Genomic DNA, 57,671 nt, shown 5'->3' with positions numbered 1-57,671 from the left:
GTTCAAACGCCTCGGCCACCTCTACGATCTGCCGCGAAGACTCTTCCGAACCGAAGTAAATAGTAGCGCCTACCGCCGTAGCGCCCAGGTTCCAGGCATCGTCCACGGAGCCGAACATGATCTGGTTATACTTGGTAGGATAGGTCAGCAGCTCGTTGTGGTTGAGCTTGACGATGAACGGGATTTTGTGCGCATACTTCCTGGCTGTGATCGCTAAGTTGCCAAACGTACTGGCTACAGCGTTACAGCCGCCTTCTATCGCCAGCTTGATAATGTTCTCCGGATCAAAGTAGATCGGGTTAGAGGCGAATGAAGCACCCGCTGTATGCTCGATGCCCTGATCCACGGGTAGGATGGATACGTAGCCTGTGCCCGCCAGGCGTCCATGGCCAAACAGGTGCTGCAGGCTGCGCAGCACCTGCGGGTTACGGTTAGAGGGCACAAAGATCCGGTCTACAAAGTCCGGCCCCGGCACGTGCAGTTGCTCTTTGGCTATGGTGTGGCTTTGATACTGCAGCAGTTGCTCCGCATCAGCACCAAGTATAGAAACAATGTTGTCGTAGGTCATCCGTTTGTTTTTTGAGATAAAGAATAGCGTGTCAGGTTAAATGAAATCAGTTATTCCTTTCCGTATACGTTGCCGCCGCACACAGGTGCCAATACGGCACTTCCGAAGTAGCTCCCTGAAATTCTGCGCTATGGCAACGGGAACCTATAAAACCAGCGCCCATACTTCCGGAGAAGTATGGGCGCTGGTATGATGTGGTCAGAATAAAACTATGGGCCAAAATGAATACAGGATAAAAGGCAATGAAGCTGCAGCCGAGGCGGCGTTGAAACCAGGATCTCTTTTCTCCGCAGTTAACTGCTTTCCTTATACTACCAGCGGCTACCGTTGATTTGTAGCCACAGCGGCCTGGAAAACGGACAGCCGCAACACAGGCAGTTTATTCTTCATAGGCCCAATCTACGCCGGTCTTCATGTCTTTGATCACGATGCCTTGCTTTTTAAGCTCTGCCCGAATCACGTCCACTTTATCATAAGCCTTGGCCTCTTTTGCCTCTTTGTAGAAGTCGAGCACCAGGTCCAGCATATCGTCCATATCGGTACCGGCCTCTTCCTGCAAACCGAGTACCTCCTGCACCAGCCGGGTATACGTAGTGCGCATGGTATCAAAAGTGCCGCGGGTAAGCGCAGCCATAGAAAGCTGCCCCAGGTAAAGGCTGTTGATCTTCTTGAGCAGGTTGAACAGCGATGCAATGGTGCGGGCCGTGTTCAGGTCATCGTTCATGCCGCGGTAGCAGTCCTCTGTCAGCTTCAGCAGGTCTTCGTTCAGTTTGGTATCCGGTTCTGCTGCCTCTGCCGGGTACTCCAGTTTCGACAATACACGCAAGCCGTTTATCAGCTTGGTATAGCCTTTGCGCGCCGCCTGCAGCGCCTCGTTGCTAAAGTCGAGGGTGCTGCGGTAGTGCGCCTGCAAGATAAAGAAGCGGATCGTCATCGGCGAGTACTTCTCCTCCAGCATCTTGTGGTTGCCGCTGAACAGCTCGCTCAAGTTAATGAAGTTGCCCAGCGACTTGCCCATTTTTTGGCCATTCACGGTGATCATGTTGTTGTGCACCCAGTAGCGGGCGCCATTGCTGTGGTCGCAACTGGCCTGATTCTGCGCAATCTCGCACTCGTGGTGCGGGAACATCAGGTCGAGGCCGCCGCCGTGTATGTCGAAGTTTGCCCCCAGGTACTTGCGGCTCATCGCCGAGCACTCCAGGTGCCAGCCCGGGAAGCCATCGCTCCAGGGTGAGGGCCAACGCATAATGTGCGTTGGAGAGGCTTTTTTCCAAAGCGCAAAATCCAGTGGAGACCGCTTCTCCTCCTGTCCTTCCGTAGCGCGGGTATTGCTGATCAGGTCTTCGATGTTGCGCCCCGAGAGCTTGCCATAGTTGTGGCTCTGGTCATAGGCGGGCACATTAAAGTATACCGATCCGTTTACCTCATACGCCATCCCATTAGCCATGATCTCTTTGATCATCTCGATCTGCTCGATGATATGGCCGGAGGCGCGGGGCTCGATATCCGGGCGCAGCACGTTCAGCTTCGCCATCTCCTCGTGGTAGATGTTGGTATACGACTGTGCCACTTCCATCGGCTCCAGGTGCTCCAACTTTGCCTTTTTCTGGATCTTGTCTTCGCCTTCATCAGCATCGTTCTCCAGGTGGCCTACATCCGTAATATTGCGCACATAGCGCACTGTATAACCCAAGTATTTGAGGTAGCGGTACAGCACATCAAAGGTAACAGCACTACGGGCATGGCCCAGGTGCGGCTCGCCATACACAGTTGGTCCGCAGACGTACATGCCTACAAAAGGCGCGTGCAGTGGTTCAAACTCCTCTTTGCGACGGGTTAGGGTATTGTAAAGGTTCAGTTTCTGTTGCATAGTATGGGTATGTGCAGGTGCCGTGGCAGCAGTACACTTGTATGCTTGTTACTTTATGGTAGCCGGCAAAACGCATCCGGCTGTTTTCGTTTCAAAATTATACATATTGTTCCCTATCTCCTAACGCCAGCTGTATCGGGGGGCGCCAGCACATACTTGGCTGAGATAGGAAAATGGTCCGAAAGAGCCATCTCGTAATACGTCTCAAAGTCGTAGGCCTGCAGGGGAGCACTGTAAAACTGGTTGTCGATGCGCAGAAAAGGCACAATGCCATTATAGGTGGCTCCTATTCCGCTGCCCGCCTGCACAAAGGCATTCTGCAGTCTTTTGGCAAGCTCGTTATACGTGTAGCTGAAGGGTATATCGTTAAAATCGCCACAGACAATAACCGGATAAGGCGACTCCTCTATATGTGCTAGTAGTGTTTCTACCTGGTGCCCCCGCACTATAAACCCCATCCGCAGGCGACGGGCCACATTCCGGCTCTCCTTTTTAAAGTTCTCTTCATTGCCAATGGCGGAATACGTATTTTCAATGTCTTCTGACTTGATGCTCATTGACTGCAGATGGGCCGCATAGACGCGGATCGTATCGCCTTGCACATTCAGGTTGGCCCAGATCACGCGGTTCGCGCTGGACTTTTCGAAGTTGATCACACCTTCTTTGAGAATCGGATATTTAGAGAAAATGGCTATCCCAATATCTCCCTTTTCGCGGTCAATGTTTGCCACAGAGAAGAACCTGTACTTGTCATACCGTATGCCTATTCGACTCACAGTATTATATACATTAGAGTGGCGCTTGCTATAAAACTCCTGCAGGCAGTATACGTCTGCCGGGTGTGTGGCAATCCATTCGATCATGTCGCCTGCAGCCGCTTCTTCTTTAGAGCCATGGCGTTGCCAGGCATTGAACATACGGGTGTTATAACTGAGCACCTGCAGTGTTTTGGCGCCTGGCGGCACCTCTGTCTCTCCAAACCTGAACGCTACCAGCCGGGCATAGTAGTTCCAGCCGAGCAGCAGCACCATGAGCGGTATCACCACTCCCCAGGAGCGCCGAAGAGCCCAGTATAGCAGAAACAGGAAATTAAGCACTAGCGGAACAGGCAGTGAGAACGCGATGAAACCGGCAGGCCAGAACTTGTAAGGCGGCACCTGTAGGCACAACACGCCCAGCAACAGCCAAAACACCACCAGGATGTTCAGCACGAGCCAGAAGCGCCTGCGTATTTTCTTAAATGTTTCTGCCATTGTAGCAAACTTACAAAGATTGCGCCTATCTGCCCCACCCCTCCGGCAGAATATATTCCCTTTACCAGGATTGCGGGCGGTGTTAAAAGCATTCTTTTACTTTGCGAACTTTACGATGAAAAGCCGTGTTATCTTTTGCGAGCCTTTTAGCTGCAGCCGCTCTCTGCATAATGCCGGAACACAATTTAATGTAAACCCTAAACAAACATTGTTGTATATATAATGTTTTTATAGTAAATTTGTGGCATTATTTCCAAGGAGTTGAGGGGACAAGAGTCCCCTTCTTTATTTCTTAACGATTACCTATGGCATTAACTGCGACCACCATACGTGAAATGGCCGAAGCAAGCTTACCGGCCGCAGACCTGTTTATTGTGGATGTGGCCGTGTCAGATTCGCCGGCACGACCTAAGATAACGGTGCTGGCTGATGGAGAGCAAGGCATTACGATTGACCAGTGTGCCACCCTCAGCCGCCGCATCAACAAACGGATCGAAGAGGCTTTTGGCGAAGAGATCAGCTATGTACTGGAGGTGAGTTCGCCGGGTGTGGATTTTCCGCTGACGCAGCCTAAACAGTACCAGCGCCACACCGGCCGCAACTTGAAGCTGAAGCTGCAGGACGGCACGGAGAAGACCGGTAAACTGGAAGAGGTAACCGACAGCGGCATCGGGCTGCTGGAGGAAATTAAACAAAAAGGCAAAAAGGCAACGTATGAGCCTGTGCAAATACCCTTCGGGGACATTGTGAAAGCAAATGTTGTAATATCTTTTAAATGATAAAATAATGAACAGTTCAGTCCTGATCGAGTCGTTCGCCGAATTCGCGAAATTCAAGAACATTGACCGCCCGACCATGATGCGCATTCTGGAAGATGTGTTTCGCACCATGATCCGCAAAAAGTGGGGTACCGACGAGAACTTTGACATCATCCTGAACGTGGAGAAAGGTGACCTGGAGATCTGGCGTAACCGCGAAATCGTGGACGACAACTCCGAGGACATCTGGGACCATGATAAGATCAGCCTTACGGATGCACGCAAAATTGAGCCTGACTTTGAAGTGGGCGAAGAAGTATCAGAAGAAATCCAGTTGGAAGACTTTGGCCGCCGCGCCGTACTAACAGCCCGCCAGACCCTGATACAGCGCATCAAAGACATGGAAAAGGAATTGCTGTTCCAGAAGTATAAAGACCAGGTAGGCGAGATCATCTCCGGAGAAGTATACCAGGTATGGAACCGCGAAGTATTGCTGCTGGACCAGGAAGAGAACGAACTGCTGATACCGAAAAGTGAGCAGATCCCGAAAGACCGCTACCGCAAAGGCGATCAGGTACGTGCCGTGGTGCAGCGGGTAGAAATTGTAAACGGAAACCCGAAGATCATACTTTCCCGTACCTCTCCTGCTTTTCTGGAGCGCCTGTTTGAAAACGAAGTACCGGAAATCTTTGATGGCCTGATCGCTATCAAAAAGATCGTGCGGGAACCCGGCGAGCGCGCCAAAGTAGCCGTAGAGTCTTTCGACGACCGTATTGACCCGGTAGGTGCCTGCGTAGGTATGAAAGGTTCGCGTATCCACAGCATCGTGCGCGAGCTTGAGAACGAGAACATCGACGTAATTAACTATACTGATAACGTAGAACTTTATATTCAGCGTGCCCTTAGCCCTGCTAAGATTAGCAGCATGAAGATAGACGAGGAAGCCGGTCGCGTATCGGTATTCCTGAAGCCGGACCAGGTATCGCTGGCCATCGGCAAAGGCGGACAGAACATCAAACTGGCCAGCCGTTTGGTTGGCTTGGAGATTGACGTGTTCCGTGAGTCTGAAACGTATGAAGAGGATATTAACCTCGACGAGTTCTCCGACGAAATTGAAGGATGGGTAATTGAAGAGTTGCGCCGCATTGGCCTCGATACCGCTAAAAGCGTGCTGGCCGTAAGCAAGGATGACCTGCTGCGCCGCACCGAGTTGGAAGAGGAAACCATTGACGATGTGCTCTCTATTCTTCGTGAAGAGTTAGAAGAAGATAATCAATAGTTGTGAGTTGCGCGCCGTTGCTGTAATTTTGAGATAAATAGTAACAGCCGCACAGTTCTGCTGCTGAGCAGATAACACATAGTAACATTTAGAATTAAAAGACAGCATATTTAAAGCATGGCAGAAGACAAAATAAGGAGGCTTAAACAGGTTGCGACTACTTTAAACATTGGCACTTCCACCATTGTGGACTACCTGTCTGCTAAAGGTTTTGACGTGGAGAACAAACCCACGACCAAAATCACGGCAGATCAGTACAATATGCTGGCTAAAGAATTCGCATCCTCAATGCAGGACAAGCAGGAGGCTGAAGAACTGAACATCGGCAAGAAACCGCAAAGCAACCAGGTGATCGAGTCGGAGGCACAGCAGCACGAGGTGAAGAAAGCGGCTGAACCTGAGCAGGAGATTCTGATCAAAACGGTTCACCAGCCGAAAGCAGCTCCGGAGCAGCCTAAAGCGCCGGAAGCACCAAAGGCGCCGGCGGTGGAAGAGCCTAAATTGCCAGGTATTAAAGTACTTGGTAAGATAGAGCTGGATGCCAAAGGACGGCCTATCCCCAAAAGGACGGAGCCTGCTAAGGCAGAAGCGCCAGCACCTGTTGCGGCTGAGCCTGCCAACCCGGCTCCCGCACAGCCAGCAGCAGCCCCAAAGGCAGAACAGCCCGTAGCTCAGGCACCGGTTGCTGCACCAGCACCGGAGACGGAAGTACCGGCTCCAAAAAGAGAAGAACCAGTAGCAGCCTCACAAGCAGAAGCGCCGTCGCAACCGGCAGCCCCTGCTGAGCGGCCAGCTGAACGAACGGAAGAGGCGCCTCAGCAGCCTGCCCCGGCACAAACTCCTGCAAGCCCGGCACCAGCGCAACCGGCAGCCGATGGACCTGCAGATAAAGAAAACCAGCCAATAGAAACAATTACAGCAAAAGCCGACCAGCTAAAAGGCCTTACGGTGCTGGGCAAGATAGAATTGCCCACAGAGTCCCGTAGAAAAGGATCTAAGCCGGTAGCATCTTCCGACGAGAAGAAAGGCAGAAAGAAAAAGCGCAAGCGCATTATGGTGGCCACAGAAGGTGGCCAGCAAGGGCAGCAAGGCCAGACCGCCGCTGCAGCAGCACCCGGACAGGGCAATAACCGCCCGATACGCCCAATGGTGCAACGCGAACAGAGAGGTGGCGGCAAGCCTGGCCCAGGTGGCAAAGGCCGTCGCGACACTGTTCCGGCCAGAGCAGATAAAGCGGAAGTAACGGATAAGCAGATTCAGGAGCAGATTAAGGCAACTTTAGCAAAACTGAGTGGTGGTAAAGGAAGCAGCGGCAATCGCGCCAAATACCGCCGTGAAAAGCGTTCGGCTATAGCTGATGCCACAGAGGAACGCCGCATGGCGGAGCAGGCAGAGTCAAAGACACTGCGTGTGACCGAGTTCGTGTCGGCCAACGACCTGTCTGCCCTGATGGATGTGAGCGTAAACGACGTAATCAAGGTATGTATGCAACTGGGCATGTTCGTGTCCATCAACCAGCGCCTCGATGCAGAAGCCATCACCATCATCGCCGATGAGTTTGGTTATGATGTGGACTTTATCACTTCCGAAGACGAGCAGGCTCTGGAGGACATCATTGAAGAGAATGAGGAAGACATGGAAGATCGTGCCCCGATCGTAACGATCATGGGCCACGTAGACCATGGTAAAACCTCCCTCCTCGATTACATACGAAACGCAAATGTGACTGCCGGTGAGGCCGGTGGTATTACGCAGCACATCGGTGCCTATAAAGTAAAAACCGAGAGCGGCCGTACTATCACCTTCCTGGATACACCGGGACACGAGGCTTTTACGGCGATGCGTGCCCGTGGTGCCAAGGTAACGGACGTGGTGATTATCGTGATCGCCGCTGACGACTCGGTGATGCCGCAGACAAAAGAAGCTATCAACCATGCGCAGGCGGCTGGTTCACCGATCATCATTGCCCTGAACAAAGTAGACAAGCCAGGCGCTAACCCGGACAAAGTTCGTGAAGAACTTGCACAGATGAATATTCTGGTAGAAGAATGGGGTGGCAAGTACCAGTCGCAGGAAGTATCTGCGAAAACAGGACAAGGCGTGCCGGACCTGCTGGAAAAAGTGTTGCTGGAGGCGGAATTACTGGAACTGAAAGCTAACCCAGATCGTGCCGCTATTGGTACCGTAATTGAGGCATCCCTGGACAAAGGACGTGGCTATGTGGCGACGGTGCTAGTACAAACAGGTAACCTGAAGATTGGGGATGTAGTACTGGCAGGCTCTCACTACGGTAGAGTAAAGGCCATGACCAACCACCTTGGCAAGAAAATGAAAGAGGCAGGCCCGTCTACCCCAGTACAGTTGCTCGGTCTGGACGGCGCGCCGCAGGCAGGTGATAAGTTCCTGGTGATGGAGTCGGAGCGTGAGGCACGTGAAATTGCTTCCAACCGTTCGCAGGTACAGCGGGAGCAAAGCTTACGTACCCGCAAGCACATCACGCTGGATGAGATCGGCCGTCGTTTGGCTATCGGCTCCTTTAAAGAACTGAACGTGATCGTGAAAGGCGACGTGGACGGTTCGGTAGAAGCCCTGTCAGATTCCTTACTGAAGCTGTCTACCAACGAGGTGCAGGTAAACATCATTAACAAAGGGGTAGGTGCCATCTCCGAATCCGATATATTGTTAGCCTCGGCTTCGGATGCGATCATCATCGGCTTCCAGGTTCGTCCGTCGGCCAATGCCCGCCGCTTGGCTGAGCAGGAGCAGATTGATGTACGCCTGTACTCTATCATCTACGATGCGATTAACGAGGTGAAAGACGCCATGGAAGGTATGCTGGCACCAACGCTGAAAGAGGAAGTAACAGGTAACGCCGAAGTGCGTGAGGTATTCCGCATCACCAAAGTGGGTACTATTGCCGGCTGTATGGTAACAGATGGCACGATACAGCGAAATGCTCATGTGCGCTTGGTGCGCGACGGCATTGTGGTACACGATGGCGAAGTACTGGCGCTGAAGCGTTTCAAAGATGATGTAGCCGAGGTAAGACAAGGTTACGAATGTGGTATCAGCCTGAAAGGGTATAACGACATTCAGGAAGGTGACGTGATCGAAGCATACATCGAAAAAGAAGTGAAGCGTACACTCTAATAATCAAACCATAGTATAAACAAAGCGCCCCGGCTGCATGATGTAGCCGGGGCGTTTTGTTTATATGCTATTTTAAAGGAGGTGCCTGTTGGTATAAGTATAAACTACGGCTTAGTTACCCCGTTTTCGTTTGCTGCGCTTCAGCATGCGCAAATCACGCTTGTGCTTTTTCTGCATCTTCTTTTCCTCCTTCAGAATAGCTTTCATCTTCTTGCTATGGGCAATATTCTCTTTGGCAAAACGGGAGCGCTTACCATTTTCGTAGGCATTGTACCGCATGTCCATCCCGGCAGTGCGCTTGCCTACCGACTCGGCAGATGCCGCTTTGTCGTTTACTTTGTTGCCCCAGAATTCATCTTTAGATGATGCAGACGTACTGCCGGCAGTTGTCTGCGCGTTAGCGGCAGAAAAGGCGAACAGCGCGCCGGTAAAAAACACTAAGAAAAAGATCTTCTTCATACTCTATCATTATTTTTCGGCAGGCATGTGCCCATACTTGCCCTGGTGTATAGCTAATGCAACTTATAACACGGTGTTGCCCGGCAAAAGTTCGTTAATCAAACTTATAGGAAAGTCCAATTCCCAGCGATTCTTTTAATTGCAGCCGCGGCCCTTTGCTTTCCAGTGTTCCATCCTGATCCTGGTCAACGGCAATGTTGATGTCATCATCATAGATCATATGAACGAACAGGCTTGCAGAGATAAACTTATTTACTTTAAAGTTTACCATGTTCTCCCAGTTCACATCCACATTCTGCGGATCATTGAGGTAATTGGTAAATAAGTCAAGCTTTGATGATAAGGTAACGTTCTGCAGCACCTCTTTCTTATACCGCACGTTCACGAAGCCACCAAACTCCTGCCGGATGTGCTTGCCCGTACCCGGAATCAGCATACCTAAGGCATCCGTTTGTGCTCCCTGCACACCAAAAGCTCCCTGATCGGCCAGCATCTGGCTATTCACGATTGTCAGTTTGCCGGTTAAGGGCGAGATAAAGACAGACAGAATCGGATTGGGCTTATAGTCGATACCCAGCGAAGCCAGCACATAGGCCGGCGACAAAAAGTCAGAGATCATGGCATCGTGCGACTCCGAATACGTGGGCGAGAGCTGTGTTTTGATGTTAAGCTGTGCCGTATAGAACCACCTTTTCGAAGCTTTATAGCCATACTTGAAGTTCAGCTCCAGTTTATCGTCGCTCTTGCGTACCTGCTGGTTCTCCAGCTTGATCGTGCCATACGTTACATCCAGCGAGTTATTCCAGCTGTTTGGCCCATGCGCGTAGTTGGCGTACAGGTTGGCTATGCCCAGCACAGCAATTGAGTTCTGGCCGCCGGCTGCCCAGTTACTCAGGCTCACCTGGCTAAAGTTAAGCGTGCCGGCGCCGCCAAAATCCCATACATGAAGCGTATCTGCCGGCGGTGTGGTCTGGGCTGTTGCCGATGTGGTGTATACAAAAAAGAAAAGAAATGTGAGGATGAATACTTGTAAAGATTTAAACATGTACCAGATAAAGAATTAAACAATCTTATTTCGGGGACCAACCGGTGCATCCGAATCGCCTTTCAGTAGGTCACGGATTTCGGCCAGAAGTGTTTCCTGCTTGTTGATGGCAGGAGCTGGTTTGGCTGCCTCATGCTCCCGCAGCCGGTTAATGGTGCGCACCAGCAGGAAAATAGCAAATGCAATGATCAGAAAGTTGACCAGCGTCTGCAGAAAAGTGCCATAATTTATACTTACAGCCGGATTTACCACCTCCCCATTTTCGATAACAGCCTGCCGGAGCACAAGTTTCAGGCGTGAGAAATCCACGTTGCTGATAAGCAACCCCAGGGGCGGCATGATAATATCATCAACTAATGATTTGGTAATAGCGCCGAATGCAGCTCCGATCACCACACCCACTGCCAGGTCAATTACATTTCCTTTGACAGCAAATTTTTTAAATTCAGCTAGAAAACTCATAAGTATGTAGTTAAAAAATAAGTCATATGACAGAACAAAATACTGGCTATCCACCACCTTGTACTTCCCCTGGTTCGCACTGCCTGGCGCAGGTCCGGCTAATTAGCTGGCACAGGAGTTAACAAAATGAGTATATTTGCGCCTGAAAAACAGATTATAACCAGAGCTGTAAACAACCCATGGATACATACGATTAGCTGGCACAGGAGTTAACAAAATGAGTATATTTGCGCCTGAAAAACAGATTATAACCAGAGCTGTAAACAACCCATGGATACATACGAGAACCTGCTACTTGACCTGCAAAATGGCATCCTGTTCATTACAATCAACAGAGCGGATAAACTTAATGCCCTGAATATAGACACAATTAAGGAGATAAAAAATGCCGTGCAGCACGTGTACGACGATCCTGCGGTTAAAGGGGCTGTATTTACAGGAGCTGGTGCAAAGGCTTTTGTTGCTGGCGCTGATATTTCGGAAATAGCCGATGTAAGCGAGGTGAACGCCCGCAGTTTTGCCGAGCGCGGGCAGGAGGTTTTTAGCATGATCGAGCGCTGCAACAAACCGGTTATTGCAGCAGTCAACGGTTTTGCACTGGGCGGCGGCTGCGAACTGGCCATGGCTTGCCACCTGCGCATTGCCAGCGAAAGCGCCCGCTTCGGACAGCCGGAAGTAAACCTGGGCCTGATACCAGGCTACGGCGGCACCCAGCGCCTTACCCAACTGATTGGCAAAGGCAAAGCCATGGAACTGATGATGACGGCCGATATGGTAACGGCAGACGAGGCGCTGAAACTAGGACTGGTAAACTACGTGGTGCCGGCAGAACAGCTCCGAGATAAATGTGTGGAAGTGCTGCAAAAGATTATGAGCAAAGCGCCACTGGCTATCGGGCTTGTAATCGAATGCGTGAATGCGGCCTTCAACAAAGACGAAGACGGATTCCAGACAGAGGCCAACTCTTTTGCCCGCTGCTGCACCTCTGAAGATTTCATAGAAGGAACTAATGCCTTCCTCGAAAAAAGAAAGCCTGCTTTCAAAGGCCTTTAACCAGTTTTGCCACACCCGCCCCATAGTACAAAAGTATGAGTATAGCCAAGAAACTGGTCGGGCAGACTGCTGCCTATGGCTTGAGTAGCATTGTCGGCAGAGCTCTCAATTACCTGCTCGTGCCAATCTACACGGCCGTCTTCCTGCCGGAGCAATATGGGGTAGTATCGTACCTTTATGCCTTTGTGGCCTTCTTCAACGTGCTCTATACTTACGGTATGGAAACCACGTATTTCCGCTTTGCCACCAAACCTGGTGCCAACAAAGAGCAGCTATACAACCAGGTGCTTACGATGGTTGGATGCAGCAGCCTGCTGTTCTCGGCTATACTTATACTTGCCTCCGGCGCTATTGCCAGTTCTATCGGCTACCCGGACCAGCAGGAGTATATTATTTGGCTGGCGGTAGTATTGGCCATTGATGCCATTGTCAGTATTCCGTTTGCCAAGTTACGGCTTCAAAACAAGGCCGTGAAATTCGCTTCCATCAAGCTTGTGAATATTTTCCTGACAGTAGGGGCTAACATGTTCTTCTTGGTGCTTTGCCGCGATATATACCGGGGCGAGTACCTGCCAGAGCTGCGGCCGCTGGTGGAAAAAGTATACAGTCCGGCTTTCGGCGTCGGTTACATCTTCCTCATCAACCTGGTGGCGAATGCCCTGCAGGTGCCGATGCTCTGGAAAGAACTGGCCAGCTACCGTTTTGAGTGGAGCAAAGAACTGGCACGCCCGATGCTCACGTACTCGTACCCGCTGCTGTTTATGGGCCTGGCAGGTATGGTGAACGAAGTAATAGACCGTATTCTACTGCAAAGCTGGCTACCAAAGGACTTTTACCCCGGTATGGACAACATGGCGGCTGTCGGGGTATACAGCGCCTGCTACAAGTTGTCTATCTTTATGTCACTTACCATTCAGGCCTTCCGCTATGCCGCTGAGCCGTTCTTTTTCTCGCAAGCCGAAGACCGGAACTCGCCGCAGACCTTCGCCTTTGTGATGAAGTGGTTTGTGATTGCCTGCACGCTTATTTTCCTCTTTATTTCGGCTAACCTCGAAGACTTTGCCCTGCTGCTGCGCAGCGCCTCTTATCGTGAGGGAATCATGGTGGTGCCCGTGCTGCTGCTGGCCAACCTGTTCCTGGGCGTATATTACAACTTGTCGGTGTGGTTTAAACTGACGGATAAAACATACTTTGGCACTTACATCAGCTTCGGCGGGGCAGCTATCACTATTATTTTTAACCTGTTACTGATCCCGGTGCTGGGGTATATGGGCTCGGCTATTGCTACGTTTGTCTGCTACTTTGGCATGGCGCTGGCCAGCTACCTGCTTGGCAACCGCCACTACCCTATTCCATACCCGGCCAAAGCAATGACAGGATACATTCTGTTTGCCATTGCACTGGCATGGCTGGCCCTGGAGGTGCCAATGGCCAATTTCTGGCTGCGGCATGCCTTCCACCTGGGTTTGTGCCTGGTGTTCGTAGCAGTCGTATGGCTGCGTGAGCGCCCCCGTTTCCTTCACTTCTAAGCCCTCCTTTTAAGATAAATACTATGGAACTTTCAGTTAAAATCATTAACCAGTCCAAGCATGCGCTTCCCTCCTACCAGACCCCGCATGCAGCCGGCATGGATCTGCGGGCCAACCTCGACGCGCCCATCACGTTAAAACCATTACAGCGTGCACTTATCGCAACTGGCTTGTTTATAGAGCTTCCGGAAAATTATGAGGCGCAGATTCGCCCCCGAAGTGGCTTGGCTTTTAAGTATGGCATTTCTATCGTTAACAGCCCGGGCACGATTGATGCCGATTACCGCGGTGAAATAAAAGTGCTGCTTGTTAACCTCTCCGACCAGGAGTTTGTAGTGGAAGACGGGGAACGCATTGCCCAAATGGTTGTAGCCAGATATGAACGCGTGGCCTGGCACGAAACAGAAGTACTGACGGAGACTGCGCGGGGTACTGGCGGCTACGGCAGCACCGGAACAAAATAAATATATCCTCTTATATATATCTTACAGGCTGTTTTCCCGTAAGCGAAAACAACTTTATCTATAAAAATATATTCATCAACCGCTGTAATGGCTACGGCTGCGACAGCATCATCCAAAAACAAAATAAAAAACGATGAGAATAATCATACCGATGGCAGGAATGGGCAAGCGTATGCGCCCACACACTTTAACTGTTCCCAAACCACTGATTCCTATTGTAGGCAAACCTATTGTACAGCGCCTGGTAGAGGATATTGCCAAAGTATGCCAGGAGCCGATTGAGGAAGTGGCATTCATCATCGGCCATTTTGGTGAGAAAGTAGAGCAGGACCTGAAGAAAATCGCCGGGTCGGTAGGTGCTAAAGGCAGCATTTATTACCAGGAAGAAGCCTTAGGAACCGCCCATGCCATACTTTGCGCGCAAGACTCGCTGGAGGGCAAGGTTGTCGTAGCTTTTGCTGATACGCTGTTCAAAGCCGATTTCCAGCTCGACACCAATGCAGACGGCACGATCTGGGTGCAGCGCGTAGAAGATCCGCGTCCGTTCGGAGTTATCAAGCTAAACGACAAGAACGAGATCACGGATTTTGTGGAGAAACCGGTAGAGTTTGTCTCAGATCTGGCCATTATCGGCATCTATTATTTCCGCGACGGTGAATACCTGCGCCAGGAACTGCAGTACCTGCTTGATAACAATATCAAAGACAAGGGCGAGTTCCAGCTAACGAATGCGCTGGAGAACATGAAGAACAAAGGCACCACCTTTATACCTGCCGTAATTACCGAGTGGCTGGACTGCGGAAATAAAAACGCGACGGTTTATACTAACCAGCGCTATTTAGAGTATATTAAAGATGAAGACGGCTTGGTAGCTGCCTCTGCAAAACTAGAGAATGCGGTAATCATACCACCTGTCTATATTGGAGAGAACGTACAGATAAACAATTCGGTAGTAGGCCCGCACGTTTCGGTAGGCAACAACACCACAATTGAAAACTCTGTGGTAAGCAACTCGATCATACAGGAAAACACAACGCTCAAAAATGGCAACGTGGCAAACTCAATGCTCGGCAATTTTGTTGTGTTGGAAGGTCGTCCGTCTGATCTCAGCGTCGGCGACTACAACACCATTATCGATTAAGATTACATGATCAGATTCAGAAACATCTTACTTGCCTCCTGCTGTTTGGCTGTGCTGACAGAAGCACCCGCTTTTGCCCAGACATCTAAAAAGAAAGCTAAAGCGGCCCATGAGGCTGTCGCTCCTGTTCTGCAGCAGCCGTCGGAGCGAGATCTGCGGATAAGTGAGGCCCTGTTTTTGGATGGTATGAAATATTATATGCTGGAGGACTACCAACAAGCCCTCCAGCTTTTTCAAAAAGCCTATACGGTTACGCCCAACAATGCTGCCCTTAACTATCAGATTGGGGAAACCTACCTGATGCTGAAGGACCCCAAATCGGCAATGCCATTTGCCCAGGCGGCAGTAGCACAGGATAGCAAGAACGCTTATTATTACCTTGTGCTGGCGCAAGCGTATACAGAGCAAAAACAATATAACGAGGCCGCCCAGGCTTATAACGATCTGATCAGGAACGTACCAGGTTCGGAGGAATACCTCTTCAACCTGGCTGATTTATACTTGTCGCAGTCCCGCTACGACGAAGCCCTGAAAACCTACGACCGTATTGAAAAGCAGTTTGGTCCGTTGGAGCAGTTGCTGGTAAGCCGCCAGCAGATTTACCTGCGCCAGAAGAACACAGACAAGGCGATTGCCGAAGGCGAGAAACTCCTTGCTGCCAACCCCACCGAGATTAGATACTACCTGGCCCAGGCCGAACTATACAACGCTACCCGAAGAACGGATGAGGCGATAGAAACGCTGAGCAAAGCGCTGCACCTGGAGCCTAACAATCCGTTTGCACACCTGATGCTCTCCGACCTGGACCGCCAGAAAGGCAACATGCCCGCCTCGGAGAAAGAGGTACGCATTGCCTTTGCCAGCCCTGAACTGGATATTGATACTAAAGTGCGCATTTTGGTAGATTTTATCCGCCAGCTGCCCAACCCGGAACTGGAAAGCATTTCGCTGGAATTAGCCGACTTGACCATCAAAACGCATCCCGAAGAAGCCAAAGCCTATGCCGTGGCTGGCGACTTGCAAACAATCGTCGGCAAAAAAGAGGAAGCCCGCAACAATTATCTGAAAGCCGTAAAGCTGGACAATTCTCACTTTAAGATCTGGCAGCAGATCGTGCTGCTCGATGCGGAGTTGTCACAATCTGATGCGCTGGTGCAACACTCCGAACAAGCACTGGAGCTGTTCCCGAACCAGGCAGTATTCTGGTTCTATAGCGGCACCGGCCAGCTGATCGAGAAAAATTACGACAAGGCCATTAAGGCGCTGGAGCACGGCAAACTACTTTCCAGCAATGAGCCGGAGCTGGTTACACAGTTTAATATGCAGCTTGGCGACAGCTATAATGCTATAAAAGAGTATAAAAAGTCAAACGAGGCCTATGATGCGGTGCTGGCGCAGGATGCCAACAACGAGCACGTGCTTAACAACTACAGTTACTTCCTGTCGCTCCGCAACGAGGACCTGCCGAAAGCCAAGGAAATGGCTGCTCGCCTGATTGCAAAATTCCCAAACAACCCCACATACCTCGACACCTATGCCTGGGTACTCTACAAAATGGGCGATTATACCGGCGCCCGCAAATACCTGGAGCAGGCAGTGGCGATCTCGGACGAGGCCACCATGGTAGAACATTACGGCGATGTGTTGTTTAAACTGGGGATGCAGGATGAAGCCGTAAGCCAGTGGCAGAAAGCCAAACTGAAAGGCGAAACCTCGGCCTACCTCGACAAAAAAATAAGAGAGAAAAAGCTGTATGAGTAACCGCCTTTTGGCCTGCTTGCTTGCCATACTTCTGCTGGCAGGCTGCAAAAAAGAAGTTGTGCCCACCGCCGCCACTGCTACCACTGAAACCATCGGGCGGGTATCCATTAAAAACCTCGATTTTAATTACTTGACGGCCAAAAGTCAGATCAGCCTGGATGGGAACGGCGAAAAGTTATCGTCGGGCCTGACGCTGCGCATGAAAAAAGACAGTGTGATCTGGATATCAGTGCAGCCGGGACTGGGTATTGAGGCGGCACGCCTGATGCTGACGCAGGACTCCGTATACCTGATGAACCGTCTTAAAAAAGAGTATGTTGCCACTGATTATACTTTTCTGCGCAACAAGTTTCAGGTAGATGTGAGCTTTGATGTACTGCAGGCGCTGCTCTTGGGCAATTACCAAAGCCAGGGCACTGAAAAAGTACTCAATGCAGAAGGGTTGCAGCATGTGCAGCAGATGCGCGAGAATTTACTTTTCGACTATTTTATAGGTCTGCAGAACAGCAAACTGCAACAACTGAACGTGCAGGATAAGCATACCGGCAACACCATTACCGTGAAGTATGATCGGTTTCAGGATTTGGGCAATGTACCCTTCGCTTATGCACTGGCGGCGCAGGTGCTGCAGCAGGGTAAAACCTCTTCCTATACGCTTAATCACAGCAAAGTAACTGTTACAGACGATGTCCTTTCCTTCCCCTTCAGCATTCCGGACAACTATACTCGCCTGGCGATGAATTAAATATCTGAGCCTGTTGGTTCTTCCCTTATAGTTTTGCCATATTTGTACACCACGAGTAGAAGAACCCAATAGTTTGATGAAGGCCCTTTACAGATTTGCCTTCTTCCTGGCGCTACTGTCTTTGCCGCTGGCCACCCTGGCGCAAAAACATAAATCAAAGGCACAATTACAGCGAGAGAAGAAGGAGAACCTTAACCGTATTAAAGAAGCGAATCGCGTTCTGCAGCAGACAAAGGCACAGAAGCAGGCTTCTATTGGACAGCTTAATGCTATCCAGGAGAAGATTACTGTGCAGAAAGGCGTGATTACGAACATCTCTAAAGAGATACACTACATACAATCGGATGTGCAGGAGACGGAGGGCGTGGTGAATGCGCTGCAGAACGACCTGGAGCAACTCAAGAAAGAGTATGCAGCGATGGTCTACGCTGCATCTAAAACGGCCAACAGCTATAACAAGCTCATGTTCCTGTTTGCCTCCGACTCTTTTAACCAGCTCGTGATGCGGCTGCGCTACCTGCAGCAGTATTCCGAAGCCCGCAAAAAGCAGGTAGCACAGATCAACAAAGTCCAAAAGGTGCTTACAGGGCAGCTTGACCTGCTAGAGTCTAAAAAGCAACAGAAACAAAACCTGCTGGGCAAGCAACTGGTGGAGAACAAAAACCTGACAACACTCAAAACACAGCAGGACAGTGTGATCTCCCGCCTCAGTAAACAGGAAGAGAGCCTGAAGCGGGAAGTGGCAGAGCGCCAGCAATCGGTTAAAAAGCTGGACAAACTCATTGCCGACATTGTGCGGGAGGAGATTGCCCGCGCCGCCCGCGAAGCCCGTGCCGCTGGCAAAGCATCCAGTAGTAGCTCCGGCAAAGTAACCTTAACTCCTGAAACAGCACTTATTTCATCTTCTTTTGCCGGTAATAAAGGGCACCTATCCTGGCCGGTAGAGCGGGGCTTTATCTCGCAGGGCTTTGGCCGTCACAACCACCCAGTACTTAAAGGTGTGGTTGTTGAAAACCGCGGCATTGACATCCAAACCACTCAAGGCTCTGCTGCCCGCGCTATATTTGAAGGAAAGGTACTAACCGTAGCCAGCGTTCCGGGCATGAACAACATTGTGATGGTGCAGCATGGTGAATACTTTACGGTGTATGCAAAGCTGAAATCCGTCAGCGTATCACCCGGACAGACTGTTAAGTTAAAAGATGTGATCGGCACTGTTTATACAGACCAGGATGGTACGACAGAACTGCAGTTTCAGATATGGAAAAACAGCACCAATCTTAACCCTTCTACCTGGCTGCTGCAACGGTAGTAAGCAGGTAATAAAAGAGCACTCTATATAGTTCCCAAAATAGGAAGAGCCGGATATTATACCGGCTCTTCCTATTTTGGGAGGTCAGCGAAACAGCTTTGGCGCAGCTCTGAAAAGGGTATGAATGCAATTTGTAAAAGAGAGCTACAACAGGAGGGGCCTAAAATAAAAAAACACCCTACAGTGCAGGGTGCCTTTCCAAGCTATGAAAACAAACTTAATATTTTTAGAGCATTTGCCGTTGGGTTTCCGCTGGCGTCCGCTTCAATTCCTTCTTCTAATATAGCAGCTTACTATTAGATATGCAACTATTGGCAAATTTAAAACATTTTAAAGTAACAAGCAGCATGTTTTGGTTCTTTATTGCTGTTCATTATCAAAATTAAAATTGTTTTAAGACGCGCCGGGTTTCCAACAGGCACTTGTCTTTTAAAAACGATTTCTGTACATTTCTATACTTAAGCAGCAACCAGCGTCTCTGGCCATCTAGGCAGCTTCTATACTTGTATAGCAATCTATGGGCCAAAGATACAAAAAAGCACAAGTAGTTGAGCTGTAGCATAAAAATTTATTGTACCTACACGAAAATGTCCCATAGCGGGAAAAAAGCACTGGCTAATGGGAAATAACCCTGAAATTATTGCCCTTTGCATTCTGCCACAGGCAACAGCACTATAATGTTGTCAGCAAGTATAAGACAGGTATTAGTAGGCTGACAATCTAAGCCGTCGTCTACTTCGTAGGTAGTTGTACCGCATAGCTGTATACTAAACTTATCTGCTGTGTTATGGGTTTATTAAAAATATCCCTTTAATTTTGTATCACATTTAATCATTAAAACTATGGGTATCACCAACATTTTCGCATTTATTGGAGGCTTAGGTGGCACAGAAGTAATGCTTATCCTCTTGGCAATATTGCTGCTGTTTGGCGCTAAGCGTATTCCGGAACTGGCAAAAGGGCTGGGTAAAGGCATCCGCGAGTTTAAAGATGCGACGAAAGACGTTAAAAACGAGTTTGAAGCCGCTGCCAAAGACGATCACCGCGTTAAGTAGTTATAACCAGCTTTTTTACAGCATATGTTATTAGGTACAATCTTACTTTTCCTGGGGGATCTGGGAGGAGGAGAAATGCTTATCATCTTCACTGCGTTCCTTTTACTTTTTGGCGCAGACCGCATACCGGGCATTGCCCGCTCCCTTGGCCGCGGCATACGCGAGTTTAAGGATGCTACCAATGAAATCAAGCACGAACTAGAGCGTTCTGTAAAGGACGACGACAAGACGACGAAAGTTTGAAACAGTATAACGCGCTACATGACATCCGCACAGACCTGACAAATGGACAGGTTACATGCAGACAACTGGTAGAACATTACCTCCGGAACATAAAAGAGAAAGCAAACCTGAATGCTTTTCTGGAAACATTTGATGCAGAAGCGCTCGCCCAGGCAGCAGTAGTTGATCAGAAATTGGCGAGTGGCACTGCCGGCAAGCTGGCAGGTATGGTAATCGGTATAAAAGATGTACTGGCCTACCAGGGGCACCGGCTGCAATCTTCCAGCAATATCCTGAGCGGTTTCAGATCTTTATACACGGCTACGGCGGTGCAGCGCCTGCTGGCAGAAGATGCCATTATTATTGGCCGTCAGAACTGTGACGAGTTTGCCATGGGTGCTTCAAACGAGACTTCAGCCTTTGGCCCTGTGCTGAATGCTGATGACAACAGCCGTGTACCAGGTGGTTCTTCGGGCGGCTCTGCCGTAGCCGTACAGGCAGACCTGTGCCTGGCCTCCATCGGCTCCGATACTGGCGGCTCTGTGCGTCAGCCGGCCTCTTTTTGTGGCGTTGTAGGTATGAAACCTACCTATTCGCGCATCTCGCGCTACGGCCTTATTGCCTATGCTTCTTCGTTCGACCAGATCGGCATTATTTCTAAAAATGTGCCTGATGCAGCCCTACTGCTGGAGGTAATGGCCGGACCAGATGCTTATGACAGCACTGTAAGCCACCGGGAAGTACCTGCCTATAGCCAGTTGCTCGCCACTGAGAAGCAGTATAAAGTAGGTTACATCCGCGATTGCTTTGAAAGCGAAGGGCTGGATGCCGAAATTAAGAACAGCATACTAGGTGTAAAGGATATGCTGCGCGACGCTGGTCATACCGTGGAAGCAGTAGATTTCCCATACCTGGACTACATTGTGCCCACATACTACATCCTGACCACAGCAGAAGCCAGCTCAAACCTGGGCCGCTACGATGGGGTACGCTATGGCTTCCGTAGCGAAAATGCGACAGACCTGTCGTCTATGTATAAACTGACACGGTCAGAAGGCTTTGGCCACGAAGTACAGCGGCGCATTATGCTGGGTACTTTTGTGCTCAGCGCCGACTATTATGATGCGTATTATACCAAAGCGCAAAAAGTACGCCGCCTGATAAAGGAGAAGACGGACGAGTTGCTTCAGGCTTATGATTTCCTTATCTTGCCTACAGCTCCTACTACTGCTTTTAAGATAGGAGAAAACACAACGAACCCGGTGGCCATGTACTTGGCCGATATCTTTACTGTTCAGGCCTCGCTTGCAGGCGTCCCGGCTATTTCCATTCCGGTAGGACGCGATGCTAACGGCCTTTCCATAGGGTTGCAACTGCTGACCCGCTCATTCGAGGAGCCGCAACTGCTTGCTTTCTCGAATTATATCCTGGATAAGATCACCGTTGAAGCATAGACGTTTGCCATGACCTATACGAAACTCTTTACAGTGCTTACGGCTATAGTTGCAAGCATCTGGGCGCTGAATGCCCAGGCTGCAAACTATAGCCGTTTGCTTGATAAGTCGTTAGCAGAAGACTCTCTCAAACCAAGAATAGATACTACCCAACTGTCGCCAGAAGAGCTGGCGCTGCTGGTAGAGTATATTCCCAATGAGCCTAACGAGGTAATCGCTGATCGTCTGGGGTGCATTGAAGCAGATATTCCCCTGACTTTCAACAACTATGTAAGGAGCTACATCGACTACTTCACCATTCGCAACCGCAAGTATATGCGCACCATGATTACGCGCGAGAATGTATACTTTCCGTTGTTTGAGAAGTACCTCAAGAAGTATAACATGCCGCAGGATCTCAAGTACCTCTCAATTGTAGAGTCGGCACTTAACCCAAAAGCGGTATCGCATGTAGGCGCGGTAGGCTTGTGGCAGTTTATGCCCGGCACTGGTAGTGATTATGGCCTGCATCAGAACCAGTATGTAGACGAGCGCATGGACCCGGAGAAAGCCACTGAGGCCGCCCTTAAGTTCCTCCGCCGCCTTTACAACATGTATGACGACTGGGAACTGGCTATGGCTGCCTACAACTGTGGCCCGGGCAACGTAAACCGTGCTATCCGCAAAGCTGGAGGCGGCAAGAAAACATTCTGGGAGATCTTCCCATACCTACCCCAGGAAACCCGCGGCTATATTCCGTCTATGACGGCCATTATCTATGGTATGAAGTATGCGCCGGAGCACAATATCTTCTCCGATTCTATTCTGTACGCCACGGAAGTAGATACCATGCGCATCAACCAGGCCGTAGACCTGGAAAAGCTGGCTGTAGAGCTGCACATGGAACCTGGGGAACTGCTGGCACTTAACCCGGCAATCAAAAAAACGGTGCTGCCTGAGCGTATGCGCAACTATACGTTACGTATTCCGGCCCAGCGAACGGCTTTACTCGACAAAGACCGCAGCTGCATCTTGCTGGCTGCTTCTCCGTCTGCTACTGCTCCGGCTCAGGAAGATATAGTGGAAAAAGCGCCCGTAATGCTGGCTGCCGCTGAACCGAAAAAGCAAGCAGTACCTAAGACAGCACCGGCTTCTACTCCGGCCCCTGCAGCTGATGCACCAGCATTAGCCACTACCGAGGAGAAAGTATACGTCATACAGAAAGGAGATAACCTTGTCCAGATTGCCAGCAAGTATAATGTAACGGTAGCACAGCTTAAAGAATGGAATAACCTGAAGAGTAACAGCATTCAGCCAAGCCAGAAACTGGTGATACAGCAGGCGACTGCCACTACCGGCACCGTGTTACTCGCCAGCAATACAGAAAAAGCTGAAACTGCGGCAAGGACAGCCAGCAACCAGAAGATTACAGTAGAACGGCCAAAGAAAGAGCGCTTTATCTACCACGTACAGCCCGGCGATACCCTCTGGAATATTTCACAGAAGTATGAAGGCATTTCGGTCGAGCAGATCAAAAAACTCAACAGGCTTAAGTCAAATGAAATAAAGCCGGGTCAGAAACTTATTATAAGCTAGAAGTATAAAAGTAATACCTTCAGAAAGCACCTCCTTTACGGGGTGCTTTTTTTATGCACGCCGATTTTATACTTCATTCTTTCACTGTTCCACTTAAAAAATCATACTTTCTGCTACAATTCCCTCTTACGCTGCTTATCTTTGAGGTCCGGTTTTAAGGGTAAGGAAAAACTTTATAAAATTGGTAGTTAGCCAGATAACAGATAAGCAGTAAGCTATTAGGTAAACCGGAAAAAGCATCATACAAACAACGCATTATGATTAAAGTAAACAAGCAGGACGCTCTGAACTACCACATGGATGGCCGGCCAGGAAAAATTGAGGTAATCCCAACCAAAATGGTCAGCACACAACACGATCTGGCATTGGCTTACTCGCCGGGCGTGGCAGAACCATGTAAAGAAATAGCAGCCGACAAAGACAATGTTTACAAGTATACAGCAAAAGGAAACCTGGTAGGCGTTATTTCCAACGGCACCGCCGTGCTGGGATTGGGCAACATTGGCCCGGAGGCTTCCAAACCTGTAATGGAAGGTAAAGGAGTATTATTCAAGAAGTTTGCCGGCATCGATGTCTTTGATATCGAGATTGATTGTACTGATCCGGAGGAGTTCATCCGCATTGTAAAATCGCTGGAGCCAACGTTTGGTGGCATCAACCTGGAGGATATTAAAGCGCCGGAGAGTTTTAAAATTGAGATGGCGCTCAAAGATCAGATGAACATCCCGCTGATGCACGACGACCAGCATGGTACGGCCATCATCTCGTCGGCAGCACTTTTAAATGCACTGGAGCTAACCGGCAGAACAATCGATGAGGTAAAACTGGTGATAAATGGCGCCGGCGCAGCAGCCATTGCCTGCACCAAACTCTACGTTTCGCTGGGGGCCAAGCTCGATAATATCGTAATGTTCGACAAGGACGGCATCATCCGTCCGGAGCGCAACGATCTGGATATCTACCGGGCACAGTTTGTAACCACCCGCAACATTACAACGCTGGCCGAAGCGATGGAAGGTGCCGACGTATTTATTGGCCTGTCAGCTGCCAATGTGCTGGCACCGGAACTGGTAAAGCGTATGGCACCCGACCCGATCATATTTGCCCTCGCTAATCCTGACCCCGAAATAGCCTACGAAGTGGCGATGGCCACGCGCGAAGACCTGATCATGGCAACTGGGCGCTCCGATCATCCTAACCAGGTAAATAATGTACTAGGGTTCCCATACATTTTCAGGGGAGCCCTGGATGTACGGGCCACCGAGATCAACGAGGCGATGAAACTGGCTGCGGTGCATGCACTCGCCAAACTGGCAAAAGACCCTGTGCCCGACCTGGTGCTGAAAGCCTACGGCGATAACACGATCAACTTCGGCCGCTTTTATCTTATACCCAAGCCTCTGGACCCCCGCCTCATTACTACCGTGTCGCCAGCAGTGGCAAAAGCAGCGATGGAGAGTGGTGTCGCCCGCCGACCTATCACGGATTGGGAAGCTTACGAGCAGGAGTTGCAGGAGCGTATCGGCATTGACCAGAAGTTGATGACGCGCATCACAAATCAGGCGAAAAAACAGCCGAAAACCGTGGTGTTTGCCGAGGCAGACAACTTCAAGATACTGAAAGCAGCACAAATAGTAAATGAACAGCACATTGCACGGCCTATACTACTGGGTAACCGTGCCCGTATTGCGGCTATCATTGAGGAGAATCACCTGGACCTGGAAGGCGTCACCATACTTGATACGTTTGAGGAAGAAGCCAAACGGGAGGAGTTTGCCCAGATGCTGTATACCCGCCGCCGCCGCAAAGGCCTGACGCTATTTGATGCGCGCCGCCTGATGCGCGACCGCAACTACTACGGAAGTATGATGGTAGAAACTGGTGCCGCCGATGCGCTGATCTCCGGTCTTACCCGCGACTACTCCAAAACCATACTTCCGGCCCTGCAGGTAATCGGCGTAGAAGAAGGTATCAACAAAGTAGCCGGCATGTACATCATCCTCAACAAAAAAGAGCCATACTTTTTTGCCGACACTACTGTAAACGTGAACCCAACAGCAGACGAATTAGTTGACATCATTGGCCTGACTGCCCGCACCGTCAAGTTTTTTGATACCGAGCCCCGCGTGGCGATGTTGTCATACTCAAACTTTGGCTCCGTGCGGGGAGATATTCCGGACAAGGCTGCTGAAGCGGTGAGAAAAGCAAAGGAGCGTTACCCCAATTTACTTATTGATGGCGAGATGCAGGCTAACACGGCACTGAACCGTGACCTGCTGCGCGAGAACTATCCGTTTAGTGAATTAGCAGAGAAGGGAGCGAACACCCTGATCTTCCCGGCGCTGACCTCCGGCAACATTTCCTACAAGATCCTGCAGGAAATTGGCGGCGCTGAAACTATCGGGCCGGTGCTGATGGGTATGCGCAAACCCGTGCATATTCTGCAACTGGGCAGCTCTATCCGCGATATTGTAAACATGGTGACCATTGCTGTCGTAGACGCACAGAATTATAACAACCAGCATATATAGATGATAGCTTATATAGACGGCAAGCTCACGTATAAAGATCCGACCTATGTTATTCTGGATGTGCAGGGCATCGGTTACCAGGTCAAAATATCGTTGAGCACTTATTCCTCGCTGCCAGCTGGTGAGCGTTGTAAGTTGCACACGTACCTTCACATCAAGGAAGATGCGCACACGCTCTATGGCTTTACAACAGCTGCGGAGAAGGACGCTTTCCTGCATCTGATCTCTATTTCAGGCGTGGGTCCTAATACCGGACTGATGATTCTCTCCTCGTTATCAGTGGAGGAAGTGCAGCACGCTATTGCCCGCGAGGACGTGCGCACCATACAGCAGGTAAAAGGCATCGGCGCAAAAACGGCCCAACGTATTATCCTGGAGCTGAAAGACAAGATGAAGAAAGAGGTGCTGACGGCAGATGCCACGGCGGCAGCACCAGTAGCACACAATACAGTACGAACCGAAGCGTTATCAGCTCTAGTAACCTTGGGTTTTGCTAAGAACGTAGCGGAAAAAACGCTCGACAGCATTATCAAACGCGAAGGCCGCACTCTGAGCGTAGAGGAGTTGATAAAATTTGCGTTGAAATCTTCTTAACAGTAGCCATTTGATCTGGAAAGGTAAAAAAAACAGCCTGCTACTTGCTATGGTTGCAGCTATTTCTATGCTAGCTTGGCTATCGCAGGCAGAAGGCATGCGCGCGCCAGGCAGGTTCAAATTCGTTATTCCTGCTAAGCTGCTTCTCCAGGATACCACCAAGGTAGACTCGAGCAAGCTACAGCCTTATATTCCAAGCCGGCGGCCTACCTTTGTGCCATCCGACCGGCGTGGCAACCCCTTCAGTATTCACCCCAGTACCTCTCCCCTGCTCCTGGGGCAACCCAGCAACCTGAAGCTGAACGTGGAGCTGGATGATAGCCTGCAGCAGTATAACATTACCGAAACCCTGGGAGATGTAAATTACCGCACCCCGTCGTCTATGACGTTGCAGGAGTATTCGGAATGGCAGCAAAAAGAAGCCATCCGGAGCTACTGGCGCGAGAAATCGGCAGGGCTGGATGGTGAAAGTGTGGTGAGCAGTAACCGCCTGGTACCTAAGATCTACATCAGCCCGGTATTCGACCGAATTTTTGGAGGCAACTTTGTGGATATTCAACCGAATGGCAACGTGTCGCTGAAGTTTGGTGCCCGCTTTAACCGCAACGAGAACCCTACTATCCCGCTTCGGCAGCAACGCACCGGCGACTTTGAGTTTGACCAGAACATCTCCCTAAATCTGGTTGGCAAGATCGGTGAGAAGATGAAGCTCAATTTTAACTGGGATAACAACGCCAACTTCGACTTTGAGAACAACATGAAGCTGGATTATACCGGCTACGACGAGGAGATTGTCCGCAAGGTAGAAGCTGGTAACGTGAGTCTGCCGCTCAACAACTCCCTGATCACAGGTGCCCAGAACCTGTTTGGTATAAAGGCGCAGCTGCAATTCGGCCGTTTAGCTGTTACGACGGTTGCATCTAGTGTGCGTGGCAGCGCCGATGAAGTGGTAGTGCAGAACGGTGCCCAGAACAAACCCTTTGAGCTACGGGTAGATAACTATGACAAGGACCGCCACTTCTACCTGTCGCAGTTCTTTAGGGGGCGCTATGATAATGCGCTCAAGAACCTGCCCCTGGTAAACTCCGGCATAGTGATCCGTCGCCTGGAGCTGTATGTGACCAACAGCAACCGCGCTACGGAGAACCTGCGCAACATGGTGGCTTACATGGACCTGGGGGAGGCCGACCCGTACCGCGACAAGTACCAGACAAAGCCGGCTACAGCACCCGCCAGCAATGATGCTAACGCCCTCTATAGTATACTGACCAATCCGACGGCCCGTAACAACACCCAGGTAGATGAATACCTGCGCGGTCAGGGCCTGCAGAAAGGCATTGACTTCGAGCACGTACGTGCACGCCGCATGGACCCGAACGAGTATAAGTTTAACCCACAGCTCGGCTACATCTCCTTGAACACAACCCTGCTGCCAGACCAAGTACTGGGCGTAGCGTTTGAGTATACCTATAATGGCAAAACCTACCAGGTAGGGGAATTGATGGAGGATTATCAGAACCTGCAGGACGAGCAGGTGATTCAGATGAAGTTGCTGCGGGCTACCAACCCGTCGCTGGATTACCCCACCTGGGACCTGATGATGAAAAACGTGTATAGCCTGGATGCTACCCAGGTGAACCGTGAGGATTTTCAGCTGAAGATCGTTTACAAAGACGACGAAACAGGTGTTGATATCACCAGCTTAAAAGAGCCGAGCCCTATCCAGAACGTGCCGCTGGTGGAGGTGATGAACCTCGACAACGTAAACACAAACAACGACAAGCCCAGCGATGGCAACTTCGACTACCTGCCGGGTATTACAATAGATAATGAAACAGGCCGTATTTACTTCCCCGAAGTAGAACCGTTCGGCAGTTACCTGGCTGCGAAGCTGGAGGGCCGCCCCGAGCTGATCGACCGTTACGTTTTTCAGGAGCTCTATGACCAGACGCAGACCGACGCGCAGCAGAACAACGTAAAAGCCAAGTTCTACCTGCAGGGCCGTTTTCAATCTACTTCTACCGACGAAATTGTGCTGCCGGGCTTCCGCGTGGCGGAGGGCTCTGTGGCCGTATACTCTGGTGGCACACGCCTGGTAGAAGGCACTGACTACCAGGTTTTCTATGATCTGGGCCGCATCAAAATTCTGAATCCCAGCTACATCAGGTCAGCCAGCGATTTACGGGTGACTTATGAAAAAGCGGACTTGCTGAACATACAACCCCGCACCATGCTGGGTGCCCGCTTCGACTACCACCTGAGTGACGACGTGAACATTGGTGCAACCGTGCTACATTTAAGTGAGCAGGCTTACATCAACCGCGTAAGTATAGGCGACGAACCTACCAACAACACGATCTACGGCTTTGATGTAAACCTGCAGAAGCAGTCGCGCTTCCTGACGAAGCTGACAGATGCCATTCCGCTGATCAATACCAAAGCGCCTTCCACCGTTACGTTTAGCGGCGAGTTTGCGCAGCTGGTTCCTTCTAAAACCAAATCGCCGGCCAACGAAGACGGCACCTCATACATAGATGACTTTGAAGGAGCCGAGACCCCCTACAGCCTGGGCGGCTTTAACAACTCCAGCTGGCGCCTGGCAGCCACACCGGAGCCACTGATACCCGGCGCCGGCCTGGCTTATTCGTACAACCGCGCCAAACTGGCCTGGTATACCATCGACCAGATCTTTTACCGCGACGCGGACGGGCTGAAGCCGTCCAACATCACGAAGGAGGAACTAAATAACCATTATATCCGCGGCATCAACCGCAAAGAAGTATTTCCGGGCCGCGACCCGGAGATAACCAACACCTACGAGTATACGTTTGACCTGGCCTACTATCCACGTGAGCGTGGGCAATACAACTATAACCCAAACCTGACACAGGAGGGCTTGCTGGCTGGAGATCCGCACAAAAATTATGGTGGTATCAGCCGCGAGATCGGATTTGATACTGACTTTGATAACGCCAACATCGAGTACATTGAATTCTGGTTGATGGACCCGTTTATCAAAGGTCCAAATGGCCGGAAGGATGCGCAAGGCAACCCGGTTCAGAACGACGAAGGCGGGGAGCTTGTCTTTAATTTGGGAAGCGTGTCTGAAGATATCCTGCACGACAACTACTATGAGTTTGAGAATGGCCTGCCAACTTCCGGCGCTAACCTGCAGAATGTAGATGAAACGATCTGGGGCCGCGTAAGTACGGAGCAGTTCCTAACTGATGCCTTTACTGGTGTTGCGGGCGGTCGCCAGTTCCAGGATATTGGTCTGGATGGCTTGAATGATGCAGACGAAGCTAATTTCTTCAGGGGCAGTTTCCTGAACCTGATCCCGGGCACGATACCGCAGACAGTGCTCAACGACCCATCAGCTGACGACTTCCGCCACCCGCTGGACGAATACTATGATCAGCAGAAAGCGGGTGTGCTGGCTCGCTACAAAATGTATAATGGCATGGAGAACAACTCCCCTGAAAACAGCCGTTACTCTAATTATGCTTTCCCCGACAAAGAAGACCTAAACAAAGATAACGTTATCAGCGATCTGGAGCAGTATTACGAGTATAAGATCAACCTGAAACCAAGCCAGCTGAACGTAGGGCAAAACTTTATTGTAGATGCTGTAGGTCAGAAAATAAACGGCGACAGCGTGACCTGGTACCAGTTCCGAGTGCCGGTGCGCCAGCCAACAGGAAGCGTGGGTAACATTAGCGGCTTCAAGTCTATTCGCTTTATGCGCATGTACCTGACGCAGTTTGCCGACCCAGTGGTGCTGCGCTTCTCGCAGTTCCAGTTTGTAGCTAACCAGTGGCGCCAATACCAGCAGCCTATTACGGACGGCAACCCGTGCCTGACCTGTACGGACGATGCAAAGACCTTCACGATCTCAACCGTAAACTTTGAAGAAAACGGGCAATCGACGGATGCGACTACACCGTATGTGCTCCCTCCCGGCATCGAGCGCTTGCGCGACTATGCCTCTACTACCAATCGCCGGCAGAATGAGCAGTCGCTGCAGCTCTGCGTGGAAGATCTGAAGGACTCCTTCTCCAAAGCAGTGTACAAAAACATCTCGCTGGACATGCTTACCTATAAGCACCTGAAGATGTTCCTGCATGCCGAAACCCAGGACCTGAACACCAACGATGATGAGGTGGAAGCCTTTATCCGCATCGGCACAGACTATACTCAGAACTACTATGAGTATGTGGTTCCGTTGAAAATGACGCCGCGTAATAGTTTAGATCAGCGGGCTGTCTGGCCACTGCAGAACGAAGTGGATGTCGCTTTAGATGAGTTTGTGAATGCCAAAGTAATGCGTAACAATACTGCTGGCGGTTGGGACAGGAACAAGCCCTTTGAAGTAACTGTGAACGGCAGGACCATTCGTGTTGTAGGTAACCCTGACTTTAGTGAGGTGCAGGGGGTGATGATTGGCATACGCAACCCGCACAGAGTTAATGATGATGGACGCGCCCACTCGGTATGCATATGGGCGGACGAATTACGTGTAACTGATTTCAAGAACCAGTCGGGCTGGGCAGCCAATGCCCGGCTTAACACCAAACTGGCTGACTTTGCCAACATTACGGCTACCGGCGCTTATACTACTGTAGGCTTTGGTGGGCTGCAGCAGAAGATTGCGCAGCGCTCCCGCGAGAACACAGCGCTTTTTGATGTGAATGCGAACATAGTAGCCGATAAGTTTCTACCGGAGAAATCAGGCATTAAGATCCCGTTATCGGTACAGTACAGCACCCTGAACAGCGAACCACAGTATGATCCACTTGACCAGGACGTGCCGTTGGAGCAATCGCTTGAAAAGTTCGGAGAAGACGAGGAAGCGCGGGCGGCTTATAAAAAGCAGGTGGTGACGCGCGAAATCCGTAAGAGCTTTAGCTTACTGAATGTGCACAAGGAGCGCACCGACCCTGACGACAAGATTAAGCCGTACGACATTGAGAACCTCTCGCTGTCTTACTCTTATGCCGAGCGCCTGTTCACCAACATTGAGACAAACCGGGATTATACCAAAACGTATACCGGCGCCCTGGCCTATACTTACGATAATACGCCAAGGAACTATACGCCTTTTGCCGAAGTTAAAGTTCTGAACTCTCCGTACCTGCGCCTGATCAAGGACCTGAACTTTACACCGCTTCCAAGCCGCTTCGCTTTCCGGGCCGACCTGGACCGCCGCTACAACGAAACCTTCCTGCAGCGCCGCGATTCGGAGACAGGGCTGATCACGACACGGGGCATCAACCCGACGTTTCAGAAGTACTTTTACTTTAACCGCCTCTATGATCTGAAGTGGGACCTGAGTAAAAGTCTTTCGCTGGACTACACGGCTACAAACAGAGCCATTGTTGATGAGCCCGACGCCCGCATTAACCGAGACATTGACTCACTCAGCTACAAGAACAAGGTTATTTGGGAAAACCTGAAGAACGGCGGCCGCAATACCAACTTTAACCAGGTGATAGCCCTGAACTATAAGCTGCCGCTGGATAAGTTTCCGCTGACCGATTGGATTGGTGCGGAAGCCCGCTATGCTGCAACCTACATCTGGACAGCCGGTTCCACAGCCCTAAACCAGGATACGACCTTCCAATTGGGCAACACGGCCGAGAACAGTACGGAGTTTACTGTAAACGGCAAATTTGACTTGGTGAAACTCTACAACAAAGTAAAGTTTCTGAAGAGTGTGAACACTCCGCAGCCAGCAGCCAGGCCGATTGCTGCGCCTGACGATACTACTGCCGCCAAACCAAAGGCCGATTTAAAAGTACTGAAGTCGCTGGCACGGTTGCTGATGATGACGCGCTCTGTTAACTTCACCTTCCTTCAGAACCAGGGCAGCCTGATGCCGGGCTATCTGCCTACCACCACCATGTTCGGGTTGGATAGTGAGTTTGATGCGCCGGGTGTGCCGTTTATACTTGGCAAGCAGTATGCGCTAAGCGAGCTTTACGAGCGGGCGTACACCAATGGCTGGTACACTGATAGCAGCCAGTACCTGAACACGCCTTTCAGCGGCATTTTAACCACCGATTTCAAAGCACAGGCGAACCTGGAGCCGTTCCGCACATTTAACGTGCAACTGGATGTGCGCCGGAACCTAACAAAGATACAGGAGGTGTTTTACCGCAAAGAGTATGATGATTTTGGCCATGTAGGCGAGACCGATCAGCGCCAGAACCCTTTCAATTCAGGTGCCTTTAGTACCTCTTTCCTGGCGCTGGGTACCTTATTTGAATCTACCAGCAGCGGCATCTCCGGTGCCTTTGATAACTTCATCTCCAACCGCCATGTGGTGCGCGAACGCCTGCTGGCCGCTAATCCGGCCGCAGCTGACTCCGGGTATACTCTCAACTCGCAGGAGGTGCTGATCAAGTCCTTTGTGTATGCCTACCAAGGCCGAGACATCAACGGGTATAAAGCAAAAGTAGAGAGCCCCTTCAAGCGCCTGCCGATCCCGAACTGGCGCATTGACTATAACGGGCTCTCGCAGTTGCCGTTCTTCCAGCAATGGTTCAGCCAGATCAACCTGACACATGCTTACAGCGCCAGCTATAACATCTCCAGCTTTACTACTTCGCTGGCGTATAACCAGGAGCCGGTCGGCTTTCCGAACCAGCTGAACGAGTTTGGCAGGATTGAGCCATACTATGTAGTCAGCCAGTTAACGGTGGCCGAACGGCTGGCCCCGCTGATCGGTATTGACTTCCGTACTAAGTCTAACCTTACCGGTCGGCTTGAGTATAAAGTGGAGCGTAACTTGTCGCTAAACCTGACCAATGCGCAGGTCACCGAAACTCATGTAAAAGACTATGTAGTGGGCCTGGGCTATACGACCACCCGCTTCCGTATTCCATTCAAGATCGGCGGAGAACGTAAAACACTGGAGAATGAGCTGACCATGCGCCTGGACTTATCCGTGCGGGACAACCAGACGGTGCAGCGCGCTATTACCCGCGATGACAGCGGGCAGGAGCGCAGCCAAAACCAGATCACGAACGGTGCACGCCAGTTGCAGCTGCGGCCGACTATTGATTATGTGCTGAGCCAGCGCCTGAACCTGCAGTTCTATGTGTTACGCACGGTATCCGATCCGAAAATCTCCACTTCCTTCCGAAACAGTGTGACAGAAGGCGGTGTGCAGTTACGGGTTAGTTTGCAATAAAATTTTGGCATTGCGAAAAAGGCCGTATTTTTGAAGCAATATTAAACAGACAGACGAAATGAATTTACCAGAGAACTTAAAGTATACCAAAGACCACGAGTGGGTGCGTATTGAAGGAGATGTAGCTTTTGTTGGCATCACAGATTTTGCGCAAAGCGAGCTGGGCGATATAGTGTATGTAGACATCGATACAGTAGATAAGCAGGTAAGCCAGAATGACGTGTTTGGTACTGTAGAAGCTGTAAAAACGGTTTCTGACCTTTTCAGCCCGTTAACCGGCACCGTGCTGGAGGTAAACGACAAACTGGAGAACAGCCCGGAACTTGTAAACTCCGACCCCTACGGCGATGGCTGGATCATACGCCTGTCTGTTGCTGATGCCGCAGAAATAGAGGGTCTGCTGACGGCAGAAGGCTACCGCGAAGTAACAGGCCAGTAAAGCTGCTATAATAGGTTTTGATTTTACGCTATAACCTATTTACCATACTTTGGGCAGCAATGATCCTGTTACTGACATTGCTGCCCTCCTCTTCTATGCCCCCTGTCTCCATCTGGGAGCTCTTTTCGTTTGATTCTTTTGCCCACGCTTTTCTTTTTGCAGTGCTCACCTTTCTGATGATCGTGGGGCTCAAGAAGCAGTACACCTTCCTGAAGCTGCGCCACTACGCTATCCGCGCTTCGCTCCTCACAAGCGCCCAGTTTGGCATTGCCATCGAGCTGATGCAGTACTTCCTTATTCCTGGCCGCCACGGCGACATTATTGATGTACTGGCTGATGCGATCGGCTGTTTGGCAGGCATCATACTATTCAAGTGGGTGTATGTCTGGTAATCCATGAAGTATACAGGACATTTATACTTAATGAGAATAAAGCCCCGGCTGCTTATCTTTAGTTAATGAAGCGCTTTTATACAATTTTGCTCTGTCTGCTGCTCAGCAGTAGTGTAGCCCGGGCGCAGGACATGGCGCGCGTACGGCAAACCATTGATACCCTTACCTCCGCTTACATGCATGGCCGTGGCTACATACTAGCCGGCGACACGAAAGCGGCCAACTACATTGGTGAGCGGTTTGCCGAAGCAGGACTGCAGCCCTTGCCCGGGCAAGACAGCTTCTTTCAGCGGTTCACTATGCCTGTCAACCGTATCACCAAAACACCGCTGCTGAAGGTAGGCAAGCAGGTGTTAGTGCCAGGGCAGGAGTTTGTCGTGCAAGCTGCTTCTCCTCCTGGTGCCGGCAAAGCCAGGGTGCTACCACTTGACACACTTATTTTTTCCGATGCCGCGGCAGCACAAGAATTTTTCTCCCGGGATCTGCGCAAGTATGCGCTGGTATACCATCAGCAAGATGTAAAGCGGCTACGTCACCTGCCGGAGCAGTACCAGCAGCAACTACAGCAGGCGCAGGTATTCGTGGTACTGCAGAAGACCTTGCTCACTACGGTCGCGCAGCAGCAAAGCAGCGTGCCGGTGCTGGAAGTGCTGGAGCAGCAATGGCCCGCCAACGTGAAGAATATCACCTATAGCATTGTTGCCGAACTGGTGCCCGCCTACCAGACCCAGAATGTGATCGGCCTGGTGAAAGGAAGTATAGCACCCGATTCTTTCCTCGTTTTCACGGCTCATTACGACCACTTGGGCGGCCAGGGCGAAGGCGTATACTTCCCCGGCGCAAACGATAACGCGAGCGGCACGGCCATGCTGTTGGAACTGGCTGCCTACTACACCCAGCCGGCGCATCAGCCAAAGTATAGTATGGTGTTTATGGCTTTTGCGGCCGAAGAAGCAGGATTAGTTGGTTCCAGTTATTATGTGCAGCACCCGCTCTTTCCGCTCGGCAGCATCAAGTTTCTGGTCAATATGGATTTGCTGGGCACCGGCAGCGAAGGCCTGATGGCTGTGAACGGCAAAGTATACGAACCGCAGTTTCAACGGCTGCAACAGCTCAACGCGCAGCACCACTACCTGCCACAGATCAAAGCACGTGGCAAAGCTGCCAACTCCGACCACTACCATTTTTCCGAAGCAGGTGTGCCGGCTTTTTTCTTTTATACCTTAGGTGGCACCGCGGCTTACCACAATGTGCAGGATTATGCCAGTCAGCTGCCTCTCACCAAATTTCCGGAAGTATTTCAGCTGCTCACAGATTTTGCCGCAGCACTACAGGAGTAGGTTGTTTATACTTTCTAATGCTCCCATGTTTAGTTGACCTCTCAGTATGCGTAGCTCTTGCGAGAAACTTTAGCTGATTTTATAGCTGCTGGTGCCATGTGGTAATTGCAGGCAAAGACAAAGCGGATGCTTGCGCCAAAGAAGCCTTTGGTCTTCTCGCTAGTGCGAGCTTGTAGCTCGTACTTTCTTGTTTTATAGCTTCTGCTGGTACGAGCTACAAGCTCGCACCAGCAGAAGCCAGAAGAGAAGCCTTTAACATCATAGTACCGTCTGATGGCACTGCGAGTCTTTGGCCATCTATAAATAAAAGCGCCAGCTACCGATAGATCCGGCAGCTGGCGCTTTGCTATACTTGCTAAGTATAAACTACAGGATATTGTTGATCTGCTCTTTGATCTTCTCCAATTCCTCTTTCATATCAACCACGTGGTGCTGAATGGTGGCATCGTTGGCTTTGGAGCCGATGGTGTTGATTTCGCGGCCGATCTCCTGCGCAATAAAGCCCAGTTTTTTGCCGGTAGGCTCCGGCAGGTATACGGTTTCGGTAAAGTAGTGCAGGTGGTTAACCAGGCGCACTTTCTCCTCGGCAATATCCAGCTTCTCCATATAGTACACCATCTCCTGTTCAAAACGGTTCTTATCGAAGTGCTCTGAAACAGCCAGCTCCAGCATATGCCCTTTGATGCGCTGCCGGATATGCTCCATACGGCTGGGATCATACTTGTCTACCTCAGCCAGCAAAATGCGAATCTTATCAATGTAAGACATGATCTCGGCTGTCAGTGCTTTGCCTTCATCTTCGCGGAATGTCTGAATATTTTCCAGTGCTTCCTGCAACAGGGGCTGCACATTGTCCCATTCCGCTCCGGTGGTTTCATCTTCCGGCAGATCCTGCTGTAACACGTCTGGCATGTGCAGGGCTAGCCGAAAAAGGTCTGTTTTAGAGCCACCTACCCCATCTGCAGCGTTGCTCAGTTCACTATAATAGGCCTGTAATAGTTCTTTATTGATGGTGCTCTTGGCTTTCTGTGCTTTGTTTTTAGTATAATCAATGCAAACGCTCACTTTGCCGCGTACCAGCGCCTTGGTGATAAGGTTTCGTACTTCATACTCCCGCTCCGCCAGAAAACGCGGAAGCCGCACGCTCAGGTCCATGCCCTTCGAATTTAATGAACGGATCTCTACGGAAATAGAATATTGATCGGCATCGAGGCGGGCACTGCCAAAGCCTGTCATGGACTGCAACATATCTCTTTATAAAATTATACTTTGGCAAAGTAAGTATAATTATTCATTTTTGTACAGCCACTGCCATGAAAGGTGCCAAAAGCCTGCGTTTGTGTTAGGTGGTGCCGCTGTTTTTTACGTAAATTGCGCTATGAAATTTGGTGTAGTCGTTTTTCCGGGGTCCAACTGCGACCAAGACCTGGTAGATGCTGTAAGCATAGGCATGCAGCAACAAGTTGTAAAGCTGTGGCATAAGTCCCACGACCTGCAGGGTTGTGATTTTATACTACTGCCCGGCGGTTTTTCGTATGGAGATTACCTGCGCTCCGGTGCCATTGCCCGTTTTTCTCCTATCATGCAGGAGGTGGTGCAGCACGCAAACCGTGGCGGTTATGTAATGGGCATTTGCAACGGCTTCCAGATTCTGACAGAAGCTGGGCTGCTGCCTGGTGCCTTGCTGCGCAACGTGAACCAGAAGTTTATCTGCGACAATGTATACATCCGGCCTGCTACGACTAACCTGCTGCCTACGCGCCTGCTGGATATGAGCAAAGCCTACAAAATACCGGTGGCACATGGCGAAGGCCGTTACCACGCCGACACCGATACGCTGAAGCAGCTGCATGACAACGACCAAATCATGTTTAAGTATAGCAGCAACGCCGCCGAAATCCATGATATTTACAACGTAAACGGCAGCTTGCTGAACATTGCCGGTGTCAGCAACGCCGAAAAGAACGTATTTGGCATGATGCCGCACCCCGAGCGTGCCGTAGACCCGGAACTAGGTAACACAGACGGCCGCGCTATTTTTGAATCCATCCTGGAACTGGTGAGTGCTTAACTAAGACCAAGCTATTCATTTTATAAAATATTAGAAAAGCCCCGCTTATAGGTATAGGCGGGGCTTTTCTTTGCAGCACCGGCAGTGCAGCCCAGCTAAGGAATAGGCTGTCAGTTTGATGCAATGTATAAAAGCCGTACTTTTGCACCTTCTATGAGAAAAGCGACCTTCTTTCTTACCGTTACTCCACCGTGACGCTTGCACTTTCCGGCCTCTCTGGCCTGGTCTGAGTTTCATATTCCCAATAGTATTTTATCGTATTCACTTTGGTGCGCTTAGGCGGGTTTATACTTGCCTCTAGCGCTCCTATACTTCATATTGTATGTTTTATAGTCCGATCAACTTTAAAGAGATCAATTACAAAAACGAGATTCTATCTGGCCTAACCGTCGCGCTGGCCCTGGTGCCCGAGGCGGTAGCCTTTGCCTTTGTGGCTGGTGTAGAGCCGCTGGTGGGCTTATACGCTGCTTTTATGGTGTGCCTGATTACCTCCATTTTCGGTGGCCGGCCTGGTATGATTTCCGGGGCAACCGGCGCGTTGGCCGTGGTGATGGTGAGCCTGGTAAAAGCGCATGGCGTGGAGTACCTGTTTGCCACGGTGGTGCTGATGGGTATACTGCAGGTGCTCTTTGGCTCCCTGAAGCTGGGAAAGTTCATTCGCTTTATCCCCGAGCCGGTGATCTTTGGCTTTGTAAACGGCCTGGCCATCGTAATCTTTATGGCGCAGTTCGGGCAATTTAAAGTGCCAAGCCTGAATGATACCGGCGTCGGCTGGATTGCGGGTGTGCCGCTCTATACCATGCTGGGGCTGGTGGGGCTCACAATGGCTATTATCTTTCTGCTGCCTAAACTCACCAAAGCCATTCCCGCTGCGCTTACCGCCATTATAGTAGTCTCCGCTATTGTGATCGGCTTTCACCTCGACACCCGCACCGTGGGTGACATGGCCTCTGTGGGTGGTGGCTTTCCGAAGTTCCACATTCCGGCGGTGCCGCTTACCCTGGAAACGCTGCAAATCATCTTTCCTTATGCACTTATACTAGCCGGCATCGGCCTGCTGGAGTCGCTGCTGACGCTGACACTGGTAGATGAAATCACAGAAACACGAGGCCGCAGCAACAAAGAAGCTGCCGCGCAGGGCCTGGCGAACATTGTTGCGGGCTTTTTCGGAAGTATGGGTGGCTGCGCCATGATCGGCCAAAGTATGATCAACGTGTCCTCTGGTGGCCGCTCGCGCCTATCGGGCATTACGGCAGGTGTAATGCTGCTAGTGTTTATTCTGTTTGCCTCCAGCCTGATTGAGATGGTGCCGCTGGCGGCGCTCGTAGGCCTGATGTTTATGGTAGCGATTGGCACATTTGAGTGGTCAAGTTTCCGGATTTTGCGCCGCATCCCCAAGTCCGATGCCTTTGTGCTGGTTGCCGTGTCGGTGCTCACCGTGATTTTCGATTTGGCGATTGCAGTGGCAATTGGCGTAGTGATTTCGGCCCTGGTATTTGCCTGGAAGAGTGCCGTGCGTATCCGTGCCCGCAAGTATACTGATGCGCAGGGCGTAAAGCATTATGAGATTTATGGGCCGCTTTTCTTTGCTTCCACTACCACCTTCCTCGATAAGTTTGATGTGGCCAACGACCCGGACGAGGTGATCGTGGATTTTGCCGAATCACGTGTGGCAGATCATTCCGGTATAGAGGCAGTCAACAAATTAACGGAGCGCTACCTGAATGCCGGTAAAAAACTGCACCTGCGCCACCTCAGCAAAGACTGCCGCCGCCTGCTGGCCCAAGCCGGCGACATGATAGAAATCAACATTATGGAAGACCCGCACTATGCTGTGGTGACAGATGAACTGGGATAACTCGGAAAAGAAGTATTTTACCAGCACACTTTATACCTGTTTTTCTTTTTCCTGCTCCTCCTTGTGTTGCAGGATTACCTCAATACGCTTATCCGGCACCAGCCACATAAACGCAACAAACACATAAATTCCTCCGGCAACCCAAGAACTGAAGTAAGAAGCGCAAATGGCGACAAAGTATAGAATGGGTGACATTTTGCCTTTCATGTCCTTACCAATTGCTTTGGCAAGTATAGAATCCGGGCCGTGGCTTTTGATAATGCGGCTCTGAAGTATAAAATAGGCCACAGCACAGAAGAGTAGCACCACCCCGTACAGCGCCATGGGCAGAGGGGCAAATGCATTCTCGCCAATCCAGCCCGTCACAAAAGGGATCAAAGATAGCCAAAAGAGCAGGTGCAGGTTGGCCCACAGGATGTCGCCGGTCACAAACTTAACCGTATACAACATATGGTGATGGTTGTTCCAGTAAATGGCCAGGTAGATAAAGCTCAGTACATAACTCACTATCACCGGGAGCAACGGCCGCAGCACCACAAAATCCTGCCCGTGGGGCACCTTGATCTCCAAAACCATAATGGTGATGATTATGGCCAGTACACCATCGCTAAATGCCTCCAGTCGTCCTTTGTGCATTGGTCAGCCTTTTAGTTCAGGCAATAATAAAAAAAGTATGCGGCAGTTTCCGCTTTTCATACAGCATTTATATTGCAGCAGGCTGCTGCACTGCCAAGGGTAGGTGCAGCTGGTACAGGTCATAACCTTTTGCCCAGAAATCCTTCTGCACCTTTTCCAGTCTGAAGCCTGCCTTTTCGTAAAACTTATACACTAGTTGAGAGGTGCGCACAATGACCAGGCGGATGGCCGGATTTGTTTTGATCAGCACAATTCTATAGTGTAGCAGTTGTTTGCCGATGCCTTTGCCCTGGTAAGCCGGGTGCAGAATATCCCATGAAATCCTGGCTTCCCCACTAGCAAGGAAGTAGTTGATGCCGCCAGCGCCAATAACTTTCCCGCCCTCTTCCACTACGAAGTAACTTTCGGCATACTTGTCCAGGTACTCCGCCAGATCGGCCTCTTCTGAGGGCGCAAAGTATAACGGGGTGTTAAGCCGTAACAGCTCCAGCAGCTGGCCTGTATCGTCTTTTCTGAAAGGCCTGATCGTCATTTTGAATATCAACGGGTTTACGGCTTGGCTAAGGGCGGGATTTTTAGCACTAATGTTGAACTTTGCACAAATGCTACAACGAAGCACGTCAGCCCGCCTTTTGCCAAAGTGCTGTTAGGCAGGCGTTCGTTGTTCTTTCATTAGATTTGTCCTTTGTAATCTGGGTCAAAATCTACCATCCATTCAATTCCATATTTGTCTCTAAACATTCCAAAATAAGAGCCCCAAGGACTGTCTGCTATAGGCATTTCAATTTGGCCTCCTGCTGAAAGTCCGTTAAATAATTTGTCTGCTTCTTCTTTACTTTCTGCACTAATTACAATTTTACTCCTATTCTCATTTTCATTTGTTCGCCCCATCATTTCCGGAACATCGTTTCCCATTAAAACGGATTTACCGATGGGCAAAGCAATGTGCATGATCTTGTTTGCTTCATTTTCTGCTACTGGAAATTCAGCATTTGATAGGTCTTTGAAACGCATAACCCGTGCAAACTCTCCGCCAAATACTGATTTGTAAAAATTGAATGCTTCTTCGGCATTGCCGTTGAAGTTGATGTGTGGATTGATAAGTGCCATAGTTTTGTTTTTTTCTCAAAAGTAGTCTCTAACTACATAATAAAGAGGGTATAAAAGCGTCAAAAAATGGGTTTTTTACGTCAGGAGTTTACTTAGTAATAGCGCACAACGTATTGGTGCAGCCGAAGCCCGCAGCATAGCAAGGGTTACGGCTGCACCAGGTTAGCCAAAGAATTTCTATTTAGGGTATTTTTCAATAAACTCCGCAGCTCTTAAGTCTCCAAGCGAAACTGCGGTTGCCCAATTTTCGTGTGCGTCTGTTCTGCAAGAAATATTATAATTGCAAATTCCAATTTCCGTATAAGCCTTTGCATTTTTCGGATTTAACTCCAGAGCTTTGTAGAATGTATGTAGTGCAGCAATGTTTCCTTCCATAGTTCGAGTAACAATTCCTTTTTGCACGTATGCTTCTGAACTATTAGGGTTATCTTCTATTGCTTTGTTTATACATTCTAAAGCCAACGCAGGATTCCTTTTTTTTAGGTGGTTTTTACATGTTTCAATCGCTTCTTCAACTGATTCATTTGGTGAGCTTTTTTTCGAATTGAAACCAAACATTGCCAATAAATCAGTACCTGAAAATTTTTGCTTGTTACCGATAGAAACTGTTGATTTAATTCCTTCTTGAGGTGCTTTCATAGCATTAGCAACCAAAATACTTGTTTCTACATTCAGGTCTTTTTCGAATAATATGGTATCTGGTTTAGGGTCCAAGAAACTATAACGAATTCCAGTATAAACCTCTTTAAAGCCTAACTTTTTAAACAACTGTATAGCTCCTGTATTATTCTTGTCAGCATTTGCCTTGATTCCGTTAACACCTGCTTTTTTCAATAGTTTAATTATCTCGATATAGGCTTCAGTTGTATAACCTTTCCCTCTACATTCTTTTAGCACTTGACCTTGTATAGTAACAGGTTCGTGGATGCTATCTACAAAACACATTCTTATCCCAATTAGCTTGTTATTTTCTTTTAGAGCTAATCCCCACGTGACACATTCTTTATTTCTAAATAGAGTTGGATAGAAATCCGTAATTGTCGCAATTGTATCATCAAAATCATACCTTCTACCTTCATGTACATTTCTAATAATGTCAGGGTCCATATTCATCAGGTAAAGTTGTTTTACATCTTCTGGAACAACTTGTCTTAGATATAATCTCTTGCTTTCTAAAGAAGGAAAGCGATTAAACAGCATTTCAATATTCATATGGTTTTATCTTTTGGCTAACTATAGTATATAAGGAGGACATCCTGTTATCTGCCTTATATGCGGAAGCATGAAACCTCATATTGTTTCACCTATCCATGATCAGCATTACAAATGCTATAAAGAAGCACATCACCTACGGCACCATCTCATTTACCGCGTCTATTATAGTCATTACTTCGTAAGGATGGCGGTTAAGGAAGTTGCCCCGTTTTTTGCCCAGGCGTACGATGATGAGGTTCTTTTCGGGGATGACGATGATGTACTGGCCAAGGATGCCGCGGGCGTAAAAGATGTCCTGGCCCTTGTAGTTGGGCAGCAGCCACCAATGATAGCCGTAGAAATTCACTGTTTCGCCATTGTCGGCGGCAGGCAAGCCGCTGGGTGTTAGTGAGCCTTTGACGTAGGCGGGTGGCACAATGGTCTCGCCATTCCAGATGCCGTTGTGCAAGTATAATTTACCGAGCCGGGCAAAGTCGCGGGCGTTGGAGAAAAAACAGCAGTAGGCTTTTTCCATGCCACCTATGCGGTCTATACTCCACTCAGCATCGTGGGCCGCGCCGAGCGGCTTCCATAGCTTCTCCTGCGCATACTGGCTCAGGCTTTTACCTGTCGCGGCCCGCAGCACAAAACCCAGCAGCTGCGTATCGCCGCTTTTATAGCTAAAGGCCTCCCCCGACGGTGTCACGGTCTCCAGCCTATCAACTACTTTTTTCAGGTTGTCGCCATAGTAGGCTTCGGTCGTTTTAGAGAAAGGATTGATGTAAGATTCGTCCCAGTTTAGGCCGGAGCTCATCCAAAGCAAATCTTTGATGGTGATCCGGGCTTTGTCGCCGTGCCTGAACTCCGGCAGGAAATCCCCCACCCGCTGCTCCACACTTTTGATTTTGCCTTCTTTAATGGCCACGCCTACCAGCATGCTCACAATGCTTTTAGCCATGGAAAAGGAGCTGGTTTTAGAAGCTTCGCTATAGCCGCGCCAGTACTGCTCGTGGAGGATGGCGTCGTTTTGAACAATGAGAAACGCTACCGACTGCAGGCGCTGATGTACCCGTTGCAGGCTAGCGGGCATTTGCAACTGGTTATACTTCGCAGCTTTTGGCCAGGGCTGCTTTTTGCGGGGCGACTTTATTTTGCGCTGCTTAAATATCTTGTGGTCGTCGATGCTGGCGAAGTTGTGGTACATGGCTTTGTACACATACTTCTTATCTGCCCACTCTATCCACGCCGCTGCTCCTGCCAGCAGGAGCAGCGCCGCGCCAAAGCCATAGCGTCTGTTTTTTGGGGTCATGTAGTGTTTTAGAAGTCGTAGCCCAGAGTTAAATAAAATTTAGGCCCCTTGTGCTCATAATCCTCCTGCCCCCAGGCCACATCCAACTTACCATACACGCCCAGCAACGTAGTCCGTGCGCCTACACCATAGCCCAGCAGGAACGGGTTCCGGAAGTTAACAACCGTAATCTCGAAAGGATCATTTTCCGTTGGGCTGGTTCTGCCGCCTATGATGCGGGTGTTAATCGAGTTTTTACCTGTAAACGGGTTAGAGCCGTTGTAGGCAGAGCCGGCATCAGCAAAGGCGGTGAACTGCAGGTTACGGAAAAAGCCGGACGAAACAGGCCCGTTGTAGAGGTACTGCACAATAGGGATGCGCAGTTCAGCATTGGCCAGCAGGTATTTGCTGCCATTACGGGTGTTATAGTTAAAGCCCCGGAGCGGCGTTACATACTGCAGGTAAAACAGGTCGGCCGGAGAGCCAATAGTGATGTTGTTCTGATCGCTTGGGTCAGCATCATTGGAGATAAGCCAGTTGTCCATTCCCCCGATCAGGAAGCGTTTGGGCGAGTTGCCAAAGAAAGAGCCATAGCTCAGGCGCGTGGCCAGCACAATCTGGCGGTGCAACTTCTGGTAGTGGCGCAGGTCAACATAAAACTTATTGAAGCTCCCTTCTGAGCTGCCTAAGCTCTTTAGACTAAGCACACCGGCTTTCATGCGCGTGCCTACCATCATGTTAACGCCAGTGGTGATGGTATTATCAAACACAAATTCTAGGTTGCCGCCCCCGAAGTTAGTAACGCTATCTGGCGTAGCGAAGCTGTTGACAAACGTAAAGCGGGTATTTACAAACATGGGCCGTGCATGGATGCTGGTGCTGTAGCTAAGCGGGTAAACCAGCACCGGCGCAAACTCATTGCGGCCGAAACGAAGCACGGCACCTGTTTCATTCTCTTGTGTTACAATCACATCCCGGTGAAACTGCATGCCCAGGTCTACCCGGTTTTTCAGGTTCATGTATTCTGCTGAGAGACGGCTTGTTTCCAGGTCGGTGCGCAGAAAGGCACTGCCCCGGATGTGGTGGTTCTCAAACAGATCGCTCATGTTCACGCCGGCCACAATGCCAAAACCCAGCTGCGGATCAGAGTAAACGGAAGTGACGATCTCCTGCACACTAAAGCGCAGGTCATAGTCCAGCGGACCAACCAACTGCAAGTTGTTATTTATGGCACCGGCGCGGCGAACAGGAGCACCAGGAGATTTCTTGTTCTCCTGCTGCGTTTGGCTATCGCTTTCAAACTGATAGTTCTCGATGTTTACCTCTCCCTGGCGCTTCGGTTTGCTGGCGGCCTCGTTTTCCAGCAGCTTACGCGCTGCGGCATTCTGCTGCGGCACACGGGCACGGGTTTCCAGTATGATCTGGCGCGAGGTTTTGGGCAGACTAGCCAGAGCCGTAGGCGTAAACTCCGGCAGCAGGTATACAAAGTCGCGTGCCCCTTCGGAAGCTACAAGAGCCAGGGTGTTGCTGGCGCTGTTATAATCGTATTGTGTTATACTTTGCTCAAAGTTAGTGAGCGGCATACTTGTGCCAGCAGCAAAATCATAGCGGTATAGGCTGCGGATGCCATTTTCTTCGCTCAGGTATACCAGGCCGCCATCTTTCTGCGCCCGGGGGCTAAACTCGCTGGCAATAGAGTTTGTCAGTTGTTGTGGCGCTACCTGCTTATTTAGTTGCGGCAGCAGGAAAATATCATAGTTGCTTACGACCGAGTTAAAGGTAGGTGCCGCCGCCTGCCCGGTCGTATCTACCCAGCGGTTGGAGCTAAAGGCAATACCATCGCGGCCTTTCAGGAAAACTGGCTGGATATCATCATAAATATCATTAGTGAGTTGCTGCTGTGATTTCCCGTTGGCCCGTAGCAAGTATAAATCCGATTGCCCATCGCGTACGGCGCTCATCACCAGGCTCTGCCCGTCTTCGGAGTAGCTCATGTCGTGTACCTGCGTAAACTGGCCCAGCGTGGCAGCCGGTGTGCGCAAGTCATCCAGAAAAGGAATGTGGGCCCGGTGGCGTTTGGCACTTATCTGCCGCAGCACCATTTCTCCACGCTGTGCCTCCACAAAGCCCAGCTGGCTGTTGTTGCGCCACGCCAGTATCGGCAAAGCATAATCAATGGATTGGGTCAGGGTTTTGTAGCCGCCCTGCCACACCACATGGTTGCGCCGGGTGCGCACCTCCTGCACAATAATACGGTAGCGGCCATCCTCGTTTTCGGCATAGGCCAGCAAGGTGCCATCCGGGTTTAGCACGGGTTCGGTGTAGCGCAGGTCTTGTTTATTTCTTGCAAAAAGCTTGGCGCTCTCCGGCAGTTGCACCAGTGGGTTATCAGTACGGGTATTGATCTGCCGGTAATAGTTGTACCAGTCGTTCAGGAAGCGCTTGTACGGAATGTTGAGGCTGCTCGTAATACCGATCTCCACATCGCGCGTAATGCGCGTCAGGTTCAGGATGTTCTGGATAGAAGTATAGCCGTAGCGTTCTGCAATGTAGTTCCAGATCGACTGGCCAGCGAGTTGCGGGTTTAGAGCAATCAGCTTCTCGGGCTTCAGATTCGGCTCTTTTAGCAGCATGTTGCGCATGTAGTTGTCCATCTCCAGGCTCCAGCCCTCGGCAGTATAAGCAGCTACACCGGTTACGAACCAATCGGGCAGGCGCAGCAAATAACTACTCTGCAGCGCCTCTTTCAGGCTGCCGCCATACATCATATCATTTAGCAGCAGTTCCGTTAGCTTAAAGCTCAGGTCGCGCTTAAACGCTGTTTGTGTACCGTTAAAGGCAATCTCCACCTTGTTCTTCATAAACAGTGTTTCGCCGCCTGTCTGAAACTGATCGTTGTCGATGCCAATATTGCTCTGCCTTAGATCGGTGGGCGAGTTGTAGAGGATGAGCGTAACTTTGGAGTATGGGTAATAGCCGATCAGGCTGGTGACCCGCTTGAGCTCGCGCTCGGCATAGGCAGCCGCATTCTGGGCGATCTCCTGGCCTCCCTGCGAAAAGTAGATGTTGAAGTTCTGGGTGCTGTAGAGTTTCCAGTCAAAATTTTTGTACTGGATACGGCTCTTGCCAAATGTATCGCGGCCAGGTTGCGCCTGCAGGGTTGTGCCCGCCCCAACGCAAAGCACCAACAGCAACAATAACCTTATAGAAAAACGCATGCGCTTAGGATTGATGGTTTTAGTAGTACAAGCAAACAAAAAGGTACCGCAACAGATCGCCACAAATCAACTTACGGTATAAGCATAATGCCTGAAGCCGCTATTGGTTTACCTTATTTTTACTTAGCTGTAATATAACGAAAAATATCTTGAAATATTTACTTCCGGCAGCACTTCTGCCCCGCCTGTAAGTGCCTCGGCAAAGTGCTGCGCCAGGTAAGGGGCCATCAGCACTCCTTTGGATCCCATCCCATTAAAAACACTGAGCTGCGCATGCACTGGATGCCGCCCCACCAGCGGTCGCCGGTCACGCACAGCAGGCCGGATGCCAGCCTGGTGACGCACCAGTGTAAAGTGCTGTGAGGTAATCTGCCGGAAGCGGCTGGTAAGCTCCTCCTGCCCCTCGGGCGTGGGCTGTTCGTTGGGTTGGCGCCAGTCGTAGGTGGCACCAATCCGAAACCGTCCCGCTCCTACCGGAACAACGTAAACAGCTTTGTTATAGATGCATTCCGGGTTAAAATTCTCTGTCTGCACTTCTACTACCTCGCCTTTGGTAGGCTGCAGCGGCAACCATTTAAAATAGGGGTTCTGCGTTACCTGGTAGCCTTCGCAGAAAATCAGGTGGTCCGCCGCAACGTCTTTATACTTTACACCCTGCTCCGTTATCTGTAGTTGGGCCATGTCGAAGCGCTCCGGCAGCAGCAGGCCCTCTGCCTGGCGTTGTGCTGCCAGCAGTTGCAGCAGCTCTGCTACCAGCAAGTACCCGCCCCGCCTGATCATAATACCGCCATACGGATCTTGGATAGTGGGCTGGTGTATACTTTGGGTGTAAGTGGCCAGGATGTAAGCACTCCAGTTCGTGCCGGCACTTTTCGCCATCCAGGTATTCTGCTCCTCGATCGAGGAAAAGATTTTGTAGATAGGTTTATGGATGTATAGCTCCTGCCCGCAACGCGCCTCCAGATCAGCATAAAACGCATCCGCAGCCGGTATGAACGTATCGGCCAGCCAGGACTTGGCGAAGCGTTTGCCCGCTACCGGGTTCACCAGCCCCGCTGCTACATTGGAGGCAGAGTTACTTTTCGGCTCGTCTATTACCAGCACCTGCTGCCCGCGCTGCCGCAGCGTTTCCGCTAATATAGCCCCGGCCAGCCCATGCCCTACAACTATAAAATCATATTTCATCGGACCAAGTTACGAGATGTACCCATGAAATTTGTAACTTTAGGAGCCGATTTTATACAGAAGCCACCTGCCGTTTTGGCAAAGGACAATAGCTTCAGATACTTGCGGGCACTGCGCACTGGGCCAGTTCACCGGACAGCAAGTATGAACTTTTGCACCTGTGCTTCCAGATTGTTAACAAATGCAAATGAACGTTACCTGCCTTACCTTTAATGCCTTTCAGGAAAATACCTACCTGCTGCACGACGATACCCGCGAATGTGTAGTGATAGACCCCGGCTGTTATACTTCCGAAGAACGCCAGCAGCTGAAAAAGTATGTGGAGGACAACAACCTGAATGTCGTGCGCCTGCTGAACACGCACTGCCATATAGACCATGTGCTGGGTAATCAGTTTGTGGCCAGCACCTATAACATTGGCTTGGAAATTCACCAGCAGGACGAGCAGGTACTCCGTGCCGTGCCGACGTACGCCGGCGCCTACGGCTTTCCGCAGTATAGCGAGCAGCTACCCGAAAAGTACCTGCAGGAGGGCGATGTGGTGCAGTTTGGCAATACCCAATTGCAGGTGCTGCTCACACCCGGGCACGCGCCGGGGCATGTGGTGTTTTACAATGAGCCGGAGAAGATCATAATTGGCGGCGACGTGCTGTTCCGCCAGAGCATCGGCCGCACCGACCTGCCCGGCGGCGACTTCGATACGCTCATCCAAAGTATAAAAACAAAGCTTTTCACCTTGCCTGATGAGGTAACGGTATACCCCGGCCACGGCCCGGAAACCACCATCGGCTATGAAAAGCAGCATAATCCCTTTTTGCGGTAAATTAACCGCCGGCTCTCTGACGCATGAAAAAACACATTCCCAACGTTATTACCTGCCTTAACCTGTTCTCCGGGTGCCTGGCCTTATACTTTGCTTTCCAGGATAACCTGGTGTATACCTCGTACCTGGTGGGTGTTGCTGCCGGCTTTGATTTTCTGGATGGCCTGGTGGCACGCGTGCTGAACGTGCACTCCGAGATTGGCAAGCAACTGGATTCGCTGGCTGATATGGTGTCGTTTGGCGTGGTGCCGGGCACGCTCATGTTTATGCTGCTGACAAAAACAGGCGAGCCGATGTTTGGTGTTCCCGCTCATATAATGGCGCTGGCAGGCTTCCTGATCACAGTATTTTCGGCGCTGCGGCTGGCCAAGTTCAACATCGACACGCGCCAGACCTCGTCGTTTATCGGTTTGCCCACACCGGCCTGCACTATTCTTATCGCCTCGTTGCCCCTTATACTGGCACACGGCGACCTTATCCATTACGAAATCATCCTCAACCCGCTGGTGCTGCTGCCCTTAACAGCGCTGCTCTGTTTCCTGCTGGTAGCCGAGTTGCCGCTGTTTGCCCTCAAGTTCAAAAACCTGCGCTGGCAGGATAACTCCATACGCTTTATTTTCCTGGGGCTTTCGGTTATCTTACTGGCACTGCTTAACTTCGCAGCCATACCATTCATCATTGCCTTATACATACTTTTGTCCATCATCAAAAAACCTCATACCCAACATGAAATTTACCGCTGAAATAGATGTAATGCCCCGCCCCGAATTGTTAGACCCGCAAGGCAAAGCCGTGTTGCTGGGCCTGGAGCACCTGGGCCTGGACCAGGTAGGCGACGTGCGCATTGGCAAACATATTACCCTGCAGTTAGAGGCCGAAACAGAGGCGATCGCCCGCGAGAAGGTAGAAAAAGCCTGCAGCAAGTTGCTAGCCAACCTGATTATGGAGTCGTATGCGTATGAGCTGAAACAGCAGTAATAGCCGCGTGGCCATACTAATTTAGCCCCGTTTATAGTTATAGATGATGCCTGTCTGCTTCTGCGATGCCGGCGGGCATCATTCTCCTTTCTTTTAAGTATGATGAAGAGGCTTCTCCGACTGCTACTGGTTTGCGTGCTGCTCTGGGGCTGCACTGCCGGCACCGGAGCTAAAGCACAGCCTGCCGCGCTGCCGGAAGTAGTGCTGACCTGGCAGGGGCTGGAGGAGGTGCCACCCACCCAGGGAAGTTCCGGCAAAATACCGACTTTTATAGGCGCTGTGATGGATTATTCGCAGCGGCTGCCCTACTACCGCCTGCACTTGCCCGGCACGCACCTCAGCAACTTCCGCCTGGCAAATGCCACCTATGCCCCTTTTACCAGCGAAGAACAGAAGCTTTTAAAAAATGCTGCTATCGGTGCAGAGCCGCTCATCAGTATAGCCAACGCGACCGAAAACAAGCTGCCGGCAGCTTTGGTTACCATCCTGCCGCTGCGCCGCAACCCCCAAACGCAGCAACTGGAGAAGCTTGTCCACTTTTCTTATGCTTACGCGGCTTCTTCCCCACCAGCCCGCACGCAGGCCGCTAATGCCCTGCACAGCAGCCCGGCAGCCACCTCCGTGCTTAGCTCCGGCGACTGGTACAAACTGGCTGTAACAGGCTCGGGCATCTATAAAATTGATGGCAGTACGCTGCAGGCACTTGGCATCAATACCCAGAACCTTGATTCGAAAACAATCCAGCTTTACGGCAATGGCGGTGGTATGCTGCCCCAGCCCAACAGCACGCCCCGCCCCGATGACCTGCAGGAGAACACCATTCTGGTGTCCGGCGAAGCAGATGGCAGGTTTGATGCAGGCGATTACGTCTTGTTTTATGCGCAAGGGCCACATACCTGGACGTACGATGCGGCGCAACAGCAATTTACGCATCACTTTAACATCTACTCCGATACTGCTTATTATTTCCTGCGCATAGGTTACGCAGCCGGCAAGCGCATTAGCTCCCGCGGGCAGGCAAGTGGGGCCGCGCAACAGATCAGCAGCTACGACGAGCACCTATTTCATGAGCTGGAACAGAAAAACATGGTATACTCCGGCCGCGAGTGGTACGGAGAGGAATTCAGCTCTTTTACCCCCACCCGCGAGATCAGCTTTCCGGTAGCAAACCTGGTACCGGGTACCGAGGTAACACTCACGGCTTTCCTGATGGCCAACTCCCCCGCCGACTGTTCCTTTACCTTGAAGCTGAACAACCAACTGCTGGGCTCCCAAAGTATACCGAACCGCGGCACCTACAATTATCACCCCGAAGGCGTTAACAGCGTGCAAACGTATACCGTCGGGCAACCGGCCTTAGGCAACCCGACGGAGCTGAAAGCTATCCTTCAGTTTGATCCGGGGGGTAGCTCCACCTCGCTTGGTTACCTGAACTACCTGGAGCTAACTTACAAGCGGCAGCTGCAACTGTATGGTGAGCAAACTACATTCCGGTCGGTGGCAAGTATGAATGCTCCTTTTAGCACGTTTGATATAGCCAATGCGTCCGCTTCGGCCTTGGTCTGGGATGTAACAGACCCGCTGCAACCGGTGCAGCAACAGACCGAAGGTGCTGGCTCCGGCCTCCGGTTTAGTGCTCCGACCAGTGTGCTGCGCGAGTTTGTAGTCTTTCAAAACGGCAGCGGCCTTGCGCCTGTGCCAATCGGTAAAGTAGTCAACCAGAACCTGCACGCGCTGAACCTGGACGGCACCACCGATCTTGTCATCGTCACACACCCCACTCTCCTGGCTCAGGCAAACCGGCTGGCAGCGTACCGGAGCGAACACACCGGCCTGCAGGTAGAAGTCGTGACTACCCAGCAGGTATACAACGAGTTCTCGTCCGGTGCACCGGATATTACAGCCATTCGCGACATGATGCGCCTGGTGTATAGCCGCAGCTCTAATAGTGGGGCACATGCCCTGTACCTGCTGTTATTTGGCGACGCTACGTACGATTATAAAAACCACCTGGGCAAAAACACACTTCAGGTGCCGGTGTATGAGTCCCGGGAGTCGCTGAACCCGATCAGCAGTTATTCTTCCGAAGACTACTATGGTTTTCTGGATGAAGAGGAGGGTGAATGGGCTGAAACCCTGACCGGAGATCACCTGCTGGATATCGGCATCGGGCGCCTGCCAGCCAAAAACGCCCAGGAAGCAGCAACTATGGTTGATAAGATCATGGCGTATGAGAGTCCTGCCCAGTTCGGCAAATGGCGCAGCCGCATCACCTTTGTGGCAGATGACGGCGACAGCAACGAACACCTGAACGATGCCGAATACCTGGCCGCCTACCTGGAGGAGAACTTCCCGAACTATACCCCCAACAAAGTATACCTGGACCTCTTCCCACAAGAGGGCGTCGCGAACGGGCAGCGTTCGCCAGCGGCGGCGGAGGCCCTGACCAAAGCCGTAGAGCAGGGCTCGCTGATCACCAACTACACCGGCCATGGCAACGAAATAAGCTGGACGGCAGAACAGATCCTTACCATACCGCAGTTGCAAGCCTGGAAAAACAGCCAGAAGCTCACCTTCCTGCTGACTGCCACCTGCGAATTTGGCCGTTACGATGATCCTGCCCGTACGTCTGCTGCCGAACTGGCGGTGTTGCAGCCGGATGCCGGGGCAATCGGCCTGCTCACCACCACACGTCCGGTATATGCGACCGGCAACCGCGTACTGAACCGTAACTTTTTCCGTGCTGCTTTCACGCCCGTAGAAGGGCAGCTGCCGCGCCTAGGCGACTTAGTGATGCGCACCAAGAACAACAGCATTACGGGCGATGTGAATGGGGCAAAGGGCGTTAACAACCGCAACTTTACCTTGCTCTGTGATCCGTCGCTGCAACTAGCTTACCCTGATCTGCAGGTACAGATCACGCAGGTAAACGGCAAGCAGGCGAGTGCCGATACGTTAGGTGCTTTGAGCAAAGTAACGCTGGCCGGCCAGGTAAGTACAGCTGATGGAAGTATAGCCGCAGACTTTAGCGGTACCCTGCACCTGACCGTGTATGAAAAGCCGGTAACACGCCTCACACTTGGGGATGAAAGCAGCCAGTCCGTGCCCGTGCAGGTGCGCGACAATGTTCTTTACGACGGCAAAGCCACTGTGCGGAATGGCCAGTTTGAAGCTGCCTTTGTAGTGCCTAAAGATATCAACTACAGCTATGGGTATGGCAAAGTGACCCTGTATGCCAGCAACGACAAACACGATGCCATGGGCGCCAACCAGTCCATCGTAATCGGTGGCACGGCCTCTAACTCGGAAACTGACAACACGCCGCCCACTATTCAGCTGTTTCTGGATGATGAATCCTTTATACCCGGTGGTACCACCGGCAGCAGTCCTGTGTTGTTAGCCAAGCTGTACGACACCAACGGCATCAACACAGCGGGTATAGGGATAGGACACGAACTTACGGTCGTGCTGGACGAGAACAAGGAAGACCCGACTATCCTGAACGATTTCTATACGGCAGCGCCCGACAGTTACCAGCAGGGCCGTATCACCTATAGTTTAAAGGACCTGGCACCTGGCCTGCATTCGCTGCGTTTAAAGGCCTGGGATACCTACAATAATGCCGCAGAAGAATATATAGAGTTTTTTGTATCAAATGATACCAAACTTGCGTTAGAACATGTGCTGAATTATCCTAACCCGTTTTCTACCAAAACAACATTCTATTTTGACCACAACAGAGCTGGCGAAACACTGGACATCCAAATTCAGATCTTTACGATCTCCGGCAAACTCGTGAGAACACTACAAACTACCTCGTATGCTAGCCAAGCCCATTTAGCTGCCCTAACCTGGAACGGCCGCGATGAGTATAATGATGTGCTGGCCCGGGGCGTTTATGTGTATAAAGTAAATGTACGCTCGCAGCAGGACGGCTCCAGCACCTCAAAGTTTGAGAAACTTGTTATTTTAAATTAAGATAATCCTCTAATCTTGTTATATTTGATTTAGCTATCAATACCCGCTATATGTATAAAAGAAGTACACTTTTTAAGGCAGCTGCATTTTTCCTGGCTATCACCTCGGCACCTGTTGCTTTTGGTCAGACCACCATCGGTCAGGACAATGACATCAAGGCTGTTACAACAGCAGTGCCTATACTTACCGTGGCCCCGGATGCACGCTCTGCCGCGCTCGGCGATGCCGGCGTTGCCATCAGCCCGGACGCTAATACACCGCATTGGAACCCTGCCAAGCTCGGCTTCGTGCAAAACGACATGAGTGTGAGTCTTTCTTATTCTCCATGGCTTCGTAATATTGTGGATGATATGTCGCTCAGCTACCTGTCAGGCTACAAAAAACTAAGTGAAACTTCTGCTATTTCCGCGTCCCTTTTATACTTCGACCTGGGTGATATCCAGTTCATTGATGCTAACCGGCTCCCGATCCAGGATTACAGCCCGAAAGAATATGCTATTTCAGTAGCGTATGGCCAAGCACTGAGCGAGAATCTTAGCTTAGGTATTGGTGCCCGCTTCATCCACTCCAACCTGGCTGGCAACGTTAATGTCAGCGGCGGTTCTACCACATTTGAGTCCAAGCCCGGCAATACTGCAGCTGTAGATATTGGTGTATACTATAACAAGGATGTGAGCCAGAATATTAACCTGGCGTTAGGTGCCAACGTGTCGAACATAGGTGGTAAGATAGCTTATACTACGCAGGATGAGAAAGACTTTCTGCCGACGAACCTGAAAATAGGTACCGCTGTAAAGTATAACCTGGATGCTTACAATACGTTGACATTTGTGCTGGATGCGAACAAACTGCTGGTGCCATCGCCTGGTGCCGGAACAGACCAAAGCGTGGTAAGCGGCATTTTCTCGTCCTTCGGTGATGCCGAGGGTGGCTTTGGCGAAGAAATGCAGGAAGTAAACCTGTCCGGTGGCCTGGAGTACTGGTATAACAATTTGTTTGCAGCCCGTGCAGGTTACTTTTACGAAAACCCACAGAAAGGCGGAAGACAGTATTTATCGCTAGGTTTGGGTATCCGCTACGAAAAGTTTGGCATCGATGCAGCTTACCTAATCCCGGGCGAACAAGGTAACCCACTTGCCCAAACACTCCGCCTGAGCGTATCGCTTAATTTAGATAAATAGAAGTATATTTTAAGAATGCTTAATAGAACACAAGCTCCTGAAACATATAAAATAGATGCTATAACGCTGCAAGTGGCCGAGGTACATCACCTCGAGAACGGCGCGCGAATGCATGTTATCAAAAGCGAAACCCAGCCCGTTGTACGGCTGGATTTTGTTTTTAAGGCAGGTAAGTGGTTTGAGTCGCGCGATGGCGTATCAGACCTGGCAGCTAAAATGCTGCTGGAAGGCACCCTTAACCGCACTGCACGCCAGATAGCTGAATCCGTAGCCTATTTCGGTGCCTCGTTTGAGAGCAATCATGGCTACGACCGCACCGAGTTCACGCTGTACTGCTTAGAAAAATATGCCAAGCAGTTGGTGCCTTTGGTGCTGGATGTGCTACAGAACCCTTCTTTTCCGCAGGAGGAGTTTACGTTGTTAAAGCAGCGTTCTATCCAGAACGTAAAACTGCAGCGCAAGAAGAACAGCTACCTGGCAACAAACAGTTTCACAAAGTCAATCTATGGCGAAGCACATCCCTATGTGTTCGGTTTTGTGGCAGATGCTTTCGATCATCTTCAGTTACAGGACCTGCAGGACTTTTATAAAAATCATTTCGTAAGCCAGGAACTAGAAGTATTTGCCTTTGGCAGCATCAATTCTGAACTCCAGGAATATCTGGCAATAGAAATTGGTAAAATCAGGCTGCAGCCTACCAACAAGACGATTATTTCCCCTGCTCCTACTATACAGCCGTCCGCACAAACAGAGCACCTGGTGGAAATGCCTGATAGCCTGCAGTCATCTATACGAGTCGGCAGACGGTTCCCGTCTATACATGCCGCTGATTACCTGCAACTGACGGTGCTAAATGAAGTGTTGGGAGGTTATTTTGGCTCCCGTTTGATGCGCAATATCCGCGAAGACAAAGGCTATACGTATGGCATCTATTCGGCTATTTCGCCAAAAGAGCATGACACCTTGTTTTATATTGGCACAGATGTGAACTTCGCTGTAACAGATCTTACTTTAGAAGAGATCAAGAAAGAACTTCAGTTGCTGCAGCAGGAAGAAATACAGGAAGAGGAACTGCATACCATTCAGAACTATATGCTTGGTAAGTTCCTAAACGATATTGCGACTATCTTTGAACAAGGAGACCGCTACAAGCATACTGTCTTGTACCAGCTTCCGCAAGATTATTTCAATAACTACGTCACTACAATCCGAACGATTACACCTAGGCAACTTCAGCAATTGGCACAGCAGTATCTGTCTTTTGAAGACATGCACGTTGCTGTAGCCGGTAAAAAAGCCTAAGTAGGTATCCTCTAAAAGCAACAGCCAGTAGATGAACTCCATCTACCGGCTGTTGCTTTTATAATCCTGTTAAGTATAAGCCCCTTCACTATTCCCGCTCTGTACTACTTTATTATAAATGGGCTAGTAAAGATCCCTTCAGTATTAAGACTACTAGCAGAAGTAACACGAACATTATTCCCTAAATAAAAGTATAGCTTTCCTGATGCCAGATTAATAAAATTACCAATTCGGTATCAAATTTATCTTCTGCCTCAGTAAAGCTCGCTATTACTTCTAGCTCATGAACTCAAATATACTCCTGATCAACTGTCCGGACCAAAGCGGACTTGTGTTTAAAGTAACTCATATACTTTACACCAAGTATGGCTTAAACGTAATTAGTAACGCTGAATTTGTAGAAAGGAATTACCAGCACTTTTTTATGCGTACGGAATTCTCCGGTGAGTTCGACAGGAAGTCTCTTTTAAAGGATCTGTATGAGGCGTTACCAGATGATGTAACAATTACTTTAACAGATAGAAGAAAGAAGGACATCATCTTGCTGGCAACCAAAGAACACCACTGCCTAAGTGAGCTGCTTATCCGACATGCATTCAATGAACTAAATGCCTGCATACTTTGCGTGGTTAGCAACTATAATGTACTGGAAGATCTTACCCGTAAATTCGACATTCCTTTCCATCATATCAGCCATGAAGGGTTGAGCCGGGAGGAACATGAAGCAGCTGTACTCGAAATAATAGCGCCATACAACCCTGAGCTTCTTGTATTGGCAAAGTATATGCGCATCTTATCGAACCACTTTATTCAGCACTTTACAAACCGTATCATTAATATCCATCACTCCTTCCTCCCTGCATTTATTGGTGCAAACCCGTATGCACAGGCCTACGAACGCGGCGTTAAGATTATTGGAGCCACGGCTCACTTTGTCAGCCAGGAGTTAGATCAAGGCCCTATAATCGCCCAGAATGTAATACCAGTGGATCATACTTATAGTGCCAAGGAAATGGCGCAGGCAGGGCGTGATGTAGAAAAGAATGTCTTAGCGAAATCCCTAAAGCTGGTTCTGAATGAGCGGGTATTTGTTTATAATAACAAAACAATCATCTTTTAGCGGAACAGTTTATACTTGCAGATCAGGCCAGTGTGCTAGTACTATGTTGTTTTTTGGACTAGGGGTAAAAAAGAGCAGAGCACCGC

General features: G+C 50.3%; 44 protein-coding genes (1 of these 44 running past the window's edge). 30 read left to right on the top strand and 14 right to left on the bottom strand.

Annotation, left to right across the window (positions count from 1 at the left end; all coding sequences use genetic code 11):
* A protein-coding gene (locus ABDW72_RS16380; RefSeq protein WP_347159678.1) for a class I fructose-bisphosphate aldolase crosses the window boundary here: on the bottom strand, positions 1-568 show its 5' portion. The gene continues 491 nt to the left of window position 1, outside the view; only the first 568 of its 1,059 coding nucleotides appear in the window; its start codon is at positions 566-568; its stop codon lies beyond the left edge, outside the window.
* Between the two features lie 40 nt (positions 569-608).
* Between ABDW72_RS16380 and ABDW72_RS16375 the strand changes: the two genes are divergently transcribed.
* Positions 609-761: a hypothetical protein gene (locus ABDW72_RS16375; protein WP_347159677.1), complete on the top strand. Its 153-nt coding sequence runs from the start codon at positions 609-611 to the stop codon at positions 759-761.
* A 186-nt stretch (positions 762-947) separates the two neighbouring features.
* Here the strand turns inward: ABDW72_RS16375 and cysS are convergent, their stop codons facing one another.
* Together cysS and ABDW72_RS16365 are read right to left on the bottom strand one after the other, a co-directional pair.
* Positions 948-2,438 carry a cysteine--tRNA ligase gene (gene cysS, locus ABDW72_RS16370; protein WP_347159676.1) on the bottom strand — a complete coding sequence of 497 codons (1,491 nt, stop codon included), beginning with the start codon at positions 2,436-2,438 and terminating at the stop codon, positions 948-950.
* 113 nt (positions 2,439-2,551) lie between these two features.
* The gene (locus ABDW72_RS16365; RefSeq protein ID WP_347159675.1) at positions 2,552-3,691 is read right to left on the bottom strand and encodes an endonuclease/exonuclease/phosphatase family protein; all 1,140 of its coding nucleotides are present in this window, start codon (positions 3,689-3,691) and stop codon (positions 2,552-2,554) included.
* Positions 3,692-3,996: 305 nt separating this feature from the next.
* Here ABDW72_RS16365 and ABDW72_RS16360 point away from each other — a divergent pair, with 305 nt between their 5' ends.
* The 3 genes from ABDW72_RS16360 (at position 3,997) to infB (ending at position 8,878) form a co-directional block, all read left to right on the top strand.
* On the top strand, positions 3,997-4,470 hold the full coding sequence (locus ABDW72_RS16360) for a ribosome maturation factor RimP (protein ID WP_347159674.1): 474 nt from the start codon (positions 3,997-3,999) through the stop codon (positions 4,468-4,470).
* A gap of 7 nt (positions 4,471-4,477) precedes the next feature.
* On the top strand, positions 4,478-5,728 hold the full coding sequence (gene nusA / locus ABDW72_RS16355; RefSeq protein ID WP_347159673.1) for a transcription termination factor NusA: 1,251 nt from the start codon (positions 4,478-4,480) through the stop codon (positions 5,726-5,728).
* A 117-nt stretch (positions 5,729-5,845) separates the two neighbouring features.
* The gene (gene infB, locus ABDW72_RS16350; protein WP_347159672.1) at positions 5,846-8,878 is read left to right on the top strand and encodes a translation initiation factor IF-2; all 3,033 of its coding nucleotides are present in this window, start codon (positions 5,846-5,848) and stop codon (positions 8,876-8,878) included.
* 111 nt (positions 8,879-8,989) lie between these two features.
* Here the strand turns inward: infB and ABDW72_RS16345 are convergent, their stop codons facing one another.
* The 3 genes from ABDW72_RS16345 to mscL form a co-directional block, all read right to left on the bottom strand.
* The gene (locus tag ABDW72_RS16345; protein ID WP_347159671.1) at positions 8,990-9,337 is read right to left on the bottom strand and encodes a hypothetical protein; all 348 of its coding nucleotides are present in this window, start codon (positions 9,335-9,337) and stop codon (positions 8,990-8,992) included.
* Between the two features lie 94 nt (positions 9,338-9,431).
* Positions 9,432-10,382 (bottom strand): DUF3078 domain-containing protein, encoded by a 951-nt coding sequence (locus ABDW72_RS16340; protein ID WP_347159670.1) that lies wholly within the window; start codon positions 10,380-10,382, stop codon positions 9,432-9,434.
* A 15-nt stretch (positions 10,383-10,397) separates the two neighbouring features.
* Positions 10,398-10,844: a large-conductance mechanosensitive channel protein MscL gene (gene mscL, locus ABDW72_RS16335; protein ID WP_347159669.1), complete on the bottom strand. Its 447-nt coding sequence runs from the start codon at positions 10,842-10,844 to the stop codon at positions 10,398-10,400.
* A gap of 270 nt (positions 10,845-11,114) precedes the next feature.
* Between mscL and ABDW72_RS16330 the strand changes: the two genes are divergently transcribed.
* From ABDW72_RS16330 to ABDW72_RS16250, 17 genes are all read left to right on the top strand, one after another.
* Positions 11,115-11,897: an enoyl-CoA hydratase/isomerase family protein gene (locus tag ABDW72_RS16330; RefSeq protein WP_347159668.1), complete on the top strand. Its 783-nt coding sequence runs from the start codon at positions 11,115-11,117 to the stop codon at positions 11,895-11,897.
* Positions 11,898-11,932: 35 nt separating this feature from the next.
* Positions 11,933-13,426 (top strand): lipopolysaccharide biosynthesis protein, encoded by a 1,494-nt coding sequence (locus ABDW72_RS16325; RefSeq protein WP_347159667.1) that lies wholly within the window; start codon positions 11,933-11,935, stop codon positions 13,424-13,426.
* Between the two features lie 23 nt (positions 13,427-13,449).
* Positions 13,450-13,890 (top strand): dUTP diphosphatase, encoded by a 441-nt coding sequence (gene dut, locus ABDW72_RS16320; RefSeq protein WP_347159666.1) that lies wholly within the window; start codon positions 13,450-13,452, stop codon positions 13,888-13,890.
* Between the two features lie 133 nt (positions 13,891-14,023).
* Positions 14,024-15,031, top strand: a complete 1,008-nt coding sequence (locus ABDW72_RS16315) for a sugar phosphate nucleotidyltransferase (RefSeq protein WP_347159665.1) — start codon at positions 14,024-14,026, stop codon at positions 15,029-15,031.
* Positions 15,032-15,037: 6 nt separating this feature from the next.
* A complete protein-coding gene (locus tag ABDW72_RS16310; protein WP_347159664.1) occupies positions 15,038-16,792 on the top strand; it encodes a tetratricopeptide repeat protein in 1,755 nt (584 codons plus the stop codon).
* Entirely contained in the window at positions 16,785-17,537 is a 753-nt protein-coding gene (gene lolB1 / locus ABDW72_RS16305) for a lipoprotein insertase outer membrane protein LolB1 (protein ID WP_347159663.1), read from the top strand. Before ABDW72_RS16310 ends, lolB1 begins: the two co-directional genes overlap by 8 nt.
* 76 nt (positions 17,538-17,613) lie before the next feature.
* On the top strand, positions 17,614-18,849 hold the full coding sequence (locus tag ABDW72_RS16300) for a murein hydrolase activator EnvC family protein (protein ID WP_347159759.1): 1,236 nt from the start codon (positions 17,614-17,616) through the stop codon (positions 18,847-18,849).
* Between the two features lie 842 nt (positions 18,850-19,691).
* Positions 19,692-19,904, top strand: a complete 213-nt coding sequence (locus ABDW72_RS16295; RefSeq protein ID WP_347159662.1) for a Sec-independent protein translocase subunit TatA/TatB — start codon at positions 19,692-19,694, stop codon at positions 19,902-19,904.
* 24 nt (positions 19,905-19,928) lie between these two features.
* Positions 19,929-20,147, top strand: a complete 219-nt coding sequence (locus ABDW72_RS16290; RefSeq protein WP_347159661.1) for a Sec-independent protein translocase subunit TatA/TatB — start codon at positions 19,929-19,931, stop codon at positions 20,145-20,147.
* Positions 20,144-21,580, top strand: coding sequence for an Asp-tRNA(Asn)/Glu-tRNA(Gln) amidotransferase subunit GatA (gatA, locus tag ABDW72_RS16285; RefSeq protein WP_347159660.1), 1,437 nt, complete (start codon positions 20,144-20,146; stop codon positions 21,578-21,580). The genes ABDW72_RS16290 and gatA overlap by 4 nt, the downstream gene beginning before the upstream one ends.
* A 9-nt stretch (positions 21,581-21,589) precedes the next feature.
* The gene (locus ABDW72_RS16280) at positions 21,590-23,155 is read left to right on the top strand and encodes a lytic transglycosylase domain-containing protein (RefSeq protein ID WP_347159659.1); all 1,566 of its coding nucleotides are present in this window, start codon (positions 21,590-21,592) and stop codon (positions 23,153-23,155) included.
* Positions 23,156-23,412: 257 nt separating this feature from the next.
* A complete protein-coding gene (locus ABDW72_RS16275; protein ID WP_347159658.1) occupies positions 23,413-25,686 on the top strand; it encodes an NADP-dependent malic enzyme in 2,274 nt (757 codons plus the stop codon).
* Entirely contained in the window at positions 25,687-26,280 is a 594-nt protein-coding gene (gene ruvA, locus ABDW72_RS16270; RefSeq protein ID WP_347159657.1) for a Holliday junction branch migration protein RuvA, read from the top strand.
* A 67-nt stretch (positions 26,281-26,347) separates the two neighbouring features.
* On the top strand, positions 26,348-33,472 hold the full coding sequence (gene sov / locus ABDW72_RS16265) for a T9SS outer membrane translocon Sov/SprA (RefSeq protein ID WP_347159656.1): 7,125 nt from the start codon (positions 26,348-26,350) through the stop codon (positions 33,470-33,472).
* A gap of 58 nt (positions 33,473-33,530) precedes the next feature.
* Positions 33,531-33,911, top strand: coding sequence for a glycine cleavage system protein GcvH (gcvH, locus tag ABDW72_RS16260; protein ID WP_347159655.1), 381 nt, complete (start codon positions 33,531-33,533; stop codon positions 33,909-33,911).
* A gap of 17 nt (positions 33,912-33,928) precedes the next feature.
* Positions 33,929-34,303 carry a VanZ family protein gene (locus ABDW72_RS16255; RefSeq protein WP_347159654.1) on the top strand — a complete coding sequence of 125 codons (375 nt, stop codon included), beginning with the start codon at positions 33,929-33,931 and terminating at the stop codon, positions 34,301-34,303.
* Positions 34,304-34,368: 65 nt separating this feature from the next.
* Entirely contained in the window at positions 34,369-35,643 is a 1,275-nt protein-coding gene (locus ABDW72_RS16250; RefSeq protein ID WP_347159653.1) for a M28 family metallopeptidase, read from the top strand.
* Between the two features lie 366 nt (positions 35,644-36,009).
* Here ABDW72_RS16250 and ABDW72_RS16245 read toward each other — a convergent pair whose 3' ends face one another.
* Positions 36,010-36,891, bottom strand: a complete 882-nt coding sequence (locus ABDW72_RS16245; RefSeq protein WP_347159652.1) for a YicC/YloC family endoribonuclease — start codon at positions 36,889-36,891, stop codon at positions 36,010-36,012.
* A 130-nt stretch (positions 36,892-37,021) separates the two neighbouring features.
* Between ABDW72_RS16245 and purQ the strand changes: the two genes are divergently transcribed.
* Both purQ and ABDW72_RS16235 read left to right on the top strand, forming a co-directional pair.
* Complete coding sequence (gene purQ / locus ABDW72_RS16240) at positions 37,022-37,714, top strand: phosphoribosylformylglycinamidine synthase subunit PurQ (protein WP_347159651.1); 693 nt, start codon at positions 37,022-37,024, stop codon at positions 37,712-37,714.
* Positions 37,715-38,036: 322 nt separating this feature from the next.
* Positions 38,037-39,572 carry a SulP family inorganic anion transporter gene (locus ABDW72_RS16235; RefSeq protein WP_347159650.1) on the top strand — a complete coding sequence of 512 codons (1,536 nt, stop codon included), beginning with the start codon at positions 38,037-38,039 and terminating at the stop codon, positions 39,570-39,572.
* A gap of 30 nt (positions 39,573-39,602) precedes the next feature.
* Here ABDW72_RS16235 and ABDW72_RS16230 read toward each other — a convergent pair whose 3' ends face one another.
* From ABDW72_RS16230 to ABDW72_RS16200, 7 genes are all read right to left on the bottom strand, one after another.
* Entirely contained in the window at positions 39,603-40,208 is a 606-nt protein-coding gene (locus ABDW72_RS16230) for a TMEM175 family protein (protein ID WP_347159649.1), read from the bottom strand.
* A gap of 67 nt (positions 40,209-40,275) precedes the next feature.
* Positions 40,276-40,740 carry a GNAT family N-acetyltransferase gene (locus ABDW72_RS16225; RefSeq protein WP_347159648.1) on the bottom strand — a complete coding sequence of 155 codons (465 nt, stop codon included), beginning with the start codon at positions 40,738-40,740 and terminating at the stop codon, positions 40,276-40,278.
* 140 nt (positions 40,741-40,880) lie between these two features.
* The gene (locus tag ABDW72_RS16220; RefSeq protein ID WP_347159647.1) at positions 40,881-41,318 is read right to left on the bottom strand and encodes a VOC family protein; all 438 of its coding nucleotides are present in this window, start codon (positions 41,316-41,318) and stop codon (positions 40,881-40,883) included.
* A gap of 177 nt (positions 41,319-41,495) precedes the next feature.
* Positions 41,496-42,530, bottom strand: a complete 1,035-nt coding sequence (locus tag ABDW72_RS16215; RefSeq protein WP_347159646.1) for a GNAT family N-acetyltransferase — start codon at positions 42,528-42,530, stop codon at positions 41,496-41,498.
* 136 nt (positions 42,531-42,666) lie between these two features.
* The gene (locus tag ABDW72_RS16210) at positions 42,667-43,821 is read right to left on the bottom strand and encodes a serine hydrolase domain-containing protein (RefSeq protein WP_347159645.1); all 1,155 of its coding nucleotides are present in this window, start codon (positions 43,819-43,821) and stop codon (positions 42,667-42,669) included.
* An 8-nt stretch (positions 43,822-43,829) separates the two neighbouring features.
* Positions 43,830-47,018 carry a hypothetical protein gene (locus tag ABDW72_RS16205; RefSeq protein ID WP_347159644.1) on the bottom strand — a complete coding sequence of 1,063 codons (3,189 nt, stop codon included), beginning with the start codon at positions 47,016-47,018 and terminating at the stop codon, positions 43,830-43,832.
* Between the two features lie 123 nt (positions 47,019-47,141).
* Positions 47,142-48,203 (bottom strand): NAD(P)/FAD-dependent oxidoreductase, encoded by a 1,062-nt coding sequence (locus ABDW72_RS16200; RefSeq protein ID WP_347159643.1) that lies wholly within the window; start codon positions 48,201-48,203, stop codon positions 47,142-47,144.
* Between the two features lie 187 nt (positions 48,204-48,390).
* On the opposite strand from ABDW72_RS16200, the gene ABDW72_RS16195 reads away from it, so the two are divergent.
* From ABDW72_RS16195 to purU, 7 genes are all read left to right on the top strand, one after another.
* Positions 48,391-49,026, top strand: coding sequence for an MBL fold metallo-hydrolase (locus ABDW72_RS16195; protein ID WP_347159642.1), 636 nt, complete (start codon positions 48,391-48,393; stop codon positions 49,024-49,026).
* Between the two features lie 23 nt (positions 49,027-49,049).
* A complete protein-coding gene (locus tag ABDW72_RS16190; protein WP_347159641.1) occupies positions 49,050-49,769 on the top strand; it encodes a CDP-alcohol phosphatidyltransferase family protein in 720 nt (239 codons plus the stop codon).
* Positions 49,753-50,004 (top strand): phosphoribosylformylglycinamidine synthase subunit PurS, encoded by a 252-nt coding sequence (gene purS / locus ABDW72_RS16185; RefSeq protein ID WP_347159640.1) that lies wholly within the window; start codon positions 49,753-49,755, stop codon positions 50,002-50,004. Before ABDW72_RS16190 ends, purS begins: the two co-directional genes overlap by 17 nt.
* A gap of 99 nt (positions 50,005-50,103) precedes the next feature.
* Complete coding sequence (gene porU / locus ABDW72_RS16180) at positions 50,104-53,982, top strand: type IX secretion system sortase PorU (protein WP_347159639.1); 3,879 nt, start codon at positions 50,104-50,106, stop codon at positions 53,980-53,982.
* A 50-nt stretch (positions 53,983-54,032) separates the two neighbouring features.
* The gene (gene porV / locus ABDW72_RS16175) at positions 54,033-55,163 is read left to right on the top strand and encodes a type IX secretion system outer membrane channel protein PorV (RefSeq protein ID WP_347159638.1); all 1,131 of its coding nucleotides are present in this window, start codon (positions 54,033-54,035) and stop codon (positions 55,161-55,163) included.
* 15 nt (positions 55,164-55,178) lie between these two features.
* Complete coding sequence (locus tag ABDW72_RS16170) at positions 55,179-56,465, top strand: M16 family metallopeptidase (protein ID WP_347159637.1); 1,287 nt, start codon at positions 55,179-55,181, stop codon at positions 56,463-56,465.
* A gap of 283 nt (positions 56,466-56,748) precedes the next feature.
* Positions 56,749-57,585, top strand: a complete 837-nt coding sequence (purU, locus tag ABDW72_RS16165; RefSeq protein ID WP_347159636.1) for a formyltetrahydrofolate deformylase — start codon at positions 56,749-56,751, stop codon at positions 57,583-57,585.
* Positions 57,586-57,671 lie beyond the last annotated feature (86 nt).

This window comes from Pontibacter chitinilyticus, assembly GCF_039748935.1.
Lineage (GTDB): Bacteria > Bacteroidota > Bacteroidia > Cytophagales > Hymenobacteraceae > Pontibacter > Pontibacter chitinilyticus.
Note: the sequence above shows the minus strand (reverse complement) of the source record. Positions and strands in the feature narration are given on the sequence as shown.

Bases quoted from the DNA above. Each gene is read 5' to 3' on its own strand.
- ABDW72_RS16375 (WP_347159677.1), top strand. From the start codon at position 609: ATGAAATCAGTTATTCCTTTCCGTATACGTTGCCGCCGCACACAGGTG.
- cysS (WP_347159676.1), bottom strand. From the start codon at position 2,438: ATGCAACAGAAACTGAACCTTTACAATACCCTAACCCGTCGCAAAGAG.
- ABDW72_RS16365 (WP_347159675.1), bottom strand. From the start codon at position 3,691: ATGGCAGAAACATTTAAGAAAATACGCAGGCGCTTCTGGCTCGTGCTG.
- ABDW72_RS16360 (WP_347159674.1), top strand. From the start codon at position 3,997: ATGGCATTAACTGCGACCACCATACGTGAAATGGCCGAAGCAAGCTTA.
- nusA (WP_347159673.1), top strand. From the start codon at position 4,478: ATGAACAGTTCAGTCCTGATCGAGTCGTTCGCCGAATTCGCGAAATTC.
- infB (WP_347159672.1), top strand. From the start codon at position 5,846: ATGGCAGAAGACAAAATAAGGAGGCTTAAACAGGTTGCGACTACTTTA.
- ABDW72_RS16345 (WP_347159671.1), bottom strand. From the start codon at position 9,337: ATGAAGAAGATCTTTTTCTTAGTGTTTTTTACCGGCGCGCTGTTCGCC.
- ABDW72_RS16340 (WP_347159670.1), bottom strand. From the start codon at position 10,382: ATGTTTAAATCTTTACAAGTATTCATCCTCACATTTCTTTTCTTTTTT.
- mscL (WP_347159669.1), bottom strand. From the start codon at position 10,844: ATGAGTTTTCTAGCTGAATTTAAAAAATTTGCTGTCAAAGGAAATGTA.
- ABDW72_RS16330 (WP_347159668.1), top strand. From the start codon at position 11,115: ATGGATACATACGAGAACCTGCTACTTGACCTGCAAAATGGCATCCTG.
- ABDW72_RS16325 (WP_347159667.1), top strand. From the start codon at position 11,933: ATGAGTATAGCCAAGAAACTGGTCGGGCAGACTGCTGCCTATGGCTTG.
- dut (WP_347159666.1), top strand. From the start codon at position 13,450: ATGGAACTTTCAGTTAAAATCATTAACCAGTCCAAGCATGCGCTTCCC.
- ABDW72_RS16315 (WP_347159665.1), top strand. From the start codon at position 14,024: ATGAGAATAATCATACCGATGGCAGGAATGGGCAAGCGTATGCGCCCA.
- ABDW72_RS16310 (WP_347159664.1), top strand. From the start codon at position 15,038: ATGATCAGATTCAGAAACATCTTACTTGCCTCCTGCTGTTTGGCTGTG.
- lolB1 (WP_347159663.1), top strand. From the start codon at position 16,785: ATGAGTAACCGCCTTTTGGCCTGCTTGCTTGCCATACTTCTGCTGGCA.
- ABDW72_RS16300 (WP_347159759.1), top strand. From the start codon at position 17,614: ATGAAGGCCCTTTACAGATTTGCCTTCTTCCTGGCGCTACTGTCTTTG.
- ABDW72_RS16295 (WP_347159662.1), top strand. From the start codon at position 19,692: ATGGGTATCACCAACATTTTCGCATTTATTGGAGGCTTAGGTGGCACA.
- ABDW72_RS16290 (WP_347159661.1), top strand. From the start codon at position 19,929: ATGTTATTAGGTACAATCTTACTTTTCCTGGGGGATCTGGGAGGAGGA.
- ABDW72_RS16280 (WP_347159659.1), top strand. From the start codon at position 21,590: ATGACCTATACGAAACTCTTTACAGTGCTTACGGCTATAGTTGCAAGC.
- ABDW72_RS16275 (WP_347159658.1), top strand. From the start codon at position 23,413: ATGATTAAAGTAAACAAGCAGGACGCTCTGAACTACCACATGGATGGC.
- ruvA (WP_347159657.1), top strand. From the start codon at position 25,687: ATGATAGCTTATATAGACGGCAAGCTCACGTATAAAGATCCGACCTAT.
- sov (WP_347159656.1), top strand. From the start codon at position 26,348: ATGCTAGCTTGGCTATCGCAGGCAGAAGGCATGCGCGCGCCAGGCAGG.
- gcvH (WP_347159655.1), top strand. From the start codon at position 33,531: ATGAATTTACCAGAGAACTTAAAGTATACCAAAGACCACGAGTGGGTG.
- ABDW72_RS16250 (WP_347159653.1), top strand. From the start codon at position 34,369: ATGAAGCGCTTTTATACAATTTTGCTCTGTCTGCTGCTCAGCAGTAGT.
- ABDW72_RS16245 (WP_347159652.1), bottom strand. From the start codon at position 36,891: ATGTTGCAGTCCATGACAGGCTTTGGCAGTGCCCGCCTCGATGCCGAT.
- purQ (WP_347159651.1), top strand. From the start codon at position 37,022: ATGAAATTTGGTGTAGTCGTTTTTCCGGGGTCCAACTGCGACCAAGAC.
- ABDW72_RS16235 (WP_347159650.1), top strand. From the start codon at position 38,037: ATGTTTTATAGTCCGATCAACTTTAAAGAGATCAATTACAAAAACGAG.
- ABDW72_RS16230 (WP_347159649.1), bottom strand. From the start codon at position 40,208: ATGCACAAAGGACGACTGGAGGCATTTAGCGATGGTGTACTGGCCATA.
- ABDW72_RS16225 (WP_347159648.1), bottom strand. From the start codon at position 40,740: ATGACGATCAGGCCTTTCAGAAAAGACGATACAGGCCAGCTGCTGGAG.
- ABDW72_RS16220 (WP_347159647.1), bottom strand. From the start codon at position 41,318: ATGGCACTTATCAATCCACACATCAACTTCAACGGCAATGCCGAAGAA.
- ABDW72_RS16215 (WP_347159646.1), bottom strand. From the start codon at position 42,530: ATGAATATTGAAATGCTGTTTAATCGCTTTCCTTCTTTAGAAAGCAAG.
- ABDW72_RS16210 (WP_347159645.1), bottom strand. From the start codon at position 43,821: ATGACCCCAAAAAACAGACGCTATGGCTTTGGCGCGGCGCTGCTCCTG.
- ABDW72_RS16205 (WP_347159644.1), bottom strand. From the start codon at position 47,018: ATGCGTTTTTCTATAAGGTTATTGTTGCTGTTGGTGCTTTGCGTTGGG.
- ABDW72_RS16200 (WP_347159643.1), bottom strand. From the start codon at position 48,203: ATGAAATATGATTTTATAGTTGTAGGGCATGGGCTGGCCGGGGCTATA.
- ABDW72_RS16195 (WP_347159642.1), top strand. From the start codon at position 48,391: ATGAACGTTACCTGCCTTACCTTTAATGCCTTTCAGGAAAATACCTAC.
- ABDW72_RS16190 (WP_347159641.1), top strand. From the start codon at position 49,050: ATGAAAAAACACATTCCCAACGTTATTACCTGCCTTAACCTGTTCTCC.
- purS (WP_347159640.1), top strand. From the start codon at position 49,753: ATGAAATTTACCGCTGAAATAGATGTAATGCCCCGCCCCGAATTGTTA.
- porU (WP_347159639.1), top strand. From the start codon at position 50,104: ATGATGAAGAGGCTTCTCCGACTGCTACTGGTTTGCGTGCTGCTCTGG.
- porV (WP_347159638.1), top strand. From the start codon at position 54,033: ATGTATAAAAGAAGTACACTTTTTAAGGCAGCTGCATTTTTCCTGGCT.
- ABDW72_RS16170 (WP_347159637.1), top strand. From the start codon at position 55,179: ATGCTTAATAGAACACAAGCTCCTGAAACATATAAAATAGATGCTATA.
- purU (WP_347159636.1), top strand. From the start codon at position 56,749: ATGAACTCAAATATACTCCTGATCAACTGTCCGGACCAAAGCGGACTT.